The organism is Candidatus Nitrospira neomarina (genome assembly GCF_032051675.1).
Lineage (GTDB): Bacteria > Nitrospirota > Nitrospiria > Nitrospirales > UBA8639 > Nitrospira_E > Nitrospira_E neomarina.
On record NZ_CP116968.1, the window covers coordinates 979,233 to 1,036,903 of the forward strand.

Annotated in this window: 50 protein-coding genes and 1 pseudogene (2 of these 51 cut by a window edge); 26 read left to right on the forward strand and 25 right to left on the reverse strand. The window is 46.8% G+C overall.

Annotated elements, in window-relative coordinates:
• The 4 genes in view from PQG83_RS04370 to PQG83_RS04385 are tightly spaced (at most 59 nt apart) and all read right to left on the reverse strand, a layout consistent with a single transcriptional unit that may run on beyond the window.
• Positions 1–751 carry the 5' portion of a biotin--[acetyl-CoA-carboxylase] ligase gene (locus PQG83_RS04370; protein ID WP_312747218.1) on the reverse strand. Its footprint begins 68 nt before the window's first position, so 751 of the gene's 819 nt are visible here — the first part of the coding sequence; the start codon lies at positions 749–751; the stop codon falls past the left edge of the window.
• 32 nt (positions 752–783) lie between these two features.
• A complete protein-coding gene (gene nadC / locus PQG83_RS04375) occupies positions 784–1,692 on the reverse strand; it encodes a carboxylating nicotinate-nucleotide diphosphorylase (RefSeq protein ID WP_312747220.1) in 909 nt (302 codons plus the stop codon).
• Positions 1,692–4,475: a valine--tRNA ligase gene (locus PQG83_RS04380; RefSeq protein ID WP_312747221.1), complete on the reverse strand. Its 2,784-nt coding sequence runs from the start codon at positions 4,473–4,475 to the stop codon at positions 1,692–1,694. The genes nadC and PQG83_RS04380 overlap by 1 nt, the downstream gene beginning before the upstream one ends.
• A 59-nt stretch (positions 4,476–4,534) precedes the next feature.
• Positions 4,535–4,780: a hypothetical protein gene (locus PQG83_RS04385; RefSeq protein WP_312747222.1), complete on the reverse strand. Its 246-nt coding sequence runs from the start codon at positions 4,778–4,780 to the stop codon at positions 4,535–4,537.
• 143 nt (positions 4,781–4,923) lie between these two features.
• On the opposite strand from PQG83_RS04385, the gene PQG83_RS04390 reads away from it, so the two are divergent.
• The 3 genes from PQG83_RS04390 (at position 4,924) to PQG83_RS04400 (ending at position 10,601) form a co-directional block, all read left to right on the forward strand.
• The gene (locus PQG83_RS04390) at positions 4,924–5,649 is read left to right on the forward strand and encodes an HAD-IA family hydrolase (RefSeq protein WP_312747225.1); all 726 of its coding nucleotides are present in this window, start codon (positions 4,924–4,926) and stop codon (positions 5,647–5,649) included.
• 350 nt (positions 5,650–5,999) lie between these two features.
• Entirely contained in the window at positions 6,000–8,219 is a 2,220-nt protein-coding gene (locus tag PQG83_RS04395) for a histidine kinase N-terminal 7TM domain-containing protein (protein ID WP_312747228.1), read from the forward strand.
• Positions 8,220–8,300: 81 nt separating this feature from the next.
• Entirely contained in the window at positions 8,301–10,601 is a 2,301-nt protein-coding gene (locus tag PQG83_RS04400) for a hybrid sensor histidine kinase/response regulator (protein WP_312747231.1), read from the forward strand.
• 164 nt (positions 10,602–10,765) lie between these two features.
• Here the strand turns inward: PQG83_RS04400 and PQG83_RS04405 are convergent, their stop codons facing one another.
• Positions 10,766–11,719 carry a class I SAM-dependent methyltransferase gene (locus PQG83_RS04405; RefSeq protein ID WP_312747234.1) on the reverse strand — a complete coding sequence of 318 codons (954 nt, stop codon included), beginning with the start codon at positions 11,717–11,719 and terminating at the stop codon, positions 10,766–10,768.
• Positions 11,720–12,267: 548 nt separating this feature from the next.
• On the opposite strand from PQG83_RS04405, the gene PQG83_RS04410 reads away from it, so the two are divergent.
• Positions 12,268–12,984, forward strand: coding sequence for an A/G-specific adenine glycosylase (locus tag PQG83_RS04410; RefSeq protein ID WP_312747237.1), 717 nt, complete (start codon positions 12,268–12,270; stop codon positions 12,982–12,984).
• Positions 12,985–13,012: 28 nt separating this feature from the next.
• On the forward strand, positions 13,013–13,399 hold the full coding sequence (gene mutT, locus PQG83_RS04415; protein WP_312747240.1) for an 8-oxo-dGTP diphosphatase MutT: 387 nt from the start codon (positions 13,013–13,015) through the stop codon (positions 13,397–13,399).
• Between the two features lie 137 nt (positions 13,400–13,536).
• Here the strand turns inward: mutT and PQG83_RS04420 are convergent, their stop codons facing one another.
• From PQG83_RS04420 to PQG83_RS04430, 3 genes are all read right to left on the reverse strand, one after another.
• Positions 13,537–13,734, reverse strand: a complete 198-nt coding sequence (locus tag PQG83_RS04420; protein WP_312747243.1) for a hypothetical protein — start codon at positions 13,732–13,734, stop codon at positions 13,537–13,539.
• 393 nt (positions 13,735–14,127) lie between these two features.
• A complete protein-coding gene (locus tag PQG83_RS04425) occupies positions 14,128–14,364 on the reverse strand; it encodes a hypothetical protein (protein WP_312747245.1) in 237 nt (78 codons plus the stop codon).
• A 691-nt stretch (positions 14,365–15,055) separates the two neighbouring features.
• The gene (locus tag PQG83_RS04430) at positions 15,056–15,802 is read right to left on the reverse strand and encodes an iron-containing redox enzyme family protein (RefSeq protein ID WP_312747248.1); all 747 of its coding nucleotides are present in this window, start codon (positions 15,800–15,802) and stop codon (positions 15,056–15,058) included.
• Between the two features lie 139 nt (positions 15,803–15,941).
• Between PQG83_RS04430 and PQG83_RS04435 the strand changes: the two genes are divergently transcribed.
• Positions 15,942–16,226, forward strand: a complete 285-nt coding sequence (locus tag PQG83_RS04435; protein WP_312747251.1) for a hypothetical protein — start codon at positions 15,942–15,944, stop codon at positions 16,224–16,226.
• A gap of 100 nt (positions 16,227–16,326) precedes the next feature.
• On the opposite strand, the gene PQG83_RS04440 is transcribed toward PQG83_RS04435, so the two are convergent.
• The gene (locus tag PQG83_RS04440) at positions 16,327–16,743 is read right to left on the reverse strand and encodes a hypothetical protein (RefSeq protein WP_312747254.1); all 417 of its coding nucleotides are present in this window, start codon (positions 16,741–16,743) and stop codon (positions 16,327–16,329) included.
• A gap of 216 nt (positions 16,744–16,959) precedes the next feature.
• On the opposite strand from PQG83_RS04440, the gene PQG83_RS04445 reads away from it, so the two are divergent.
• Positions 16,960–17,184 carry a hypothetical protein gene (locus tag PQG83_RS04445; protein ID WP_312747256.1) on the forward strand — a complete coding sequence of 75 codons (225 nt, stop codon included), beginning with the start codon at positions 16,960–16,962 and terminating at the stop codon, positions 17,182–17,184.
• A gap of 42 nt (positions 17,185–17,226) precedes the next feature.
• On the opposite strand, the gene PQG83_RS04450 is transcribed toward PQG83_RS04445, so the two are convergent.
• Positions 17,227–17,946, reverse strand: coding sequence for a hypothetical protein (locus tag PQG83_RS04450; RefSeq protein ID WP_312747258.1), 720 nt, complete (start codon positions 17,944–17,946; stop codon positions 17,227–17,229).
• Between the two features lie 223 nt (positions 17,947–18,169).
• Between PQG83_RS04450 and metH the strand changes: the two genes are divergently transcribed.
• Positions 18,170–21,841, forward strand: a complete 3,672-nt coding sequence (metH, locus tag PQG83_RS04455; protein ID WP_312747260.1) for a methionine synthase — start codon at positions 18,170–18,172, stop codon at positions 21,839–21,841.
• Positions 21,842–21,952: 111 nt separating this feature from the next.
• Here the strand turns inward: metH and PQG83_RS04460 are convergent, their stop codons facing one another.
• Both PQG83_RS04460 and PQG83_RS04465 read right to left on the reverse strand, forming a co-directional pair.
• Positions 21,953–22,171: a hypothetical protein gene (locus tag PQG83_RS04460; RefSeq protein WP_312747262.1), complete on the reverse strand. Its 219-nt coding sequence runs from the start codon at positions 22,169–22,171 to the stop codon at positions 21,953–21,955.
• 283 nt (positions 22,172–22,454) lie between these two features.
• The gene (locus PQG83_RS04465; RefSeq protein ID WP_312747265.1) at positions 22,455–22,967 is read right to left on the reverse strand and encodes a hypothetical protein; all 513 of its coding nucleotides are present in this window, start codon (positions 22,965–22,967) and stop codon (positions 22,455–22,457) included.
• Positions 22,968–23,309: 342 nt separating this feature from the next.
• Here PQG83_RS04465 and PQG83_RS04470 point away from each other — a divergent pair, with 342 nt between their 5' ends.
• Both PQG83_RS04470 and PQG83_RS04475 read left to right on the forward strand, forming a co-directional pair.
• Entirely contained in the window at positions 23,310–25,205 is a 1,896-nt protein-coding gene (locus PQG83_RS04470) for a B12-binding domain-containing radical SAM protein (protein WP_312747267.1), read from the forward strand.
• A 19-nt stretch (positions 25,206–25,224) separates the two neighbouring features.
• Positions 25,225–27,192 carry a B12-binding domain-containing radical SAM protein gene (locus tag PQG83_RS04475; protein WP_312747270.1) on the forward strand — a complete coding sequence of 656 codons (1,968 nt, stop codon included), beginning with the start codon at positions 25,225–25,227 and terminating at the stop codon, positions 27,190–27,192.
• Here PQG83_RS04475 and PQG83_RS04480 read toward each other — a convergent pair.
• Complete coding sequence (locus PQG83_RS04480) at positions 27,173–27,466, reverse strand: hypothetical protein (protein ID WP_312747271.1); 294 nt, start codon at positions 27,464–27,466, stop codon at positions 27,173–27,175. The two genes, PQG83_RS04475 and PQG83_RS04480, sit on opposite strands and share 20 nt — an antisense overlap.
• Before the next feature lie 134 nt (positions 27,467–27,600).
• Between PQG83_RS04480 and PQG83_RS04485 the strand changes: the two genes are divergently transcribed.
• A complete protein-coding gene (locus tag PQG83_RS04485) occupies positions 27,601–28,839 on the forward strand; it encodes a hypothetical protein (protein ID WP_312747273.1) in 1,239 nt (412 codons plus the stop codon).
• A 302-nt stretch (positions 28,840–29,141) separates the two neighbouring features.
• Complete coding sequence (locus PQG83_RS04490; protein WP_312747276.1) at positions 29,142–30,074, forward strand: PhzF family phenazine biosynthesis protein; 933 nt, start codon at positions 29,142–29,144, stop codon at positions 30,072–30,074.
• Between the two features lie 85 nt (positions 30,075–30,159).
• Here PQG83_RS04490 and PQG83_RS04495 read toward each other — a convergent pair whose 3' ends face one another.
• The 4 genes from PQG83_RS04495 to PQG83_RS04510 form a co-directional block, all read right to left on the reverse strand.
• Entirely contained in the window at positions 30,160–30,717 is a 558-nt protein-coding gene (locus tag PQG83_RS04495; RefSeq protein ID WP_312747278.1) for a MogA/MoaB family molybdenum cofactor biosynthesis protein, read from the reverse strand.
• 29 nt (positions 30,718–30,746) lie between these two features.
• Positions 30,747–31,073, reverse strand: a complete 327-nt coding sequence (locus tag PQG83_RS04500; protein WP_312641022.1) for a (2Fe-2S) ferredoxin domain-containing protein — start codon at positions 31,071–31,073, stop codon at positions 30,747–30,749.
• Between the two features lie 65 nt (positions 31,074–31,138).
• Positions 31,139–31,582, reverse strand: a complete 444-nt coding sequence (locus PQG83_RS04505) for a gamma-glutamylcyclotransferase family protein (protein WP_312747281.1) — start codon at positions 31,580–31,582, stop codon at positions 31,139–31,141.
• A gap of 235 nt (positions 31,583–31,817) precedes the next feature.
• Positions 31,818–32,366 (reverse strand): retropepsin-like aspartic protease family protein, encoded by a 549-nt coding sequence (locus PQG83_RS04510; RefSeq protein ID WP_312747284.1) that lies wholly within the window; start codon positions 32,364–32,366, stop codon positions 31,818–31,820.
• Positions 32,367–33,156: 790 nt separating this feature from the next.
• On the opposite strand from PQG83_RS04510, the gene PQG83_RS04515 reads away from it, so the two are divergent.
• The 7 genes from PQG83_RS04515 to PQG83_RS04545 all read left to right on the forward strand — a co-directional run bounded on the left by PQG83_RS04515 (position 33,157) and on the right by PQG83_RS04545 (position 42,395).
• On the forward strand, positions 33,157–35,598 hold the full coding sequence (locus PQG83_RS04515) for a TonB-dependent receptor (protein ID WP_312747287.1): 2,442 nt from the start codon (positions 33,157–33,159) through the stop codon (positions 35,596–35,598).
• Positions 35,599–35,602: 4 nt separating this feature from the next.
• Positions 35,603–36,049 carry an energy transducer TonB family protein gene (locus tag PQG83_RS04520; RefSeq protein ID WP_312747290.1) on the forward strand — a complete coding sequence of 149 codons (447 nt, stop codon included), beginning with the start codon at positions 35,603–35,605 and terminating at the stop codon, positions 36,047–36,049.
• Positions 36,050–36,407: 358 nt separating this feature from the next.
• Positions 36,408–39,389, forward strand: a complete 2,982-nt coding sequence (locus PQG83_RS04525) for a PAS domain S-box protein (protein ID WP_312747293.1) — start codon at positions 36,408–36,410, stop codon at positions 39,387–39,389.
• 776 nt (positions 39,390–40,165) lie between these two features.
• Positions 40,166–40,354, forward strand: coding sequence for a Flp family type IVb pilin (locus PQG83_RS04530; RefSeq protein WP_312747295.1), 189 nt, complete (start codon positions 40,166–40,168; stop codon positions 40,352–40,354).
• A 267-nt stretch (positions 40,355–40,621) separates the two neighbouring features.
• Positions 40,622–41,176 (forward strand): OmpA family protein, encoded by a 555-nt coding sequence (locus PQG83_RS04535; RefSeq protein WP_312747298.1) that lies wholly within the window; start codon positions 40,622–40,624, stop codon positions 41,174–41,176.
• 357 nt (positions 41,177–41,533) lie between these two features.
• Positions 41,534–41,908, forward strand: coding sequence for a Fur family transcriptional regulator (locus PQG83_RS04540; RefSeq protein WP_312747301.1), 375 nt, complete (start codon positions 41,534–41,536; stop codon positions 41,906–41,908).
• A 1-nt stretch (position 41,909) separates the two neighbouring features.
• Positions 41,910–42,395, forward strand: coding sequence for a MerC domain-containing protein (locus PQG83_RS04545; RefSeq protein ID WP_312747303.1), 486 nt, complete (start codon positions 41,910–41,912; stop codon positions 42,393–42,395).
• Between the two features lie 220 nt (positions 42,396–42,615).
• On the opposite strand, the gene PQG83_RS04550 is transcribed toward PQG83_RS04545, so the two are convergent.
• From PQG83_RS04550 to PQG83_RS04560, 3 genes are all read right to left on the reverse strand, one after another.
• The gene (locus tag PQG83_RS04550; RefSeq protein WP_312747306.1) at positions 42,616–43,692 is read right to left on the reverse strand and encodes a 3-deoxy-7-phosphoheptulonate synthase; all 1,077 of its coding nucleotides are present in this window, start codon (positions 43,690–43,692) and stop codon (positions 42,616–42,618) included.
• A 288-nt stretch (positions 43,693–43,980) separates the two neighbouring features.
• A complete protein-coding gene (locus PQG83_RS04555; RefSeq protein WP_312747309.1) occupies positions 43,981–44,640 on the reverse strand; it encodes a PilZ domain-containing protein in 660 nt (219 codons plus the stop codon).
• Between the two features lie 218 nt (positions 44,641–44,858).
• The gene (locus PQG83_RS04560; RefSeq protein WP_312747311.1) at positions 44,859–45,278 is read right to left on the reverse strand and encodes a flagellar biosynthesis anti-sigma factor FlgM; all 420 of its coding nucleotides are present in this window, start codon (positions 45,276–45,278) and stop codon (positions 44,859–44,861) included.
• 83 nt (positions 45,279–45,361) lie between these two features.
• On the opposite strand from PQG83_RS04560, the gene PQG83_RS04565 reads away from it, so the two are divergent.
• A complete protein-coding gene (locus PQG83_RS04565) occupies positions 45,362–46,261 on the forward strand; it encodes a hypothetical protein (RefSeq protein ID WP_312747313.1) in 900 nt (299 codons plus the stop codon).
• A 45-nt stretch (positions 46,262–46,306) separates the two neighbouring features.
• Here the strand turns inward: PQG83_RS04565 and PQG83_RS04570 are convergent, their stop codons facing one another.
• Both PQG83_RS04570 and PQG83_RS04575 read right to left on the reverse strand, forming a co-directional pair.
• Positions 46,307–46,591, reverse strand: coding sequence for a hypothetical protein (locus tag PQG83_RS04570; RefSeq protein ID WP_312747316.1), 285 nt, complete (start codon positions 46,589–46,591; stop codon positions 46,307–46,309).
• Between the two features lie 197 nt (positions 46,592–46,788).
• Positions 46,789–47,259 (reverse strand): tetratricopeptide repeat protein, encoded by a 471-nt coding sequence (locus PQG83_RS04575; RefSeq protein WP_312747319.1) that lies wholly within the window; start codon positions 47,257–47,259, stop codon positions 46,789–46,791.
• Positions 47,260–47,414: 155 nt separating this feature from the next.
• On the opposite strand from PQG83_RS04575, the gene PQG83_RS04580 reads away from it, so the two are divergent.
• Positions 47,415–48,503 carry a hypothetical protein gene (locus tag PQG83_RS04580; protein WP_312747322.1) on the forward strand — a complete coding sequence of 363 codons (1,089 nt, stop codon included), beginning with the start codon at positions 47,415–47,417 and terminating at the stop codon, positions 48,501–48,503.
• A 23-nt stretch (positions 48,504–48,526) separates the two neighbouring features.
• On the opposite strand, the gene PQG83_RS04585 is transcribed toward PQG83_RS04580, so the two are convergent.
• Positions 48,527–49,054, reverse strand: a complete 528-nt coding sequence (locus PQG83_RS04585) for a hypothetical protein (RefSeq protein WP_312747324.1) — start codon at positions 49,052–49,054, stop codon at positions 48,527–48,529.
• A gap of 110 nt (positions 49,055–49,164) precedes the next feature.
• Between PQG83_RS04585 and PQG83_RS20875 the strand changes: the two are divergent.
• Positions 49,165–49,368, forward strand: a pseudogene (locus PQG83_RS20875) (DnaJ domain-containing protein); the annotation flags it as partial.
• A gap of 612 nt (positions 49,369–49,980) precedes the next feature.
• Here the strand turns inward: PQG83_RS20875 and PQG83_RS04595 are convergent.
• Both PQG83_RS04595 and PQG83_RS04600 read right to left on the reverse strand, forming a co-directional pair.
• Entirely contained in the window at positions 49,981–50,238 is a 258-nt protein-coding gene (locus tag PQG83_RS04595) for a hypothetical protein (protein ID WP_312747330.1), read from the reverse strand.
• Between the two features lie 436 nt (positions 50,239–50,674).
• Positions 50,675–51,463, reverse strand: a complete 789-nt coding sequence (locus PQG83_RS04600) for an enoyl-CoA hydratase-related protein (RefSeq protein WP_312747332.1) — start codon at positions 51,461–51,463, stop codon at positions 50,675–50,677.
• A gap of 264 nt (positions 51,464–51,727) precedes the next feature.
• Between PQG83_RS04600 and PQG83_RS04605 the strand changes: the two genes are divergently transcribed.
• The 4 genes from PQG83_RS04605 to PQG83_RS04620 form a co-directional block, all read left to right on the forward strand.
• The gene (locus tag PQG83_RS04605) at positions 51,728–53,713 is read left to right on the forward strand and encodes an acyl-CoA dehydrogenase family protein (RefSeq protein ID WP_312747334.1); all 1,986 of its coding nucleotides are present in this window, start codon (positions 51,728–51,730) and stop codon (positions 53,711–53,713) included.
• Positions 53,714–54,041: 328 nt separating this feature from the next.
• On the forward strand, positions 54,042–56,132 hold the full coding sequence (locus PQG83_RS04610; RefSeq protein WP_312747336.1) for a sigma-54 interaction domain-containing protein: 2,091 nt from the start codon (positions 54,042–54,044) through the stop codon (positions 56,130–56,132).
• A 220-nt stretch (positions 56,133–56,352) separates the two neighbouring features.
• Complete coding sequence (locus tag PQG83_RS04615; protein WP_312747338.1) at positions 56,353–56,670, forward strand: STAS domain-containing protein; 318 nt, start codon at positions 56,353–56,355, stop codon at positions 56,668–56,670.
• Between the two features lie 510 nt (positions 56,671–57,180).
• Positions 57,181–57,671, forward strand: partial view of a hypothetical protein gene (locus tag PQG83_RS04620; RefSeq protein WP_312747340.1) — the start only. Its footprint extends 499 nt past the window's final position; the window shows 491 of its 990 coding nt (coding positions 1–491); the start codon lies at positions 57,181–57,183; its stop codon lies off the right edge, out of view.

Here is a 57,671-nt window from a genome sequence, read left to right on the forward strand (position 1 = left end):
TTGAGTCCGAAGGGGAAGGAATGAGTCGGAGTTGGCCATCTTCTCCTATGGAATGAGCCAGCCCCTGGAGTTGGCTTCCATCAGGAAACCGAACCTGAATTGTTTGTCCAATGGTGACACACCAATGTGTGTATTCCACAAGATAAGACAGAGGCCCGTTGGCCCTCAGGTTTTCCCAGTTTTTTTCCAGTGATGCGATCACCTTCATGATGAGCTCTTCTCTGTCCACAGCACAATGACAATGGATCTGCAGAGAAGTCGCGCTCGTTTGAAGTTCTGAAGGAAATTCCGATGGCGTGAGGTTTACGTTAATCCCAAATCCGATTACCACGCAGAAATGGTGTTTTGGATTCCGAAAGGAATCACATAAAATGCCACCCAATTTACGTCCTCCAATTAATAAGTCATTGGGCCACTTTAGATCGATACGCATAGATGTCTGTTGTTCCAGTGCCTGGGCAATGGCCACTCCGGCCATGAGAGGAACCCATCCTAAATATTGAATGGGTGTCTCATGGACAAAAAGGAGAGATCCGTAAATATTGGACTTGCCTGGGGAAAACCAAGACCGATCTAATCGACCTCGTCCCGCGATTTGTCTGTCGGCCAGAATGACAGTTCCAGAAAGTGCTTGGGTCTTGGCTTTTTCCACTGCAAACGCATTGGTTGAATCTAATTCATCAAAAATATAAAGGGTATCGCCAAATTTTTTTGAGGGGAGAAGGGCGGCTAGTTTTGTGGAGGATAGCACTGGTTAGTCAGGGGGTTAGAGGAAAACCAGTCTCATGATTGGCGCTTTTGAGGACGTCTTTTTGTTCGGAGAGGAACGATCTCCATGGAGAGGTCCATGGATGGGGCGGAATGTGTGAGTGCCCCAATCGAGATGAAATCCGGTCCGGCTTCTGCCATATCTCGAACATTGTCCAAGGTCATACCTCCCGATACTTCCACTAGGGCCTGCTTTTGGATGATGTCAATGGCCTGTCTGACACGATTGGGGGTCATGTTATCCAATAAAAGGACATCGGCTTTTCCCTTCAAGGCCTGTCGGACCTGCGCAATTGTTTCGACTTCCACGCAAATTTGAAGGCCATGCGGGGCATGTTGCCTGGCCCATAAACAAGTCTGGGTGATGTTCATCCGTTGGGATGCCATAACCATCAAGTGATTATCTTTAATGAGAATGCCGTCATGGAGTGAGAAGCGATGATTTTTACCCCCGCCAAGGCGGACGGCCCATTTTTCTAAGGCCCGGAGTCCCGGCGTTGTTTTTCGTGTGTCCACTAAAGCGACTGGAAAATCACGAACAGCCTCACAGAACCGATGGGTGAGCGTGCTAATTCCCGAAAGCCGTTGGAGGAAATTCAGGGCGATTCGTTCGCCTTGAAGGAGCGATTGCGCCTTTCCTTTTATGCTCAGGATAGTGGTTGACGGGCGCACCATGTTTCCATCGCCAGCATGAGTGGTAAGTTCAAGGGTTGAATCGACTGACTGAAAAACTTCCCTGGCAACGGCCACACCTGCCACGATCATGTGGGCTTTTGCGATGATGTCGGCGCGAGCTAATAGAGTTGGTGGAATGAGAAGGGTTGAGGTCAGGTCTCCGTAGGCAAGGTCCTCTTCCAGCGCAGCGCTGATTACGCGCCGGATGGAGAAAAGGGGAGGAGGCGAGGCGAGAGAGGATGCACCCATCAGGTCGTCATCGAAACCAGTTGTTGTTCGGTCATATTCAGAATTCCCAACTCATCGATCAGCTTGGTACGGCGGTCTTCTGATTCCTGAATTACGGAAGGCTCCGCTTTCTGCCTGAATTCAGAAGAGGATAACCGACTGCCAAGGCGCTGCACTTCCTTCTCTTTTTCTCCTATTTGTTTCTGAATTTTTTTGACTACTTCATGAAGGTCAATCTCATTGGGAACCGGGATGCCAATGGTGCTGAAATGACCAGAAGGCAATTGTAATGTACGGAGAGAAGGGATGCCCTGGTCTGTGATGACCGATGAGCGGAGAATTGACTCGATATAGGGCGCAAGAAAGGTCAGAATGGCCGTGTCATTGACCTCGGTGCTCGCTCCATAGATCGAAGGAGTTTGAGCGGAGGAAATATTCAGGAAGGCTCGCCCGGTTCTTGCCGTGTTGACGAACGCTTGGAGAAATAAAAAAGCCTGTTCGGCTTCCGCATTGACCCATTCCGGTTTTGCAGAAGGAAAGGGTTGCGTCATGATTGATGGCCCTTCGTGCGGGAAGGATTGCCATATTTCTTCGGTAATAAATGGCATCACAGGATGTAACAGCCGTTGGATGATTTCAAATGATTCCAAGAGTGTCTGGCGGGTGACCGGCGCGTCAGGATGGGTTTCCTGTTGGAGGCAGGGTTTGGCGAGTTCTATGAACCAATCACAATATTCATGCCAGATGAATTGATAGAGAGCAGAGGCGGCTTGATCAAAGCGATAGTCTTCAAAGGCATTGCTCACTTCACGGATCGTATGGTTCAGTCGGCTGAGAATCCATCGATCTGGAAAAGGGCGGAACTCCGCTGCGAGTGATGACCGCGGTCCGTCCGCATAAAGATGAATAAATCGTGCGGCATTCCAGAGCTTTGTGACAAAATTTCGATATCCTTCAATGCGTTCCTCGGCCAGTTTAATGTCCCGGCCAGGAGAGGCCATTGAGGCCAGGGTAAACCGCAGGGCATCCGTTCCATATTGGCGCATTTTGGTTAGGGGATCAATCACATTTCCTTTGGATTTGCTCATCTTCTGACCCTCCGCGTCTCGAACCAGGGCGTGAATGTACACATCACGGAATGGGACATCCCCAGTAAATTTCAGACCCATCATGATCATTCTGGCAACCCAAAAAAAGAGAATGTCCAGTCCGGTGACTAAGGTTGCTGTTGGGTAAAATGATTTAAAGTCTTCTGTGTCTTCCGGCCAACCGAGGGTAGAAAATGGCCAGAGGGACGATGAAAACCAGGTATCCAATACATCAGGGTCTTGAAAAAGGTCGGTCCCGCCGCATGCTGGACAGGATTGTGGTGGAGTTCTCGAGACAATGGGTTGTGCATCGGGGGTGATAAAGCAGCTCATTGTGATGTCGGAAGGAATCAAATTGTCGCTATGAGTTCCGCGAATCTGGCTAGTTTGGAGGAACTTGTCCTTGTTGCAGGTTCGACAGTACCAGGCGGGAATTTGATGTCCCCACCAGATTTGGCGAGATATGCACCAATCTTTGATCTGGCGCATCCAGCCCAGATAATTGTTTTTCCATCCATCGGGAATAATTCGAATGTTTCCGGTTTCGACCGCTTGGATGGCAGGAATTGCCAAAGGTTGGATTTTGACGAACCATTGGGGTGAAAGATAGGGTTCGACGACAGTTTTACATCGATAACATTTCCCGATGGCCATGGCGTGATCTTCAACCTTTAAGAGAAGTTCTTGTTTCTCCAGAGCTTCTATCACTATGTTGCGGGCTTCCTGGACTGACTTGAGGTTGAGTATGGTTTGAAGTCTGGAGTCTGTTTGAGCTTCCTGAAGTCCTGATGGGCTCATTCGAGCTTGGAAATCGAGTATGGACAGGCGCGGAAGACCGTGTCGCTCGCCGGCTTCAAAGTCATTAAAGTCATGTGCAGGTGTAATTTTGACGGCTCCGGTTCCAAATTCCCGGTCAACTAATATTGGATCAGCTAAAATGGGAATGGTTCGTGTCGTCAACGGGACGCGAACTTCTTTGCCAATATACTGCTGATAGCGAGGGTCCTCAGGGTGGACAGCCACTGCGGTATCTCCCAGAACGGTCTCGGGTCTGGTGGTGGCCACCAGGAGGAATTGGGTTGGTTCGTCAGCGAGGAAATACTGAATGTGATAAAGCTTTCCCTTAATTGGTTCGTGCTCGACTTCAATGTCGGACAGGGCTGTCAGGCAGCGCGGGCACCAATTTATTAAACGTTCGCCTCGATAAATAAGTCCTTCCTCGTACAGACGAACAAACACCTCTCGAACAGCCCGGGAAAGTCCTTCGTCCATGGTAAACCGAAGACGAGACCAATCGCAGGAGGCTCCTAACTGTTTTAATTGTTCGAGAATAGTATCTCCCGATTGGTGTCTCCACTTCCAGACCCGGTCGATGAAGGCCAAGCGCCCGACGTGCTCTCGTGACTGACCTTCCTGCGCGAGTTGCCGCTCGACTACATTTTGGGTCGCAATCCCTGCATGGTCTGTCCCGGGAACCCAAAGAGTCTTTAGTCCCTGCATACGTCGCCATCGAACGATAATGTCCTGGATGGTCGTATTGAGGGCATGGCCGATGTGGAGTGATCCGGTGACATTGGGCGGAGGAATGACCAGGCAAAATGATTGAGATTGGTTTCCGAGGTCAGGCTGGAAGAGATTGTGCTCCATCCAATAGGACCCCCACCTCTGCTCGACTTCATGAGGATTGTAGGTTTTTTCTAACTGTGACGATGACATACTGTTGTTGATAGGGTGTTGGGAATTGGCAAAAAAAGTCTTCGATGTTATCACGGGCCCTACAGGCCCGCAATACGACCTCTTGTTCCTCCTATGATGCCTGTGGTAAAAACAAATCCTATTAAAATTCTTAAAATTTTCAATTTACTCAGGAGAATAACCCATGCCACGTGGTCGGCAAAAAGATCGTGATCTGCGAAGAAAACATCGAAAAAACCAACAGCGGGTAAAAGGTTTAGAAGTGGCCCGGCGCGAAAAGGGCAAAAAGAAATAAGAACCGGTTTTTTTGAGACCGTGGTCTTCATTCCATAGAGCCTCATTTCTCTTCTTGAATTTCTATCCTTATGATTTTCGTTTGATCGAACGAACCTACAAGGTTTTTTGGGGGCAGAGGATAGGAGGTCATCGGCCCCTACCCCCATAATCCTCTTCTCTCCTCATTTATTGTATGAGTTCCTCCCCCATAAAAGTCATTTTTTTTGATGCCGTAGGGACTTTGTTTGATGTGAAGGGATCGGTAGGGGAGGTCTATTTAACGTATGCCAAAAAATACGGGGTCCCAGACACCGAACACACCCAACATGCATTGAATGCCGCATTCAAGCAAACCATGAAAGACATGCCTCTTCCGATTTTCTCGGTGGAGCGGCCGGAAAAACTCAAACAGTGCGAGCGGTTGTGGTGGTTTGATGTTGTGCATGCCGTTTTTTATCGAGTGGGGATGTTCGAAGGATTTGACGACTTTTTTGAGGAGGTATTCGAGGCGTTTGGGAAACCTATCCATTGGGAGCTGTTTCCTGAAACACTCGAAACATTAGCTGAATTGAAGGGGCAAGGCTTTGAACTCGGAATTATTTCCAATTTTGATAGTCGGTTTTTTCAGGTTTCGCGTGGGCTTGGTCTCAGCACGTTTTTTGATTCTGTGACCATTTCCAGTTTGGTCGGGTCTGCCAAGCCAGCCAAAAATATTTTTGCTCATGCCCTCAATGAACATATGGTGATCCCTCAAGAAGCACTTCATGTGGGAGATCATCCTATTGAGGATTTCCAGGGGGCTCAACAGGCTGGTCTCCATGCCGTGTTGATTGATCGTTCAGCAAATAACCTTCCTCATCATCAGCAGACCCTTTCAAATTTGATTCAACTGTCTTCCTACGACCTCTTGCACCTCTAAAAGCCCACCCGGCATTCAAATTTTTTACAACCTTCCCGAGTGCGAAATGAAAGCCATGTGCCCCCTGCCTTTCCCTAACCAACGGGTAAGTAAGAGGGTGAATTCTGAAAGGCCGAATGGCGGCCAGTAGTCAGGCACCAAGATCGCAAGGCCATCTTTCACGATACCAAAGAGCCTAAGAAGTCCGAAGACAATCAAAATGGGAAAACTTGACCATTTTGGCCATTCAGGTTACGGTTCATAATCAAAGTAAACCCCTTCTAGGCTGGTGCGGCCTTTTTTGACATGATGAACTTTTTCCAAGTGTGGAATCCGTAAGTTAATACTCCTTCGTCAAAAACACGAAGCCCGTGGAATTCTTTGCCATCAGTGGATTGTTGAATGGGTTGGCCGCTAGCGGATTGGCGTCCTTTGTCTACTTCCGCGCTCCAAAGGATCCCAGGCATTGGACCTTTGGGTTATTTGGAATCGCCACTGCCTTATGGAGTTTTGGTTATTTTGCCTGGCAAATAGCGGATTCCGAGTTTTTTGCCCTCCTCAATCTTCGCATATTAATGGCAGGGGCTATCTTTATTCCCATTACATTTCTGCATCATGTTTTGTATTTACTTAAGAAAGAGAAGATTTATCATACCACCATTAAATGGAATTACCTTGTGGGAGGGGTATTCCTTCTTGCCGATTTCACACCTTTCTTTATTCAAGGTGTTCGCCAAATTTCCGTATTTCCGTTTTGGGGTGTGCCTGGCCTGGTCTTTCATTTTTGTCTGATTTGGTGGATCGGTCTTGTAATCTTTGCCCATCTTCTTCTTATTCAAGCCTTTGCCAAGGAAAGGGGATTGCGTCGAAGGCAATTTTTGTATCTCCTCATAGGCTCTGCAATCGGATACATAGGTGGGGCTACTAATTATCCCTTGTGGTATGGGATTGAAATATTACCCTACGGGACTATTGGCTTTGCCGTATATATTTCAATCGTAGCCTATACCTTGTTGCGATTTCACTGGTTGGAATTTTCAGTGTATGTTGAAAAAGGATTGTCCTATTTTGCTATTTTATTGTTTGTCTCACAACCAGTGTATCCGATGCTGCTACTGGCCCAGAAATCCCTCCTGGGTGCCATTAATGTCCGGTTTTCCGTCGTGCAACTTGTGCTCCATCTCATGACGGTTGTGGGTGTTTATCAGATGAAAGTGGGAACGAAGGGGGCGGTCGCGAGAACCATACTCAAGGGCCGGGAATTGAGGACTCAAGCTCTCTCCAGATTTTCTTCAAAAGTCGCTAGCATGCATAATATTCAGGATTTGGGCCAGGCGATTCTAGAAACGGTTGGAAGGAGTGCTGGAGCATCGAAGGCCGCAATCTTTGTTTTGCAAGTTGAAGAAAATCGGTATAGGGCCGTTTCAAATTTCGGATTTTCTCCTGATCATCCTGTTATCCAGAATGGATGGGCTATCTCCGATAATCTGCCACAATTATTACTATTTACGCAGGCAAAAGTCTCCATTGGGGAATTAAAAGGGTTAGATTCCAATGAAGGCGAGAGCCGTATGGCCGAAATATTAGAAGATGCCGGATTAGAGCTGTTCTATCCGATCTTTGGGAATAACCAATTATTAGGTGTTTTGGCGCTTGGCCCTACATCGAGTGAAGCTGTTCGGATGATGGGTGGAAAAACATTTTGGAATACAATTATTCAGGAATCTGCCTTAGCTTTAGAAAATGCTATTTTGCGCGAAGAAATTCACCGGTCCCAAAATTTGCTTTGCCAAGTGGATCGACTGCGGTCGCTTGAGGCCATGGCCAATGGATTGACTCAGGAACTTCATAGTCCATTAGTCTCGATTAAAGCTTTTGTTCAAGTAGCTGAAATGCGACGGCATGACGGGGAATTTATGGATAGGCTTCATCGTATAGTCGGAGAAGATCTTGCGAAGATAGAAGCCCTAACAAAAGAGATCAGGGAATATGTCAAGCCCTTATCGGGATCATTAAATGCAAAAGCCCATATCCACGATATCATTGATTCCTGTCTTTTGTTTGTAGCGAGCAATCCTTCTTACCATAAGACGATGATTGAGAAGATATTTAGTCCAGATGTTCCAATGGTCTCTGTAGATCGCCAAGGGCTCATGCAGGCCATTTTCAATGGCCTGTTATTTCTCTTAAAGGACCCCTCGCATTTGTCTGGAACTTTGCGAATAGAAACAGAAGCTGATCGACAGGTTTTTGGGCAAAAATGGCTTCAAGTTTCGGTGTGGTGGAAAGCTGAAAAAACATCAATGGATTCTAAGCTGGTTTCAATAGAGGAGTGGGACTTTGATAATTGCTTCATTGATGAACCTGACCCTTCCGCCACGCAAGGATTAATCCTTGCACATCAAATTATTCAACGTCATTCTGGACGTCTTCAGCTTTTGACCAATGAGCGTGGCATTCTTGGATTTCAAATCCAACTGCCCGTCAGTCTACCCCATGGCAATGAGTATTCCCTGACTTCTTTTCGTAACCCCGCCATTCCTCTTGAGCAGGTGAAGGTAACCCCAGACGCTGGCCATCCTTTTTCGTAGAAAGAATTGGTAGAATCCTGGAGGTTGGGTGCTGACTCCCTCCGAGTCAGGTCGGTAGTTGAATTGCGTCATTCTTCCTCTATGAATAGCTTCTCTCAAAATGAGCGTTCTGTCTTTGACCACGTACCACTGGTTGTTTATCAGTGCACTCAACAGGGGATTGATCGGAATTTTGAGTTTGTGAGTCCGTACGTTTATTCATTGCTAAGCCTAACTCCTGAGCAACTCTCCCAAGATTCTAAAGCGTTTTTTTGTCGGATTCATCCGGACGATCGGAATCTGTTTTTGAGAGCTTGGGAGAAGCACACCCAATTGCCTGTCACTATTCGGTTAGAATATCGGATGCTCGGTCAAGGAAATCGAGTGGTTTGGGTTCAAGAAAATAGTGTGATGTCTCAGGGAAGCGTCGAAAATGAAATGATCTGTCACGGGGCGTTAATCGAGATCTCTGATCACCAACATATCAGAGAGGAATTGCAGCGATGGGACCGGGAGCTTCAATCTTTGACCGGTAATCTTCCCGATATAATTGGACGCTTTGATCGTAAGAACCGTGTGATGTATTTAAATCGGTGGTGGGATAGCGTTGACCCAGTTCCCCCAGAAAAATATTTGGGGAAACAACTCATTGAGTTAGGGGTCTCTCAAAAGGTCGCAGGTGTGTTTGAAGAGAAAATTCAATCGGTTTGTAAAAAGGGGACATCAGAATCCCTCGAGATTTCCCATCCTACTGGAAAAGGACTGAAAAATTTTGAAATACGATTTTGTCCGGAGCCTACTATCGGTGGACAAATTTTAACCGTCTTGTTGATCTGTCGTGATGTGACAGACGTTCGAATGGCTGAGTTAGCTTTCAAAGACAGTGATGAAAAATTTCGCCAACTGGCCGAAACGGTGGATAGTGTGTTTTGGATCTGGGATGTAGACCTACAGCAAATAGTTTATGTGAGTCCTGCTTATCAACGACTTTGGGGTGGGGATCCTCAAAAGCTCATGAATAATCCCTTTGATTGGTTGAGCATCGTTTTTCAGGAAGATCAGGCCAAGGTGGAAAATTTGTTTTTAAAGAGAATTGATGCGAAAGGCCTGGATATTGAATATCGAATCGTCACTGGTCACCATGAGCTACGCTGGATCCACAACCGAACCTTTCCGGTGAAGGATTCATCAGGGAGAATTCATCGGATCATTGGGATAGCTCAGGATGTGACGGAAAGAAAGAAATGGGAGGAAGAGCGGTTGAAGGGGGCAAAGCTCGAATCACTTGGGCTCTTGGCCGGAGGACTTGCCCATGACTTCAATAATCTGCTCACAGCTATTTTAGGCCAACTGTCATTGGCGAAATATACCCTGGACTCATCCAACCCGTTATTTACTCGGATTTCTGAGGCCGAACATGCCTCTTTGAGAGCACAAGATATTGCGAGGCAACTCCTGACTTTTTCTAAGGGCGGGGCCCCGGTAAAAAAGACTGTTTCCTTAAAAGAGATCTTGTATGAGAATGTCCGGTTGGTGCTCGCGGGCTCGAATGTCCGTCCAATCTTTAACATTTCCGATGAATTGTGGCCGGTCACAATTGATGCAGGCCAAATTTGCCAGGTGATTCATAATCTTGTGATCAATGCGAGGCAGGCGATGGAGGAGGGAGGGGAATGTATCATTCAAGCTCACAATGTTACAGGAGATGGGGTTGAACTATCGGGTTTGGGAGCAATGAGTTCGCATGCTCAGGATTGGATTGAAATCCGCTTCATTGACAATGGGATTGGAATTTCAAAGGACAATCTAGAAAAAATATTTGATCCCTATTTTACGACCAAGTCCACAGGGTCAGGGTTAGGACTTGCGACGTCTTATTCCATTGTGAGGAATCATGGCGGATTGTTGGCTGTGAAGTCCGCACTCGGTGAAGGTAGTACTTTTTCTTTATTTTTACCCGCTACTCCCATTCAAGAAATGTCTCCAGAATTGCCGGAGCGGAGCGTGAAAGTGGGACAAGGCAAAATTCTGATCATGGATGATGAAATCCAAATACGAAAGGTTCTTGGTGAGATGGTGGAAACCTGTGGTTACAGCTACCAAGCAGCCAAAGACGGAGACGAAGCCTTGAGGAATTTTTGTGAGGCAAGAGAAATGGGTTCCCCATTTTCAGCCGTCATCCTTGATCTAACCATACCTGGCGGGCTAGGAGGAAAGGAAGTCATCAGCCGGCTCTTAACTATAGACCCCCAAGTCAAAGCTATTGTGGTAAGTGGTTATTCGAATGACCCTGTCCTTGCCAATTATCAGGAATATGGTTTCAAGGGTAGAGTAGCCAAGCCTTTTAACCTTGTGGATCTCAGTGTGGTCCTTCATTCCGTTTTAGAGAAGACGACATCATAAGGTTTGGCCAAGGTGGGTGCCTTGGCATTTGCATAAATGTTCGTTAAGAACGGGGGAATCCTCTTGGTGACGGATTCCCCCATTTTCTATTTCTATGACCACTGTCCCTGAAAATACCATGCTCCCGGGCGATGTGAATAGGAGGGATGGCCTTTCATTTCTGGTTAATTCTTTGTGATTACCAAAAATAGGTTGACCCCTTCCGGTTCTTGTTCAATACGGATTTGATTCTCAGTAAACCCGCATTCCTGGGCAAGCCTTCGAAGGTGCATTTGGCTTCGATGAAATAAATCCCATTTAAAAAGTTCCATATAGCCGCGACTGGGATTCTCAGTGGTGAAATTCCCAATCACCATTTTTCCATGTGGTTTGAGAAGAGTAAAAAATCTTTTTAAGGTTCGCTTGAAGATATTGTCATTGAAATAATCAAATAATCCCGCCGACCAAATCAGATGGTAGGTTTTGGTCGGTGAAAAACGAAACACGTTTTTGTGCGTAAATTGAATATGAGAAAGAAAGTCACGGCAAAGATCCTTGGCATAGTCGATGGCATGTGCGTCCTGATCCACGCAATCAATCTCGAGTTTGGATGTCCCAAGAACCTTAAGAGCTTCATACATATCACGCCCAGGGCCGGAGGCTAAGTTGAGGATATGACTGGTTGATGGAGTTTCCATTTTGGTTTTCCATAATTGGTCCAGGAAGAAAGACAATCGGTTTCTGACTGCCTTAGGTGCTTTTTGGGTATGAAAAAACTCGTCCCACTTAGATAGATGAGGGTACGAGGATGTGTCGTAATTGTAAATTTTTTCAATAATTTGGTAATCGCCTGCATAACCTAACGGTTTATGGTACGCCCAACCCTGAATGGTTGCAGGTGAAAGGGCTTCTCCAAAAGCTGCTCGAATCAACCCTAATTGATCAGCGGAAAAGATCTTGTGTATATTTTCTCGGGAAAACTGTTGAAGGAGTGTATTCAGCAAAGGATAATCTGTTAGGTTTGGTCCTCCTTTTTTTGAGAATCCGGAAATGAGTTCAGCCGTGCTTTGGACAAGTTTTTGAATCTCTGTGGCTCCATTTGGATAAAATTGGGAAAGTGGGATAGTGTGTGGGAGCATAAGAAACCTCCTGTTTGTTGTTAGGGAGAAATATAATGTTGAACCTTGAACATATCCCTACACGTCAAAGACGGTGGGGACTGGAAGGCACGGAATGAAAATGGGAAAAAAATGTGAACGGAAAAATATCTTGATGTTCCCCTGAGAGGGGGCAGGGGAGGGGCAGTTCCTGGTCCGGAATTCGTCCGCATAGTAGGACAAAGGCCCGGGATTCCTGAAGGTTGACCGCTAAGAAAGATTTTGTGAAATCATAGGATCTCGTCTATTCCCTCAGTTTTTCAAACAGTAGGAACATGTGGATGGGGGGACACATGAAAAGGAACAAAACGGTCCTGCTTAGTGTGCGGGACAATACCCGATCTTAGAGACCCCTGTCTAGAAAATTTATGTAGCGGTTTCATGGAATCTCATGCAATAGATTAAATTTTGTGGGCTGTTTGGAAAAAGTGATGTTTTGGTTTAATTTCTAATTCTTGAGAATGTACTGCGAATGTGGTGAAGTCCTATCCTGTTTTGGCTAGGATCAAAACTTAACAAAATTCTGTTTGATGGCGAAGATAATAAAACCTCAGAGTAAAAAAAAATCCGGGCCTCATGCTAAGGCTATTCAGGGAATTCCAAAATCTAAAAAAACACAATTTCAGAAACGCCTCCTGACCTGGTATGGGGAATTCGGGCGGGATCTCCCATGGCGGAGAACCAGTGATCCGTATAAAATTCTGGTTTCTGAGGTCATGTTGCAACAGACACAGGTGGATCGGGTTATACCGAAGTTCCATGAATTTCTTGGGAAATATCCCACTCTGCAGGATCTAGCGGTCGCGCATCCTGATGATATTCGCAGGACGTGGTATCCCCTCGGGTACAATATTCGACCATACCGTCTTCATGGCATTGCCTGTGAGACGATTGAGCGTTATGGCGGAATAATTCCCAGTAAGGCAGACGAGCTGCTTTCTCTAAAGGGCATTGGTCGTTATACCGCAGGAGCCATCAGATCATTCGCGTTTAATAAAGATGCGCCAATTCTAGACACTAACGTGATGCGGGTATTGCACCGGATATTTATTGGGAAAGGGGAGGCCAAAAAGCAGAAGACCGAGTTATGGGTTCTCTCTGAAACACTAATTCCCAGAGGCAAAGGGTATGATTTTAATCAGGCGTTAATGGATTTTGGGGCTATGATGTGTACGGCCAGAAAACCCACGTGTTTATTGTGTCCAATGAGGAATATTTGTCTCACCGTTTCTTCGGACGAAAGGTAGGGATCTGCAACAGTCGTCGACAATTGTTGTGGCTGCCGCCATCATCTGCCGGAAAGATATGATTCTTTTGGCAAGGAGAAAGCCGGAATCCCATCTAGGGGGACTTTGGGAATTTCCAGGAGGAAAAAAGGAAGTTGGAGAGACTCTGGAAGATTGCTTGCGCAGGGAGGTGAGAGAGGAGTTAGGAGTGGATATTAGTGAGCCTCTTCCGTTCCATGCTCTCCATTATCAGTACCCAGAAAAAGTGATGGAGTTGAATTTTTTTACCTGTTCCATCATTCAGGGCATTCCTCAAGCGTTAGAGTGCGCAGAGATCGCCTGGGTTTACAAGCATGAACTGAATTCCTTTGCTTTTCCTCCTGCAGATATCCCTGTTGTACACAAAATCCTTCAATCTGGGTCCCTGGCCGGATGAGTTTCTTTGGCTTTCTTACAACGTATCCATGAAGGAAATTAAGGGTTGACGCTTTCAATTTGATCGAGCCATCGCGCAATTCGTGCTCATTGGAACCGTGGGTTCCTCAGATGCCATGGTTCCCCAATTGGCAATTTTCACGCTTCCCCCAATAAGCAGACAGTTCGTAAGTAGAGTGGTTGGCTGTATGACGTTTGTGAAACCTCCCCGAACTTGACCGCTCCATGTTGGATATGCGATGCCTTCTGCAGTCCGGCTTGAGATGCCTGTTCGGCCAACTCCTGGGGCGTGAGATTCCCTAGTGGCCAGTGCGCCCGGTCTTCATTGTCGTTCACGCCTCGGTTCCTCCGCCTCGCTCTGGGCTGCTATTCATCCCCATACAAACAAGGGACTTTTTGGCAGGTTTAGATAAACGGCCGTTTGAAATCAATCTGGAAAATTTCGGACTGAACTCAAGTACGAGATGGTGCCATTTGGAGTAATGGGGATATGCGGAATGAGAAAATGGACGCACATTACCCATGCATTGCCCTGAATGTGGAGAAATGGGCGGACACGGCGGATAAGTGGTAAGGGATAAAAGAAACAGCCCAATATTGTTTCTGGAATACCTATGTAATCGATGATTGCCAGTGTCCAATGACGTTTCGATATGATATGGCCGGAATGAGGTCTTCCAGGTCGTCAACCTATGGAGGTAGGACTATGAAGGTAGGATCATGATTTATCTATTGACCGGAGGTGTCTTGAAGACGACGAATTTCCTCAGCCTGTTGGTCGACGATTTTTTGAAGGTCTCGCAACTGGGAGTTCAGTGAATCTATGGTCATGGGTGGTTCGATATTTTTATGAGGGGTCGTCTGTGTGCGAGGCTGGGTACGTTTCTTCTCGTTGTTGACTGGATTTAAAGATTCCAGGCTTTGATAGTTGATAGTAATCCCATTGGACGTCGAGGGAATTGTCATGAAGTTTTGTATCTCTTCTGTCCTTATGCTAGCTTCCTGATGGGTAAAGACCAGAGAGGTTGGCTGGAATTTTTGCGGAGAATTTTGCATTTTTGGAGATACCCCAGGGTAGGATTTTAAATTTTCCAAAGTCAACAGAAGAGTGGATGGAGGAAAAGCGGCGAGCATTCCCTGGGTCGGAAATTGCTGCTCGTTGGTCGGTGGACACTTAAAATGAATTACTTCTTCTGGTGTGACCTGAGAAAATGCCATGGATACGTGGGGTGCCAAAAAAATTATTTGAGATGGAGAGAATGCTGGAACGGGGTGGCGATTTGAAAGCAGTAATTGTTGGAGTATGCCTTCATCTTGGCTGATGGTCATGCCATTTAAAATCTTGGCAATAAGAGATTCAGAAAGAAATGCTGGATGCGTTGGAGCCTGCTTTAGCGCATCAGATGTTTTTAGGGAAATAACGCACTCAGACCCCTCATAGAGAACCGTTTCTACTTCAGGAGTCCAAGAGCACTGCAAATTGAAGATTGCCAGGATAGCGATAATCAAACATCGTGTAATGAATTCTAGCGGCTTGCAATGATCTAAAGACCGTGTGAATGAATGTGGCAGTGCGTGGATCACTTCGCCAGGTGTTCAGGAAACAAAATCCAGATTTTTCGTGACGGCAATGAAGACCAAAAACAAATGGAAATGATTAGGCTTGTCGAATACCACAGGCACGGGCAATTCCCTCCTGATATCGTGACCACAAGTTCAATGCCTCTTCTAATAGCGAGAGCACCTTGATCTGATCACCGCTTTCATCGGTATGATGCGTCACCATGTCATACACCGTTTTCCGAGATCCTGCGGAAAACATATGTTGGGCACGAATATAATCCATAAATGCCGGTGATAAGCCTTGGTGCTGACTGAGATAATGTTTCCGGACAATATCTTCAATCTCATCCTGGTTTTGTGCTGGCTTGGGATATAGCACTTCTTCCGGATCGTTGGCCGTTCCTTTTATAAAAATTGAAAGAACCGCCGCTCCCACCGACCACTCTTCTTCCTGGCATATTTGATTTAACCATTCTCGATAGCCACGGCTTGAGGCCAACAGTTCCACATCCCGAAATCCAGCCCTATCAAATCCCAATCCATTCATCATGTGAAGGAATAGTTCTTGGTGAGGTTGTCCAAGGGAGAACCCTCCGGTTTCCTCTTCGTAGATAATAGTGGCAAGCAGTCGGCGTGCCTCCCATGGAGGATTTTTCCCAAGAATCTGAGCGAGGAGTACAGAGAAATCGCGAACATAGACGACGTATTCCTGATGAAAAAAAATATTCAATTTTTCTTTGGTAATCGTGCTACCTTCAAGAAAGGGAGTGGCCCAATGGTGTTTTCGGCGCAGCACATCAAATATTCGGTCACGAAATTGTTCTGGTGAAAGTTTTCTCATACAGAGGGGTTATCCCTTATGGCGGTCTATTTGCTTGAAATGAATAGGTGGGCTTTTTAGTAAATATGGAATTATGATAGACATCCTACGTGCCTATGTATTGATATCATATTATCACATATCAAAGGAGTCAGTAACAATGCAACCAATTAATCTGGCCGATCCTGATGCCATTTTAGAATTTTTAGCGAACGTAACTCTACGGGGGGAAGGGGTCACAGCCGAAAATTTAATGGAATATGTTATGGATGAGGGATTTACCGAACCCACGTACTTAAGTGCTAAAGGCGAAGATCCTCTGGCATTTTACCAGGGACAACCCAATGCCTGGGGGATATATCAAATCCGGGAATGGAAACGGGTTTTAATTATTTCTGGGGGAACAGGAAAGATAAGACGAGCCCAGATTACCGAAACTCCTTAAGGAAATCCAAACTTTGAGTAAGGTTTAGTTAGTGAGGAATAGTGCAATTTTTCTGATGAGCCGCGTTTCACTCCAACCTTTTGTTGGAACAGAACGTTTCTCAATACCAGCCTCCTATTAATTTCCCTTCTTCAAAGTAGAGATATCTGTGCTTAATCGTGCTTGAGTCCAGCCAGTCTTCATAGATCCATTCTTCTCGTCGTATGCCTTTTTCTGTATAGCTGACATTCATTTGATAAGGGGAACCCCAGGCATCCATCACTTGCTCGCGACTCATCCCAGCCATGACAGATTTATCTTGTAGGTGCTGTTCAAAGGTTGGATCCAGTAATCGTGGTACAACGCCCCATCCGACCATCCAGAGCCCAAAAGCTACCAAAAAGCCATATATTGTGAGCCGAACCGGGCGTCGACAGATCCATGGAGTAATGTGAGATTCGTTGTTTGTCGACTGGGAGAGCTGTTCAGTCTCCGGACAGGAAATGTTTCTCTCTGCAGATAATGACGGTGAGGACATTTTTGGATTTTCGTGTGTTATCATAATTAAGGTAATTTACTCATTAATCTAACAGTGGATTTCCAGGCGGGTCAAGGTAGAATTGGGATGTTTCTGGAAGTTGAACAGAACCCGAATTTTGAGGGTTCATATTTCATAAGGTTTAAGGAGTTGGGACCTCCGCGGCGGGTGTCCCATATAAAATCCTATGATCGGATTTCCCAGGGAGAATGGTGTGTGGTAACGGGGTGGTGTGATGATCCTGATCAACCACTTTGTCCTGCTTATGCGCAAAGGGTAGAAGATTCAGGTGCAGGTTCAGCCTTTATTGTTTTTGGAGGAAATTGGGGTATTCGACTAAAACTCGCAACCGATGACAATGATTGGAATATTGAGGACGCCAATCAATGGGGCGAGGGCTATTTATCATTAGGAGAAGAGCGGGATCTTAGATTTGAGTAAGGTCGAGGAAGGGTCAACCTCCAACAAAATTTTGGCAGAAGATCAATCCTCATAGTGGGGTTGAGGAACGGATTTGATCGGTGCCGATGGAGCAGGAATATGTTTCTGGAATTCTGGTGAAAAGGGGTTGAGGATGGGTTCATGAGTTAATCGTTGCTGAGTCCTGACGAGTTGCAGGCTTTGAGTTGTAATTTCCAGCCGGTCAATGGGGATGTCGACGGAGAGGATATTGGGAATTCCATTAATGGCAAACATTTGGTAGGCCAGCGACCAGGCAAGCTTTTCTTTTCCTTGTTCTTTAACAATGAAATCGGCTTCCGGTGAAGGAGCTCCCTTAAACAGCAGGACCCAGAGATTGGATCGGAAGGTTGGCGCTGACGGTTCTGTCGGAGGAACAAATTCCGGGACAAGGGAAGGAATATCTTGTAAGGGAACCGCAGGGGAAAATTCCACTTCGCATCGCTGAACATACAACGTCGGAATGTTCTTGCCTTCATTTAAATCGGGAATATAGGAGAAGGAATAGCGAACTTGGATGCCATTCCGAGAAAAGGTGTAAACATCTTCGCCATTTCCTGGTGAAACCAAATTTTTGAAATATCTTTGCCAATCGGGGAACGTATAGTAGCTGAAAACACGGAGGGCGGCTTTTCGGGATCGAACCGCCATCGGAGTTCCTAGTGTTTGGCGTAATTCTTCTTGTGTTAAACCTAAATAGCCGTCTTCAAAATAGGGTTTGGCCGAACCTGGGGTAGGCCACAAGATTCCCCCTATGCTAAAAAGGATTGTAACTAATGCGGCAAAGGCCACCCATGAAAGTGGCCTTTTACAAAATGGGAAGGAAAATGTCATAAAAAGATAGTGAATTTCGTAATCCTATTTCTTGAAATTCCTAGAAGTCAAGAATGGGGAATGAGACATTGCTGATAAGTCTTGAGTTGTTGACCGTGAGTTGGGATGTTTTTTGAATGATGAGGGGGTAAGAATGAGCACATTAGAAGCGGCCTTAGAATCTCGAATCCTTGTGCTGGATGGAGCCATGGGTACCATGATTCAGGCCCATAATCTCAGTGAAGGGGATTTTCGCGGAACGCGTTTCGCAGACCATGCTTGTGATGTCAAAGGCAATAATGACCTGCTAAGCCTGACGCAACCAAAAATTATTGAAGATATCCATGTGCAATACCTTCAGGTTGGCGCCGATATCATTGAGACCAATACCTTTAATTCCAATGCCATTTCTCTAGCCGATTATCAGATGGAGGATTTGGTCTATGATTTAAATCTAGCAGCGGCACAATTGGCCAAGCGTGCGGTGGCTCGGGTACAGGCAGAGAAACCTGGTCGGACGTGTTGGGTCGCCGGGGCCTTAGGCCCCACCAATCGTACTGCATCGATGTCGCCTGATGTAAATAATCCGGCATTTCGAGCGGTCACCTTCGATGACTTAGCCGCAGCGTATTATGATCAGGTTCGGGGATTGGTGGAAGGTGGCGTCGACCTTCTTCTGGTCGAAACCATTTTTGATACGTTGAATGCGAAGGCCGCTTTTTATGCTATTTCCCAGTACAGCGAAGAAGTGCACCGCCAATTCCCTATTATGGCGTCGGTCACGATTACCGATCTCAGTGGCCGGACGTTATCAGGGCAACTGATCGAGGCGTTTTGGAATTCCATTTCTCATGCCAATCTTTTGAGTGTGGGGATTAATTGCGCGTTAGGGGCCAAACAAATGCGCCCCTATATTGAAGAGCTTTCCAAAGTGGCGCCCGTCTATATCAGTTGTTATCCCAATGCGGGATTGCCCAATGCCTTCGGCGGGTTCGATGAGACGCCAGAGCGAATGGGCGAAGATCTTCGCGATTTCGCCAGCCAAGGGTGGGTCAATATTGTGGGTGGGTGCTGCGGAAGTACGCCCGAGCATATTCGAGCGATTGCGGGAGGGGTTAAAGATTATGCTCCGCACAAAAAAACACATGTTCCGCGTCTCACTCGGTTGAGCGGATTTGAACCACTGACTATTCGACCAGAAGGGAATTTTGTCAATATTGGTGAACGGACCAATGTAACGGGTTCTCCGAAATTTTCCAAATTAATTCTCAACGGGAATCTTGAGGAGGCCTTGGCTGTGGCGCGCCAGCAAGTCGAAGGAGGTGCGCAAATCATCGATGTGAATATGGATGAAGGGCTCCTGGATTCCCAAAAAGCCATGGTGGAATTTTTAAATCTGATCGGATCCGAGCCGGATATTGCCCGTGTACCCATTATGATTGATAGCTCTAAGTGGTCGGTCATTGAGGCGGGACTCAAGTGTATTCAAGGCAAGGGTGTGGTCAATTCCATTAGTCTCAAGGAAGGCGAAGACCAATTCCTGGAGCAGGCTCGGAAGATTCGTCGCTTTGGTGCGGCCGTGGTGGTTATGGCATTCGACGAAACAGGTCAAGCAGATACGCTTGACCGAAAAGTGGAAATCTGTACGAGGGCCTATCGTCTCCTGACTGAGAAGCTGAACTTTCCGCCGGAGGACATTATTTTTGATCCCAACATTTTGACGGTCGCAACTGGCATGGAGGAACACAATGCCTATGCCGTGAATTACATTGAGGCCACGAGGCAAATCAAAGCCACGTTACCTTTCTGCAAAGTCAGTGGTGGAGTCAGCAATATTTCCTTTTCCTTTCGAGGAAATAATACGGTTCGCGAAGCTATACATTCCGCGTTTCTCTACCATGCCATCAAGGCGGGGATGGACATGGGAATTGTGAATGCCGGCCAATTGGGAGTGTATGAAGAAATTCCCAAAGATCTCCTCAAATTAGTAGAGGATGTCTTGTTGAATCGTCGGCCGGAAGCTACTGAGGAATTGGTTACCTTCGCGGAGACGGTCAAACAACAGGGCAAAGCAACTGTGATTGATGATGCGTGGCGCCAGGGTACGGTAGAAGAACGTCTCTCGCATGCGTTGGTGAAGGGATTGGTCGAATTCATCGATGCCGATGTGGAGGAAGCCCGTCAGAAATACCCTAAGCCTCTGGATGTCATTGAGGGGCCTTTAATGGATGGGATGAATGTGATCGGGGAGTTGTTTGGCGCGGGGAAAATGTTTTTGCCTCAGGTGGTCAAAAGCGCGCGAGTCATGAAGAAAGCTGTGGCGTATTTGTTGCCGTTTATGGATGCGGAAAAAGTTGAAGGTGAGAGTCGAAGCCAGGGTAAGATCCTGCTCGCGACCGTCAAGGGCGACGTGCATGATATTGGAAAAAACATTGTCGGTGTCGTGCTGGCGTGCAATAACTATGAAGTTCTCGATCTGGGTGTGATGGTTTCCTGTGACAAAATATTGCAAACCGCTCGCCAAGAACATGTGGATCTGATTGGCCTGAGTGGTCTGATTACTCCTTCCTTGGATGAAATGGTTCATAATGCACGAGAAATGGCTCGAGAAGGCTTTACCATTCCTCTGCTAATTGGCGGAGCCACCACCAGCAAGGCCCATACAGCGGTGAAGATTGCGCCTGGGTATACCAGCCCAGTCGTGCATGTATTAGATGCGTCTTTAGCGGTGAACGTCGTACGCAAGTTAATGAGCCCGGATGATAAAAATGCTTTTGTGGAGGATGTACAGGCGAAACAACAGAAAACGCGGGAAGCCTATCTATCCAAGACAACGGCCAAAAAATTTGTATCATTGGAAGAGGCCAGAAAGCAGTCCTTCGACATTCATTGGGAGACGGCGTCCATTGCCAAGCCGAGTGTCCTTGGTTGCAAAGTTCTTGAGGATGTGGCACTTGAAACGCTTGTTCCCATGATTGACTGGTCCCCCTTTTTCCACGCATGGCAATTGCGCGGGAAATTTCCGAAAATTTTTGAAGACTCCGTGGTTGGGCCAAAGGCCAAAGAACTCTTTGACGATGCTCAAAAGCTCTTGCAGGAAATCATTGATCGAAAATTGCTTACGGCCAAAGGTGTCTATGGATTATTTCCAGCCAATAGTCAGGGCGATGACATTATCATCTACAAAGATGAGGCGCGTTCGGAGCGTGTGTCAGTCTTTCATACTTTGCGCCAGCAAATAGAAAAGCCTCAAGGAGATTTTTATTATGCATTGGCTGATTTTGTAGCCCCGCAGTCCAGCGGAAAAGCGGACTATATCGGTGGTTTTGCCGTCACGGCCGGCATCGGTATCGAAGCCCTCTGTCAGCGCTTTGAACAGGATCATGATGACTATAACGCTATTATGGCTAAGTCTTTGGCCGATCGATTAGCCGAGGCCTTTGCCGAATGGCTCCACCGTGAAGTACGACAGAAATGGGGATTTGGCCAAGATGAGCAATTGACCAACGAGGCGCTCATTCAAGAAAAGTATCGTGGAATTCGCCCCGCGCCGGGGTATCCGGCCTGCCCGGACCATACTGAGAAACAGCATTTGTTTGAGTTATTGCAGGTTGAGAAAACTGTAGGTATTCAGCTGACAGAATCCTTTGCCATGTATCCGGCTGCGTCAGTCAGTGGTTTCTATTTTGCGCATCCCCAAGCCAAATACTTTTCCGTTGGAAAAGTGCAACAGGATCAAATCCAAGATTATGCCAAGCGGAAAGGGATGGATGTCTCGGTGGTGGAACGCTGGCTTTCCCCAAACTTGTCCTATGACCCTACTTGAGGATATGGAGAATGTTAACTTTCGATTTTGGTGAGTAGCGGGATTCCTCTATTAAACCTTCGAAAGAGGGACAGGAGGAGTGTACTGAAGGTGGTCTGAAATCTACGAGTGCTAATCCGGATCAGAATATCGTTGGCCACTTTCACCCGACCAACGGCTGATCCCGATTTCTTGAGATTCCCATAAAGCCTGAATTTCTTGAGCTGCCAAATCCGCTTCTTTTGTCCGCTCTTCACCTTCTGGAAATTCTTGAGTTTCTTTTAAAAGAGCTTGGCTTGGTTCTGGACCGCGCCCTCGGGGGGAGTTTTTGAGTAATACATTGATTGGCATAGTTACCTCATGTTGTATCCTAATGTTTCATGGATAGCGCCACGTCCTGTGGCCTGTCAAGCTGACAAAGGAAAGGACTTGTCTGGCTAGAATGGCCGGTTGTGTATGTCTCATCTACGTGGGACTTTGTTTGTCCCTGGGGCATCGTACATTTCAATGAAACCCATGAAAATTATTTTTCCGGGCTGGTAGCGTTTTAGCCCAGGCTTCCTTTTTGTCCCAATAGTGGAGAAAATTCTGCCAACTCGGCTCTACCGTCTATATCCTGATAAGCATGCTTAGGCTAGACCAGAATCGGTTGGAGGTTGTCGGGGCATTCAAGCATTGAAGATTCAATTGGGTGGCTAATGCTCTGAAGGGCTTTCACGATCCATTGATATCGTTCTTCAGCCCAATTATCGAAAGCAGAAGAATTTTCAAATACCAAGTCCCAGGCGGGAACTGAGTCCAATAGCAATAATTGATGGGGAGCGTTATGTCCTGGAAAAAACACCACCAAGACTGCCGATTTTCCCATGAGACTGATATCCGTAAACATATGTATCATGGCTTGGGCTGGAAGCTCATTTGTACGGGAGGCGGCTTCAACGATTGGTCCATAAATACGATGGAGGAGTTGTTGTGTCGTTTCATAAGGCGATTTGCTTTGATGGAGGTGGGGATTTGGCGCCTCACCCAGCAGGTTCGTCACTAGATATTGGAGGGCTTCCCAGGAGGGCATTGCCCCAGAATTGACTAACGAATCCATTAAGTACGACATCCAGTTGCGACATTCAGGCATGATTGTATTGCTCATGGTCATTTCCTCACAGCCATTTCTTAGGGATTCTAAGAAATTTTAGAGTTGTTGATGAAGAGTACGCTACCAGACAAGGAAGGAATTCCCAGGGCAGATGAGTGATTCTAATATGAAGATATTATTCGGTCAAATATTAATTTCTTACAATACTGTTTGACCGTGCGATTGGCCTTGACCATTGTTTTTTCAAGGACTTAGAATGTGGAATCTATCTAATGAAAAAAACTAATAAAAATCAATGGGTTATTTTTTGATTAAAAATAGTGATGATATAGGTTGTTCAAGATGTCAGATTGATTGACTTAAACGCGAATAAATAATTTTACCTAAGGTGTTAAAATGAGGATAAATTATGATAAAGGTGGGTTGATTCGCCCCTCTAAGATTCATTCCCCAAGAGCGACTGATTCCAAAGAGTCCATTAATAAGGCCAAGATTCTGTTGGTCTTTCCCCCAGACTGGTACCCCTCAGAACCCTATTTGAGCCTTCCGACCCTAACGGCCTTTCTTCGATCTGCCGGCCATGACGTAGTCCAAAAAGATGTCAATCTAGAAATGTACGACTGGTATTTTAGCCGGGACTTCCTCCGTCGCATTCTTAAAAAAGTTCCCCAGCAACTTGATCGTCTCAAAAAAATTAAAAAGAGCCGTGAATTAACGGATGAGGAAGTGGATCTTCAGTTAGCTCTCTGCAATTGTACCCGAGGCTACATCAGCGACTTAGCGGAAAGAGCCGAGAAAGCAAAGGAAATTGTTCGAAGCCAAGAGTTTTACGAGAGTGACAAGCTGGAATGGGTGATGAACACATTCAGGGAAGTGACGGCCACGATATCCTTGGTGTATGCCCCGGCAAGAATCTGCATGCCTCCAATGGAAACCGATTTATCCTATAAACTGTTTATGTCGTCTGAAGTGCTTGAGGCCGTTGAGGATACCCAAGTCAATATTTATCGGGATGTATTTGAGGAAATTCTGAAGCCGGCCATTCTGGCCGAAAAGCCTGATGTCATTGGGATTTCAATTGTTCTTCGTCAGCAATTGTTTTCTTCTATGACATTTTGTGCACTCATTAAGGAGCAATTTCCCGATATTCATGTGACCATCGGAGGCAATACTGTCACCCGCCTGAGAGAAGTGCTTCCAGATATCCCCAATCTCTTCGCATTATTTGATAGTGCGATTGTCTATGAAGGTGAAACGGCCCTGTTGCGATTAGTGGAAGCCATAGGCTCGGATGGGGATTTATCACATGTTCCTAATTTACTGTTCAGAGATGCAGCGGGGATTCATGTGAATTCCGAATCCTACGCCGAAAATATGGGCGAGTTACCTCCTCCAGATTTCGACGGATTGCCATTAGAGAAATACTTTGTCCCTGAGCCGATTCTTCCCTACTTAGCCACTCGTGGATGTTACTGGGGGCGGTGTGAGTTCTGTGATCATGGTGAGGGCTATACCGCAGGGTATCGGACCAAAAGGGATTGGCAGATTATTGAAGAACTGACATATTTGAAAAATAAGTATCAGGCCCGAAATTTTCATTTTACAGATGAGTCATATCCCCCTGCCTTATTTCGGAAACTCACCAAAAAATTGATTGAGTCAAATTTAGATATTGCCTGGACCACACATATCCGTTTCGAAAAGAGTCTTCTTGAGGACCAAGTTTGGGCGGATGCCAGGACATCGGGATGTAAGTTCCTTCATATGGGTTATGAATCCGGAAGTGAGCGGGTGCTTCAACTCATGGATAAGGCGACCACGACGGAAGTGATCCAGCGAAGCTTGGAGTTGTCCTCTAAACATGGGGTTTGGAATCATGTCATGGGATTTTTTGGATTCCCAGGGGAAACTTACCAAGAGGCCAAATTCTCTATTCAATTTTTGGAGGATAATCGAGAACACGTTCATTCGATTGGATTTGGGACCTTTGATTTGAGTAAACATACCCCCGTCGCGAAGAATCCTGAAAAATTTGGCATTACCTATTATAAAAATCCGGAATGGGATTTGGCCTTGGATTACTATTTTACGGTAAAAGAAGGATTGAGTATTGAGGATGCCGAACGGGTTTTCGAGGAGTTTGAGCAAAATCATTATGCTGGGTGGGATTTAAAAATTTTCGTACGGGAGTATGTGTTCTTGTACGTGGCCCACTTCGGGACCAATAAATTACCTTCGCTGCAATTTCGGCTCGACTCGCAGGATTCCTCAACGAAATTAGCCTCTGTCTAATGTCAGGAGTGTTGACCCTATGACTGATACCTTAATTGAAATTGAGCGTGGTGGTTCGACCGATAAATCCAGACGGACGTTTAAAACGATGTTGCTCTTTCCTCCGGAATGGGTTCCTACCGCTCCATACCTTGCTCTCCCCAGTCTGACTGCCGTACTTCGGTCCTATGGCCATGACGTGGTACAGAAAGATGTCAACATTGAAATGTACGACTGGTTTTTCAGTGATTCCTTTTTAATCTGGGTAAAGCTTCGAATGGATCAGCAGCGGCGAGGTTTGAACGAACGGAAAGCCCGCAAGGAATTGACCGATTTAGAACGAGACCGATTGGCGTGTGTGACGTCGCAAGATGCTATAGATGTTATGGAATTGGCTGAACGAGCTATAGAGGCCAAAGCCATTGTGCGAGGCGAGTCATTTTATGATGCAGGAAAACTGGAATGGGCCCTACAAACATTTCGCGATGTTATGCAGTTTATTTCTGCCGCCTATTTCCCCGCTTCCCTCGTTTTCTATCCCATGGAAAGTAATCTGGGGTATCGCTCGGGAGTTTCGACTGAAGTGTTGGCATGCCTGGATGACGATCTTGTTAACGTGTATCGGGATGTGTGTCGTCAGTTAGTGCTTCCTGCTATTCAGCGAGAACAACCGGAAGTGATTGGAGTTTCCGTCGGAACCCAAATGCAACTCCTGGCGGGTATGACCTTTTGTAAAATGATTAAAGAGGAATTTCCTGACATTCATGTGACCGTGGGTGGCAACGTGATTACTCGGTTAAAAGATGATCTCCCAAAGCGGAAGCAATTTTTCACGCAAGTCTTTGATTCGGCCATATTGTACGAAGGCGAACATGCGTTGGTTTGGTTGTTGGAAGCCCTGGCGGGTGAACGAGACTGGGGCAAGGTCCCTAACTTGATGTGGCATCAAGAGGGGGAGGTCCGTGTGAATGAGGAAATATATACGGAAAAGACGACGGCCTTGCCTCTTCCGGATTTTGAAGGGTTACCCTTGGATGCCTATTTTGTCCCGGTTCGAATTTTACCTTATTTGGCCACTCGAGGGTGTTACTGGGGACGATGTACCTTTTGTGATCATGGGCAGGGATATTTCGATCAGTACCGTGGAAAACCCGCGCATGATGTAGTCCGAGAAATCAAAGCCTTGAAGGAGAAATACCAGGCAGAGCACTTTTTATTTTCAGATGAATCCTATCCTCCCGCCTTATTAAAAAAGGTTTCGCAATTGCTGATTGAGGAGCAGGTGGGGATAAAATGGACGACCTTGATTCGGTTTGAAGAATCATTGCAGGATCCCGAAATATGGAAACAAGCCGTTCAAGCTGGGTGTTGCACGCTGTATTATGGGATGGAATCGGCAAATGAGCGTGTATTGGAACTTATGGATAAGCATGCGAAAAAGGCGGTGATTGAAAATAATTTACGGGAAGCTGCCAAAGCCGGAATCTGGAATCATGTGATGGCTTTCTATGGTTTTCCGGGCGAAACACGGGATGAAGCCGAGGAGACACGGGAATTTCTCCTGGAAAATAAACGGTATATTCATTCGGTGGAATTATTTTATTTTGTGGCCTACCGACATACACCAATGGTTCGGAATCCTGATAAGTTTGGTATCACCATTCACAAGCAGGAAGAGTATGATATGCCTCTCGATTACTATTACACGCTGAAAGAACCAGGCGGGATTACTTGTTTGGAGGCGATGCAATTAGCAGAGGAGTTTTATCAGAAGGATTTTGAGCCATGGGCTGTGAGAGTTAATGCCCGTGAACATGTATTCCTCTATATTTCCAAGTTTGGTACGAATTACCTGCCCCAGATCTATGCGATGAAAGCCGGGCAGGATGAACCACGAACTGATGGGGTTCAAGGGTTGATTACCTGGCCTGTGGCTAATGCGCCTTCCGAGAAAAATTCAAAAGGTGAGTCAGGAATGTCCCGTGTGGTTAGTCATGCTGCTCCGTGATCAACCTGTTTCGAGAGGGACGGCTATTCTGCAGATGATTGGTTAGAATTTGATAGGCTGCATGTATTTCTTTAGTTTTGGCCTCTCCCTTTTTATACATTTCCATATACTTCGCTGGATTATTGGTGAGGCCTGCGTAACGTGACGGATACCAGACTCGCCTGGCTTCCTCAAATCGTTGCTGTAAGGCATCAGGCGAAAATGGCTCTGTGAGATTTAGGAGCAGCAGTGCCCGTTCGACGGTCATTGAGTTTGGGTCGCTTGAGGAGATCATGAATCTTTCATCAGAAGGTTTTATGGTGCTCAGCAGCCTGATTGATATGCTCAAGTGTTTCAAAAGAGCAGTGATACTGTCAATTGGATTTCAGAGCTAACCACAGCCGGTCTTTTCCTTATAAAATTTTTTCGATGCTACGTGAACTCCCCATCTTAGAAGCTCCAAAGTTATTTGGCAGCCAGGATTATCGCGATGTGTTGAAGGGGGAAATGGATGCAGGGAAAATACCGTTGAGCCTGGGGAAAGAATGTCCCGTCAAATGTGCATTTTGTTATGAATTAGATCATTCCTACCGAGAAACGCTGGATCCACCAAAAACCTCCCAGGAAGACTGGGAGTTTATGTTGAACTATATTAACTCCAAGCCAACAGATCCTCTTCAGTTCTGGTGTCTGGGCGGGAATGAATATATGGAATGGACCGATTTGTTTCTTCATCCAAAAGCCATGGAGTGGGTCGAAGATTTTTTGAAATTTACCGATAAAAGCATTCAATTTTTCACAGTTGGTTTTGTCCATGTTCCCAAGATTCATCGATTGGTCGAGCAATATCCCGGGAGAATAAATTTTGAGTTATCCGTTATTACCCTTGGGGAGTATAGGCAAAAACTGATGCCGCATGCTCCATCAGTTAAACATCTGATGAAGGTTTTGGATGGCCCTGCAGTTTCCTCTGCAAATTTTTATGCCTTTGATGAAAATACGATGTCGGCAGATGCGAAAACGATTTCCAGAATCAATTCCCGGTGTGTACTGTGGATGGGATGTTTGACGCCGGTTGGCGGAATTCAAGAGGCAACCAGACGTGTGATGAGGCAAGGTCGAAACTATCTTGCTGTTGAGGCGGAAAAGATATACGATGCCGACCTTCCAAATCTTACGACAATCCATACTGAAGCCTATGTGACGGCTTTTTTGAACCGAAAGCGAATTATTAGTCTATTTGACTCTTTGGAATTGGAAAAACGGGATTCGGTCGTCATGGCGGGAAGTGTGTATCGGATATTGTCTATGTTCAGGAAGAATCGAGCCAGGTATCTCCATGTGCCGAATACCACCCTCGGAGGGGATTCTGATTGTACGGTTTTGTTGACCTTAAACGACATTGCCAAACGGCTGACAAAAGAGAAATATATTTATGTCCCCCAATGTATTGTGGAGTCTGGAAGAGGTCCGAATCGCGATATTGCCGGGGTTCATATTGACGACTTTGTAAATAAAACCGGAGTGAAGGCGCGGATTTTGCCAAAAATTAGCACGAAGTTTGCCAATAATCGATTATATCGAAATGGGTCCCTACAAAATTATGTGGAGGATTATGTGCGTAATCCCTTGGCACGTTCTTATGAAGCGACCTCATTATTAGCGTAAAGTTGATAGGAAAATGGGTGATTCAGAAATACTGAACTATTAATGAGTTGGAGTTTATATGGTGAAAAGAGTAAGAGGATTGTTCTTTTTTAAAGACAACAATTTGTTCATGTGTGAAAAAAAATGGCTGATGGAAAAATGGGGGTAGAGGAGTTCCTCGCTTCAAAGGGCTTATGAGGAATGCATGGTGACGGGAGGTCAGTAAAATTTCCCTCTACAGATGAGATACCTCCTATGGTTTTTGTGATTTTGAGATTCGTCTAATATATCTTAATCCCACCTAAAATGTTTTCCTGTTGATTATGGATTCTTCTAAAAACTGGCTTCAATTTTATCAGGTTGATGTATTTACAAGTGAGCCATTTGGCGGCAATCCTTTGGCAGTATTTCCGTCCCCAGGAGAGCTTAGCGAGCGGGAGTTTCAGCAAATTGCGCGTGAAATGAATTTGTCTGAAACGGTATTTGTACTCCCGCCCTCCGATTCCAAGGCTGCGGCCAAGGTGAGAATCTTTACTCCTCTTCAAGAAATTCCGTTTGCGGGCCATCCTATTTTGGGAACATTTTATGTGCTTGGGACACTCAAGCATCTTGCCTTGCAGGAGCCCGTGACGAAAGTTTTTTATGAATGTACCCTGGGCCTGTATGCGCTTGACCTTATTGTCCTGAAGGGACAAATTGAACAGGTCATTATGTCGCAACCCTCTCCGCAATTTATAGATGTCATCACACAGGCGGAGGCTATTTATGATATTGCCAAAGCTTTGGGAATACACAGATCGCTCATTGCCGATACCCTTTTCCCTGTTGAATTGGTATCGACGGGATTGCCGGTACTAATTGTGCCTATTCGGAGCCTGACAGCCGCAAAATCCATGGAGGTTGATCATTCTGAAGTCTTAGAGATTTGTGCTCGATTTGGGGCTAATGGAATTATGATCTTTACAACGATGACGGTGGAGGAAAGCGCCACTGTTCACACGAGAATGTTTGCCGATCCCATTGGTATTTCGGAGGACCCTGCAACAGGCAGCGCAAGTGGCGCCCTTGGTGCCTATTTAGTCAAGAATGGGGTTGTAGAAGTTGGTCCGACCACTGAAGTGGTTATGGAGCAAGGGTATGAAATTGACCGTCCGTCCCGTATTTTGGTGCAGATTTTTTCTGATGATGATGTGATTAAAGAAATTAAAGTTGGAGGCCAGGTGGTAATGGTGGCGGAAGGAAAGATGGTCTATTAGCCAATATAACTGTTTCTCGCCTGCTTTACTTTCTTAATGGAAGGTTGTCTGAAGGGGAATGGAAGAGGAATGTTCCTTAAGATGCCTATTTGGTGAGTTCTCCAGCTATATGTCCCATTTCAGGTAGAATAAGTTTCTCCATTGCGAGGCGAACAGCCCCCTGAGATCCTGGAATAGAAAATACCACCAATTTCCCGTAGGTTCCTGCGGTGGCCCGACTTAACATGGCAGAGGATCCAATATCTTGATAGCTCAAATACCGAAAAAGCTCTCCAAATCCATCTAGTCGTTTTTCCAATAAATCATCAACGGCTTCAAATGTGGAGTCTCGCCGGGAAATACCTGTCCCGCCATTGATAATAATGACCTGAAGCGCTTCTTGACCACTGGCTTTGAGGAGCATGGCTTTGATATCGGCCGGTTCATCTTTAATGATTCGGTACTCTGAGATGGAGTGTCCCTGCTCTTTTAAAAGATGGCAGATTAGCTTTCCACTGGTATCGGAATCTGGCGTTCGGGTATCACTACATGTGAGCACCATGCAGACCAAAGATGATGACCTCTGTACTTTGTGTGTGAGATGAGACGGTTGAAAATGGTCAGTATGTGATCCATGTTCTTTATGATCTTGATGTTCATCCATGCTTAACCCATATAGGCAAAACCTGGCAATTACGACCAAACGGAATCCGGTTTGAGCTGAGCAGCAGGCTCTCCTTTTTTGATGTGCTCATCCAAAATTACCGCCACATCGGAGTCTTTGACCTGAGAGTACCAGGTTCCTGTCGGATAGACGACAACGTTAGGGCCACTTTCGCAAGGCCCGAGGCACGTCGTCCCAGTCACTAATACCTCGCCAGGTTGAACGCCACGTTCAATCAATCCCATATTGAGTGCCATCAATAAATTTTGAGCGCCCGCAGCTCCACAAGAAGGCTTGGGATGACCAGGAGGACGGGAATTCGTGCATACCAGAATATGATACTTCGGTTTTGGCATAAATACTCCTTCTCAACGAATAGGTGAAAGAGAGAAAAATTCAATCGAAAAAATGAACGAAGGGCTCATTGAGAGCGAAACAGATTCCACATGTCCACGCATTCATCCGGTAACTTCCAATGCGTAACTCCCGCAAGAATCCAATCTAAATAATGATCTTTGGCTTTAAATTTTCCAATGCTTTGGGCTACGTGCGTGCTTACGAACTCTTTTTCTCCTTCCTGAGTGAACACATGGATCTCAACATGACGAAATGCTCCCTCTGGAAGATCGCCCTCGAATTTGTCCATTTCTTGGACATCCTCCTGGGTGAGCTCAAAAACCCCTCCCCACACCCTCTCACCAGCAGAAGGGGCAATGGTAGCTAATCCACAGCGCCATTGGTTGGACCAGCGCCCGAATTTGATGGTGTGGTCTGGCACGTATGCCATAAATAAAAATTGTGCTTCAGGTGCACGTCGTTTGAGCTGTGTGGGATTCAAATTGTCCGCATAAATGAAAAAACGCATGGGTTAAGTCCTGTCTGTTTAGGGGAAAGGTAGTATTACCATACTGCCTTCGAGAACTGTCAAGGACTGATTCTCTGAATCCTAAAGGTAGGAGCTTTTTTTTAGGGTTCGGAAGGATCGGAGAAAAGTTTATGCCCTGGCCCCAAACTCCAAGTCAAGGGATGGGGGATGGAGCCTAAGCTCAAGATTAATAGCCAATGAACATCAAGGTAGAGCTAAAAAGGGACTCTGGGGACTAAGTTCTTGGCGAGAGATGTAACTGTTTGTTGGAATGGTCCAAACGAACAAGAAAACGATCAAAAAAACTGAGTCCGAGGAGGCCATCAATCCCATCCGGGAGGTTCGGTATGGTATGTATGACCACTTGGACATCATCTCTGCCTGCATTTCCCACACGAATTTTTCGTGCGACGCCTAGCTCGGCTTGAACCCTTCCCCCGACAGTAAGGAGGTTAATTGGCGAATTGGCCGAATCTGAATGAATTCCCGCATCAAATGCCAAATTTTCTGAAATGGTGGTAAAGGTTGCCCCTGTATCAACGATGAGTCTGGCTTCATGGAAATCATTCACCTCCACGTTAGCGACCCAAACACCTCCTAACTGCTCCAGGGAAATCACAGAATCCTCAGCTCCAGCGGCTATTTGGTCTGATTTGGGAGGTAGCGAGCGAGTGAGAAGAAGAGATTGGTCTAAAGGTAATCGACTGAGAATAGCCTGCCCACCCACCACTGTACCGATCGCTATTAACATAAAGACGATTAAAAGTTTGTTGGCAGTCCCCAATTCTTAAATTCCTCGATCAAAAAGCAGATTTTAACGCTAGTATCCTTAGGGTGAGCCTCAGTAGGCTTTTCGGTTGGAACAGAGGAAGCCTTGAAGACTGAGTTGAACATTGGAAATGGTAATGGTTTATCTTAATGGGATGGTCTGTGAATTTTATTGACTTATGGCCTTTGACAGATTTTCATCGAAGTATGATCAATGCCAGGCAATGTTGTAGTTTCCGTATATTCAGAAAATCTCTATTGCAATTTAGTTGCAATTAATGTTGACACTCCTAGAGGCCTTTGGTATTTTTGCCCGCAAGGAATTTATAGGCAAAACTCTTCATGATCCGAAAACCGCTATCTCTCATCTCTCGATGTAATATCAGCTTGGCCCTAGCGCTTGCTTTGGTATTATTGAGTGCCATACCGTTTGTGCAGGCCCTAGAAATCCATCATGTCTTTGCTGAGGTAGATTATGATGGGCATGAACATTCTGATGATGACTTGTGCCAATGGGTACAGCACCACACATCCAATTCCCTAGTTTGGGATGCCTCGGGTTTATCTCATTGGTCTGTTGTTGCCGGTTTCCTTTCCTTTGATCGAATAGAGACGTATACGTCTCTGACCCTTCCTCTCGGTAACCCTCGCGGTCCTCCAGCTTTTTCTTTCTCCTAATTTTCCTTTTTTACAACTGTCTTCCCCCTCGGTCAGACTTGCGCTGCTCTCCAAAGCGGAAGGGTGCTTGTGACTGACGCAAGGGGAGACATGCGGCTAATCGACTATTAGATGCTGGAGGTTTCTGGATGTTGAATGGGGATGATAAATGGATGGTATGGTGTGGACTTGTTCTCTGGATTTTCGGATTGGGGACGTTTGTGAGTGTTAGCCTTGTTCAAGCTATGGAAAAAGACAATAACAAAATCTGGATTGTAACCGGTTTAGTGCAATATGAGGATCTTCGCCGAGTCCATCAGGCAACAGTAGAATTGCGGGATCAAGAAGGCACGCTCATTGAGACTCAAGTGACGAATGAAGGGGGTGAGTTTATTTTAGCTCCTCCGGAGGCTGGTATTTATTCTATTCGAGCCATTCAGTCAGACTTATCGAGTGAATCAACGATTCTTAAGATTGAAAACGATCCAATCCTTGAGGTCAAGTTAACCCTGGCACATCGTCAGGAGTTAACTCTTGAGGTTGTGGCTTCTTTGCCTCCTATTCAGCATCGGCTCTCCGGAGAATCCTATTCGGTTAGTCGCAAGGATATCGAGGAATTACCCAGAGGGAATAATATTGCTCTGAATGATCTGCTTTTAACCCTTCCTAGCGCGGTAGACGGGGGATTGAAGCAAGTTCACATTCGTCAAGATCATGCCAATTACCAATTCCGGGTTGATGGGGTTCCTATTCCCGATACCGTCTCTTCGGTGTTTACAGATGTCATTTCTCCACGAACCTGGGAGCGTGCAGACATTATTTTAGGTGGCCCGGAAGCGCAATTCGGAAATAAAACCGCAGCCGTGATTGACGTGACCACCAAAAGCGGGACCAAGCCTGGCTTTGGGTCTGTCCAATATTTTGGAGGTTCGAATGAAACCATTAATCCGGCTTTTGAGTATGGGGGGACGGTAGGGTCAAGCTTTCGCTACTATCTGCAAAATAGCTTTACATCCACAAACCGAGGGATTAATCCTCCGACCTTGGGAAAAACGATTTTTCATGATCAAAGTAACCAAAATCAAACCATGGTGCGGGGGGACTTGCAAATCGATAATCAGAATACCGTGACGTGGCTATTTCTAAACTCAGTTGCCAAATTTCAAATTCCAACAAAACCAGGGCTAGTGGCAAATCCCACTATTGTCGGGCTTATCCAAGAGACTGATTCGGGTTTTGAACCGGTGACTTCTCAAAATATCGATGAATTCCAAAAGGAGAACAATCAGTATTCACATCTTGTTTGGCGACATGATTGGAGCCAGGATCAATTTCTCAGCCTATCGGGGTTTTTCCAGCATTCCCGAGCCACGTTCACGACTGACCCTTTCAATGCCTTATCCTATACGGAAGATACAGACGAGCCCTTTTCGGCAAGCGATCAGGACCGGTGGGCCTATGCAGGAGGGATACGGTTTGATTACAGTCATCGATTAAATCCCGATCATTTAATTAAAACGGGATTCCAGATTCAAAGGACCCAGGCTGTCAATAAAACCCGGGTGTCGGCTTTTTTGAGGGATGGAGCAGGCGATCCGATAGGGGGAGTCATTTCTCGCAATGCCGATAACCGCACCATTGGATGGCGCGAGGAATTCTGGATTCAAGACCAATGGACCCCCTGGGCTCAATGGACCTTTAACCTTGGCGTCCGCTTCGATCAAATCCAGGCGTTGACCAATGATGGACAAGTAAGTCCACGGGTAGGCGCCACGTATGCCATGACTCCCAATCATGTCTTTCATGCCTTTTATGGAAGATTATTTACTCCTCCAAATCTTGAATCCGTTCCATTCCTTCAGTTGAATACCATTGGTACTACCGCCCAGCCAGAAAATTTGACGAATCGAACCGTTGAACCTGAGCGGGCGCATTATTTCGAAGTCGGCTCCGCCCATGCCTTGGGGGATTCATTGTCCATAGAATTAACCGGTTATTATAAATTGAATAAAAATCTATCAGATGCGGGCCAATTCGGAACCTCCCCGCTTCTTAATTATTTTGCATTTAAACGTGGATGGCAACGGGGAATCGACCTGACGGTTAAGGCTAAATTTTTAGAAAACCTGTACGGGCGTGGTAATGTCGCTTGGGGTCAATGTCGAGGAAAAAAACTGCAGTCAGGTTATTTTTTGTTGGAGCAAAACGAAATTAATGATATAAATTCCAACAGCGGAGTATATTGTGATCATATGCAATTGGTCACGAGTTCGGCTGTGCTTACCTATCGCCCTTTTTCACATACGACGTTCTCCGGCCAAATGTTGTTTGGATCTGGCCTTCGGTCATCGGATCCCGGTGGGAAAACCAACGCGACTCACAGCCCGTCGTACACCACCTATAATCTTTCCATCGAACACCTTCTACCTCTTTGGGATAACTATAAAGCGCTGTTGGGTTTTGATGTCATCAATCTCCTGGACCAACAAGTTTTTCTAAATGATGGGGAGGGGAGTATTGGCCTTGGTGTAGCTCATGCCAACATGCCCCGTTCATTTTTCTTTCGTGGACAATTCTTTTTTGGTGGATAATTCTATGAACGTTTCCCGGAATCTTGGTTTCTTTATGCAGGTGTTTTGGCTATTAAGTAGTCCCGCGCTTTCCTATCCGGCTGAATCAGATTTCGCGACGCATCAATCTGACCACGAAGAAGACGTACAGGTGGAAACCCTCGATACCGTCCATGTCCATGGGCTACGACTCAATAAAGATCAACAAATTGGGCCTGTCCCACAACGAACTCCCTGGCCGACCATTCCATCTACCTTAGATGGGCAGATCTTAGATGATTGGCTTAAAGCTCGAATATTGGTCAGTAAAAATTCAGATGTGACCGTAGTTATTCTTCAACCTGCCGCACATCAGGAACTCACTCAAGCTTCTTTACTGGCTCTCAAGCAATGGACGTTTTTGCCTCAAATGAATGGCGAGGAACCTATCGATGGTGAGGTCTCGCTCCGTATTCACTTTCGTACTCAGTAAATCATTTCTGACCCGTATAGGCACCAAACGGGTGGCAGAATAGTTTTCTCAAGATGGTTAAGCCTTCATGTTTGATGGGGATGTAGAATCCTGAGTAGGGCTTTTGTCTTCCTTCTTCCCGTGTTGGAGTTTTGAATAGACATTTTTTGCGCAAAAGCATAAGATATTCTCTTCGCTTTGTGGATGGTTGGTGGCTTCCATTCGGTTGAGGGAGGGAATCATTGGTTCTCTTTGGCGTTCTTCCTCGTGCTTTCACGCATGGTTCCTGTAGACCTGCTGCTTGTCCTGCCTTTCTTTTCTGTTCCATTCCCGGTGCTTGATGTTTCCTGCTCAGCAAAGAACCCTGAAAATCGTTCTGATGGTGACAGGGCTGATCCTGTCCCTTAACGTTTTTGTGTTTATTTGGCTTTATGTTGAAGCCGTCGAAGATGAAAAAGATCGACTGACTCATCTGACCAGCATATACGTTCATAATTTGGAATCCGTAAATCAATTGACTCCCGGGTGGGACGAAGGGGCAATGCCTCAAGAATTCTTCGCCAATCGCATTCAACAGGAATTTGATTCTCTGAGGGATCAACATCACTTTGGGCAAACAGGAGAGATGCTTCTAGTTCGCCGGCATGAAAATGGAGGGCAGAGTTCTTCTCAATTTCAACCGGATTTATCCCTCGATGGTGGGACGCAAATTTTGCCTGATAGTCGAGGGAACAGGGTTTTACTAGCCTATCAACCCCTTGAGGGTCTTCCTCTGGGAGTGATAGCGAAAATTAATATTCAGGAAATCCAATTTCTCTATGTTCTTGGTGGAGGAGCCATTGCATTACTGGAATTAGGGATCATAATGGTGGTCGGATTGATCCTGGTTCAAGGTAAAAAAGGCAGTAGGCAGCATTCGGCTAAAGACCGAGAAAAAATTCGAGGATTCGTAGCGAGTGGGGGCGAGGGAATTGTGACTTTTAATGAATATGGGAAGATCAAAACATTTAATGAAACGGCGGAAGCGATGTTTTCCTGTCAGGCCTCAGAAGTCATAGGCCGGCCGTTTAGAAACCTGGTTGTTCCCCCGGAACAAGACGTGTGGGATCTATTTGTCTTGTCCTATGGGCAATCGAGAATACAACGTATGGGTGGTGTGCTGAAAGAATTCAAGGCCCAAAAAAAAGATGGAACAGTTTTCCCTCTGTCGTTGACCTTGAGCGAGTCGCTGCTAGCGGACCAGCGCATGTTCACAGCGTTTTTACGGGATGAGACAGAACAAAAACTCGCTGAACGCCGGTTAGCCGCACAATATGCGATCGCCAGGGTGTTGGCCGATTGCACGACCATTCAACAAGCCACTCCTGAAATTCTTCAGGCGGTCTGTAAAAGTTTAGGATGGCAAGTGGGGGTACTCTGGCAGGTGAAGCCTGGGACCAAAATCCTGTTTTGTGTGGAAGTGTGGCGAACCTCACACGAACGGTTTTCTGAATTTGTTGCTGTGACGCAAAGTATGTCCTTTTCAAAGGGAGTTGGCCTGCCTGGACGGATCTGGGAGACAGGTAACCCGATATGGATTCCTGATGCGGTCAAGGACCCTAATTTTCCTCGTGCACCAATGGCCGCTCAGGAAGGGTTACATGCGGCATTTGCTTTTCCTATCAGGCTAGGCGAGACAATTCTTGGAGTAATGGAGTTTTTTAGCCGGGAAATCCAGGAGCCGGATGAAGCCTTATTGCACCAAATGGTATCTGTTGGAAGCCAGATTGGGCAGTTTATGCAACGAAAAGAGACAGAGATGGCTCTACGGGAAAGTGAAGAACGAACACGGCTCATTTTGGACACGGCCCTTGATGCGGTGATCACCTTAGATGAACAGGGTTATGTTATTGGGTGGAACTCACAGGCGGAACGCATGTTTGGATGGTCCAGGGAAGAAATCATCGGGCAACAAGTCGTAAACACTATAATCCCACCCAAATACCGAGAGGCCTATCCACAGGGAATTCAAGGCTATCTCACGTCAGAGGTCGGTGCAATATTAAATAAACGGATTGAATTGTCCGGGTTGCATCGTGATGGCCATGAGTTTCCCCTGGAATTGGCGATTACGGCTGTTCAATCACAAGGAAAAACAATTGTGAGTGGGTTTCTCCGCGATTTAACCGAGCGACGACAGACAGAAGAAGCCCTGTTGAAAAGTGAAGAGCAGCGTCGGCAAGCCCAAAAAATGGAAGCGATAGGGACATTAGCCGGTGGGATTGCACATGATTTCAATAATATCTTATCGGCCATAATAGGCTATACCGAACTGGCCATGACTCAAATTGGGGTGGGCAGCCCAGTTTTGCCCCGATTACAAGAAGTCTTACGAGCAGGTTATCGCGCCAAAAATCTTGTTCGGCAAATCTTAACTTTCAGCCGGCGAGATGAATCTGGGAAAAAAGTGATGTATTTACAGCCGATTGTGCAGGAAGCATTGAACCTTCTTCGTGCTTCTCTTCCGTCTACGATTTATCTACATGCAGAACTCCAACCAAGCACTGCGCCGGTTCTGGCTGATGCGACTCAGATCCATCAAGTGGTCATGAATTTGGGGGCTAATGCAGAATATGCCATGAGGCCGATGGGCGGAAGGTTGACGGTCACATTAGATGAAGTAGCAATTGATGAAACGACAGTTTCTCTTGTTCAAGGGTTGCATGCTGGGCCTTATATCCGCCTGAAAGTTGCTGATTCCGGGCAAGGGATGTCACCGAGTGTTACGAAACGAATTTTTGATCCGTTTTTTACTACCAAGGATGTGGGGGAGGGCACAGGGATGGGGTTGGCCGTTATTCATGGGGTCGTGACGAGTCATGGAGGAGTGATTCGGGTCGATAGTCGGAAAGGCCAGGGCACGACCTTTACCATTTACCTCCCTTGTTCCTCTCTCCCAGTCGAAGTTCAGCAGGTCCTGTCAACGTCTTCTTCCTATGGTAGGAAGGGAACAGTGATGTTTGTGGATGATGAGGTGTCTATTGCCAAATGGGCCAAGGATATGTTGGAAAATATGGGCTACCTGGTTGTCGTATTTACCAATGGTCCTGAAGCGCTGCAGGCATTTAAAGAAAATCCTGATCAATTTGATGTCCTTGTGACGGATCAAACCATGCCAGGCATGACGGGAGAATTGCTGGCTCGTCAAGTAATGAGCATACGTCCAGGGTTCCCCGTTATTTTGTGTTCAGGGTTTAGTTACACAATGAATAAAGACAAAGCCTTGTCGATGGGTTTCCGAGCCTATTTAGCCAAGCCGGTGTTAATGGGGGATATGGAGCAAGCGCTTCAAGTTGCGTTGACTCCCTCTGTCCCTCATTGAGCCAAGGGATCCAATCCTGTATTCAATTATCTGGCGGATTTTCATCTTGATTTTTTCCTAGTTTTTCTCCGTTATTGATTGATCCTATGTTATGACTCAAATATATCCGGTTTCACTATCGTGAAGGTTAGGAACACAGGTCTGGAGAATCCCTGGTAAAAGCTGCGTGAGGAGGATTATTTTGATCCGCCACCAGGTGGTGGTGACTTCATTTGAATTCAATGCCTTTGAGAAAGCTGTCCATATGGGTTGCAATTATCCTTATCACAACGAGTGGGGGGGGAATCTCAAAACATACTTTTTCATTCCATGACATGAGGGGTGGGAATGCTCGTTCCCAGTGGATAGAGATTATCTTGGAATTTCAGATTGCTCTGAGGCATCATCAACTATATTTCTTTTTTTCCTCTCTTTTGCACTTATTTTTAAGGTCCATTATCTATTAGGCCTTTTGGGGCATTCATTTCAAATTCGTCGTGTTGTTTGACAGTTTCTGTGGTTGTTTCTTTGACTATCAGAAACTTCGCTTTAGATGCTGGTGAAATCACCTGTGCCATTCCCGAAAGCGTCAAAGTGTTTGTCAAAAAGGCAAAAGACGCCTGACTTAACGTCTTCCTCGTAAGGACTAGGTGGGAGAAAAGAGTCCAGACAAGCAAGGGAAATTGATGAAAATGGGGCGCCGTGTATGTTCGGTTTACCTTTTGCATACTGCATATAAGGTTGGGTGGCGGAAGTCCCACAATTGAGAGAACGTAGTTTCACAAGGAGATTGCAAAATGGGTGAATTTTTATTCAAAGAGCATGGGGCGGCAGCGACGGAATATGCCTTACTTCTGAGTTTAATCGGTATGATCGTTATCGGATCTCTTCAGGCACTAGGTTCCAATCTGTTTGATGGGCTTTCGGCGCTAGACCATGTTTTTGTATCGACCCAAATGAAGGATGACCTGTTGAATCATCCATAAGTAGAAAGCTCCTACCATTTCTTAGCACTCTGCCCACTAAGGTTGTATCTCCCATCTGCTTTTCCTCACTTCGATTCAAAAAATCAGATTTAATTCGTTATTTTTAGTGAAAAGGGTTTTGGAATTTTTGGAGGTGGTAAAGCAGCATTTTCTCCTCAAATCTGTACATAGGATGAAATCGTCCACTTAAAATATGACTCTCATCTTTAAATCTTAAGTCTCGGGGATGGTTTGCCGAAAAAATGAGAAAAAGAAGGGAGTTCAGATATGTTTGTACGATTTCTTGGGATTCTTATGGTGTGTGCGACATGGGGCTGTGAATCGCTTTCAATGACCCATCAGTCTGCTGATGGCTTGGCGACAGGGCCACCCCCGGCCACTTTGACCTCTCTTTCAACAAGAGAAACTGAAGGCTCCTCGACACTTGCCCAACGCATGAGCATTCCTCAAGGCCCGAAGACGGAAATATCTCAGGAAAAACCCTCAGTAGATCCTTTCCCCACTGTGTACTTTCCATTCGATAGTTGGGAGATTTCATCAGAAGTTCAAGATCGTCTGGATGCCACGGCTAGTTGGATGAACCGCTTTCCGAATTATGAACTCATAATTGAGGGCCATACGGATGTACGTGGAACAGAAAGTTATAATATGATTCTGGGGGTAAGACGAGCAAAAGCCGTCAAAGAATATCTGGCCAATTTAGGAATTTCACGCAAACGTCTTGATGTGGTTTCCTTTGGGAATACCTTGGTCCTATGTGAAGTCGATGACGAACATCAATGCCATCAATTTAACCGACGTGCTGACCTGCTTCTGGAGTAAAGCTTTTCCTACTGGTAAATGCCTTTCCCCTAGTCGAACCGTGAGTTTGACTTTTTGTAAATTCCCTTCTGAATAGGTCTTCCAGTCTTTCTTCCGGGATTTCCCCGGGTCCCAATCAATTCCTGAGAACTCAATTTGTAAAAGTTCTATGTATGTGTTGAGGTATGGCATCGAGTCCTTCTTGATGAGGAGATGTTTTGGGCCGGCTTTCCCGGGTTTTTTCCTCGGAATTGACAATCATTTGTCGATGTGTTATTTGCAATAAACTTGCAATAAGGAATCAAAAAGTCAGGCTTACATCTCGTGTTGAAATTAGAACCTAGCATCAAAAAAGACCTGCGAGCTACAGGGCGACGCATGACCCGTACTCGCCAAGCCGTCCTGGCATTACTGCAAAAGACTCGCCAACCAATAAGTGCCACGGAAATTTTTGAACAATTGCACCAGGAAAAAGTGGCGATTGATCTAGTGACCGTGTACCGAACCTTGCATGTACTGAAAGATTTAGGTCTGGTTCTCCAATTGGACCTTCACCAGGAAGGTCTCGCCAGATATGAACTGAAAGAGGGGCGGGAACATCACCATCATATTCGTTGCCAGATCTGTGGTCAGATCGAGGATTTGTTGTTATGCCCGTTAAAAAAAGTCACAAAATTAATTGAACAACGGACCCAATTTGTCGTGGATGATCATACATTGGAATTCACGGGATTGTGTCCACAATGCCAATAAAATGATTAAAACTCTTGGACCGAGGCTTTCAAAAGCCGGCTCTATCGCTTCTCTGGTATGTGCTGTGCACTGTGCGGTGACGCCTTTGGCATTGCTTGCCCTTCCCGTCATAGCTGCACATTCCTCGGATGGTCTTGATGGAATAATAGGAGCCTTTTGGGCCGATACTACTGAATGGATGTTTTTGGGAGTGATAGCCTTATTGGCAGGCTTTGGATTGTTAGCGACCTATCCTAGGCATCGAGATAGCCGTCCTGCTCTTTTGACTGCTTGCGGAATTGTGGTGTTAATGGCCGCTCATCTCCTGATCGAATCAGGCGGTGGGTTAGAGATAGTTCTTGATGTAACTGGAGCCTCTATGATCGCACTGGCTGGATTTTGGAATCGCCGGTTATGTCACCATTTAGGCTGCCATACTCATGAGCACACGCATGAAACCAGCGGTTCTAAGATTCAGCCCCTTCCTGATTTATCCTCCAATTCTTAGGGTTCCATACCTTTAGCTTGGCTACCGCAGGCTTCATCTAATGAAATTTTCTTTATTAATTCCCCGGAATCACGGTGTTTCTTTTTTATACCGAACCGAGGCCTATGGGGGTATGTTAGGGTTGGATTGAAACGCCCGTTAATAAAATAAGGGCAGGTGTCATGAGTAACTAAGAGGAATCATGAAGATTCTCGATACTCGTCAAGGAACATTAAATTGGTTATGAAGTCAAAATCTTACTTTTAGCCGACTTATCCAAGGCTTCCCCCAAATCATCAAGAAGTTGTTCTGTCTCTTCCCATCCGATGCAGGCATCTGTAATTGATATTCCCCATTCCAAGGGTTTCCCTGCTTCCCATTTTTGATTGCCCGGCTTCAGATTACTCTCAATTAACAAGCCCATGATGGAGAGTTGGCCCTTGGTGAATTGCTTGATAACAGATTGAGCCACGGGAACCTGACGCGTATGGTCTTTCTCTGAATTGCCATGAGAGCAATCAACCATTACCGGACGACGGATCCCTTCATTCGTTAAGCAACGCACGGCCTCAGAGATATCTTCCGGATTATAATTGACTCGTCCACCGCCTCCACGAAGAACAAGGTGTCGGTCCGGATTGCCATTTGTTTTGATTATTGAGGTGAGGCCGTCTGCGTTCACTCCAATGAAACTTTGAGGATGTCGGGCTGCAATCATGGCATTGAGTGCGACTTGGAGTCCCCCATCCGTACCATTTTTAAGCCCAACGGGCATGGATAGGCCACTGGCCATTTCTCTATGGGTTTGGCTTTCGGTGGTGCGGGCGCCAATAGCCGCCCAACTAATTAAGTCGGAAATATACTGGGGCGTGACAGGATCCAGAAATTCCGTAGCGCATGGCAATCCTAGATTATTGATCCGGAGTAGAATAGAACGGGCCAGTTCAAATCCTCCCCCGATTTCGCAAGAGCCATCCAAATGGGGGTCGTTGATAAGTCCTTTCCAACCCACCGTTGTGCGGGGCTTTTCAAAATAGGTTCGAAGGACAATCAGGGCATGCTCCTGGATGCGGTCAGCGACCAGTTTGAGGCGTTCAGCATAGAGAATGGCCGCTTCCGGGTCGTGTATCGAACATGGCCCAATTATAACTAACAGGCGATGTGAGTCTCGTCCATGAAGTATATCTCGAATGGCTTGCCGAGATTGGAGGACCATCTGTCCGGTTTTTTCGGGCAAGGGGAGGGAACTCTGCATCTGTTTTGGGGTAGGAAGTGGGGTAATATCGATAATGTTTCGGTTATTAATGGGTTCGGCCATGCGAGACGTCCTGGGTAAAATGAGAGAAGATCTGGAATTGCAGAATTTAATACCGTAACCAAATTATGCGGGAATTAACAACAGTGTAATAAGAAACCCTCTATAGAGGCAACTGTCAACGGCAAACTGTAATATGTCAGATAGAACAGGATTGTTGAGATTGGCTAGTAATCCATTCAAAAAGGTTGAGATGTGAGGCAGGCGAAAGAAACTTCCTGGCAATTAAATGGGAGGTAAATGGGAACGGGATTGTGAGAGGACAATGAGGGGGCTAGGCGTCAAAACCCGTCAAGCTGTGGTGTTAATCAAATTGGCTTGTTGAGAAGTATACCATCCCATGACATCCTGATTGGCGGGGTCTTGAGTTGAGGTAAATGAAAATTTGGTGCCAATGACGAGATCCGTCGTGGGGTCAACCCACTCAATCGTTCCAGAAAATTTGGAAAAGTGGCTGTATCCTGGTAAACGACAACTAATGTGGAGATGTGATGAGGAGACGAGTGGCCATGAAGAAGGGGCGACGCGAAATTGGCAACCCGTCGGGGAAAGATTGCTGAGCTGAACAGGGAGCACAGCAAGGATTTTCCCCTTGTCACTAAGGGGTCGAACGGCTCCAGTCATATTAACCGTCAAACGAGGAAATGAGCGAGGGTGTTGACGTGAAACATTTGGTGGGGCAGCTAATCGAATCGTCGGGGGCTGTGTGAGAATTTCTTGGATAACTGTTTCAAATTCATAAATGTCTTCATCAATACATGAACGACCTTTACAGGGAATCCCGCATTTGAGATTGCTGAGGGCCGGATCTTTAGGGAGTGCACAGAGGAGGGAATGATCGGCTCCCAGTCCCAATAAATATGTCTGGATTAACAATTTCTCAGGTGTGGAGGGAAAGGTTAACCAAATGGAGTTTGAGCCTAAGGCAAGGTGCGGAGATGGCGAATTCATGATCCCCTTTTCGGTTGTGTGAGGCCATGTTACAAGGCTAATTTCAGACCGGCAAGATGAGAAGGAGAGAACAGAAAAAGACTGACCTTAATATACAAGAACAGGTTAAAAAATCTAGAATGTTTATTGATGGCTTGTTGCCCATGCGAGGGTCGACATTCCATCGGCTTGGAAGGGCAGTAAGGGAAAGACTCTGTTGTTAGGCAGTCCTGAAATTATTATGTGGTTGGCGGTCGGGTTTCCTTTGGGTGAGGATGAAGTTCTTTAAGGAGTGAATTCGCTAATTTTTCAGCAGAAATGCCATAGTTCTGTGAGTCAATGGCTTTTTGGAAATGTGCGATTTTATCTTGTCGAACATCCGGAACCCGAGACATTTGTTCGAGGTAGAAAGAAACCTCTCGGCCAGGAGTGGAAAGGGATATTTTGTCATCTTTGGGAGAGTCTGGAGCTAAAGCGGAAACCTCGTGGCTAACATCGGGAGAGGACAAGGCCGTTTCCTTAGGAGGAAACGATGAGGAATCTCCTGGTGGTGTTGGTGGGGTGGAGGAACGTTGGTTCATTGGTTCATTGGTTGTTAAAGGATACCCCAGGGTGAGATGAAATTCTAAATAAATATGAATAGAAGAATCAAATGGCATCGTCGTCCCTCTTGGCCGTCTAATTCTTCCGATGAAATCCCTCGTCACCTTGTGAGTGGTTCTCATAAAGAATTGAGATAATAATGGAACATGTTGTCGGCGCACGTATTCATCAGTTACGGACCATAGATCCAGGAGAAATCCGGTTGATCCAGTTAGCACTGCCTGAGGAGGTTGAAATAGCCGGAAAACGATATGCCCTCCGAGATACCATGCGTCCAGGTACAGCCTTTCTCGCAAAACCATGGGGAGACCGGACGGGCAAATATCGAAGACGAATGTATACCCGGTCAAATGCCTCTTTCAACGAGCCACGATTATTGGAAACGTTCATCAATTATACCCATCTCGACCAGTCTGATACCTCCAGTTGGTGGCAATCGGAAATGGCAACCGAATGGTTTGAGAACGGAAAAACTGTAGAAGTTCGTCTTCAATTGGATGAAGAGACGGGGGGCGTGTTGGTATATGAAAATACCAAGGTATGTAAGGCTACGAATCTTCGCCTGGAAGACGATGGGATATGGGAGGGAATGCGAATGGTCTGTGTGGCCTTCGGCACGGGTATTACGCCATTCTTATCGTATGCCCGATATTTAAAAGCCAAAAATTTTGGTCGAAATGGAGGGAGAGTTGGAGCCCACCTGACGCTGGTGGCTAGTGTGCGCCATGAGGGGCAGTTAATGCTTCATGAGGAAATGGTCGCTCTTGAGCAACAATTTCCCGAACATTTTCGATATCAACCAGTGTTAACTCGATCCTGGCCGATTACCTGGGGATATCCGAAAGGTCGAATCCAGCGAGTGGTTCACTCCGTGTCCGGAAACGAACAAATCGACATTTCACCGTTTCAAACTATTGTGCCGAATTTAGCCCAATCGCATTTACGGATATGTGGGAGCGTCACGGCCTGCCGGCAACTCACTCTTGGACTTGAACAAGGCGGGTTGGTTCCGATTACGTTGCGCACGGAGTCCTGGTAGAAAAAATCCATGCTGAAAGGCAGAGGAATTTGTTGTGGATGATTCCTATTCCCCTGCGGGCCGTGTAATGGAATCTGGAATCGTGACATTGGGACGACGTAATAAGCGGATTACGGGGCGACCAAGGAAGGTGTAATGTCCACAAATCAGACAGTGCAAGCTGAGTGTGACAAGAAGTTCCTGCTCCAACTGTTCTAAGTGTACTGTTCGCGATCCACATCGAGAACAACGAGGATACTTGTCGGTGGAGACCTTTTGGGTCACGGTCTTTTTGGGAGAGGACTTGCGGGCCCTGCCGTTTGGTTGGTCCGGCCGTGCTGACTTTTTCATGAATGAATCCTTGGTCAAGGTAATAGAAGAACTCATCTGGTTATAACCAATTCCTGTGCCAAAATTTTAGTTTAAAAAGTGACAGGAAAGTCCAAAAACGACCTAGAAATAGGAGGAAGAAGGCTGACACTGGGTAAAATTTACCCGAGGAACAGGGTCAAAAATGCTGAGCTGGAGCGCTGTTGGCGGGCTAAAGATTATTGACTGGGAATGGGAGCCGAAGGGCGAGAGAGGATGGCCTCAGAACGAAGGCGGAGATTGGCGGCTTCCGATGGTCGATTAGCTGCTTGCATCATTCGAGCATATCGTTGAAGAATGGCAGCCACGTCTGGATGATTTGGGCCATTCGCGGTTTCCTTTAATTTGAGGGCCCGTTCATATTGCGCAGCGGATTTGTCATATTCTTTCCGATCTTCGTAATAGGTGGCCAAACTATATAGACTACTTAAGAGCAGGGGGTTTCCCGGTCCTAACCCTTCAGCATGTTTAACTGTGGCCAATAACTGGTTTTCTAACGCAGGGGTGGTTGCCTCTCCGGTTGTTGCCGGCAGCGAGGACCTAGAAGAAGGCGAAGAGGTCCGTGAAGGGGAGGTACATGCGCCGAATAGGCCGATCAAAAGCATGATGGTCCACATCATCCTAAAGATAGATTGTATATTCCGGTTCATAGAACTCCACCCTGACAACGCATCTTCAAAAAAGCCCCGGATAAAAAATTAGAAGTGATTCTATGAACTCTGGGCCTGTTTTCGCAAGTGAACTCCCCGGTTTATGATTTATCAAAAACCAATTCATAATGATTTCTAATGGAGAAGAATACACGATGCCGGTCCTGTGGTGTTCGATTTCGGCCCATGGCTTTGGTCATGCCGCACAATTAATGCCAATCTTGAATGAATTAGGTGGGGCGGTTGAGGACCTGCATGTGATTCTACGCAGCCAAGTACCTGCCGATTTCTTTCAACGTCATCTCCGCGTGAGTTGGGAGCTGCAAGATGTCCAACAAGATGTTGGATGTGTCCAGCGAGGGCCTTTGGATATTGATGTGGAGGAAACATGGGAGGCCTACACCAAATTTCACACACAGTGGGAGTCCAAGGTTGAGGAAGAAGCTCAGGCCATCCGATTGTCCAAGGCGCGTCTAGTCATTTCCAATATTTCGCCTCTTGCCATAGCTGGCGCAGCTCAAGCGAAGTGCCCGGTGGTGGGAATTGCCTCACTATCCTGGGATCGGGTGTTAGAGCCATTTGCCCAGGCCGATTCCGTTCTTCATCGTTCGATTCTCGAAACCATTCGTAACAGTTATGGGTTGGCAGACTCTCTCATCCGACTACATCCGGGTATCGAGATGCCGGCCTTTGGTTCGACAGTTGACGTAGGACCTTCGGCACCCTTGAGGAAACCGAATGGCTACGATCTGCGAAAAATCTTGGGGGTGGGAGAACATGAATTGATCGTCCTCATTGCCTTTGGGGGTGTGCCGCTCAACCGTCTTCCGCTTGAGCAAATGTCCGCAATGGCCGGGTTCCACTTTTTAGTAAACGAACTCCCATCTTTGTCTTCTTATGCCTCGGTGCATCGTGTCGAAGATCTTGCGATGCCATTTGGAGAAATCAGTCAACAGGCGGATATCATCATGACTAAGCCGGGGTATGGTACCGTAATCGCTGCGGTCCAGGACAAGACGGCACTGGTCTATGTCCGGCGAAATAATTTTATTGACGAACAGAGTTTAGTGGATTATATCCATCGACACGGACGAGGATTGGAGTTATCCCGTGATGACTTTGAAACAGGTAATTGGGAACCGACTCTTCGAGCTGTGCTAAACGTAGCGGTTCCGCCTGAGGCACATCCGTCACCGGGCACGGGTGACGTTGTTCATCAGTTAAAAACATATTTGTCGTGCTAAAGAGAAACGGGCCGGGCATCTTTTCAAGCACTATCCGGGATCAGAGAGGGATAGGGAGAGACGGTAAGGGCCTCAATGGTATTGAAAACACGTGATCCATTCAATTCTCGTTCTTTCCAAAACACTCCGATCACTTCCACGGAAAGATCCAGTGAAATTGACGGGGAGCCTTGCGTGCGATCGTGTTGACCAAAAACGACAATGGATTGTTCCCCATCGGCCAGACGAAAGACAAAGCGTATGGCTAACTCTAAGTCAGTAAGGTGCATTTCCGGTTGAGTGACCACTCCACGAACGGCCACGAGTTGTTGATGATAGGAAGCTGGTTGACTGAGCAGCATGGCAATGGAGACAAGTTCGGGCGATGTGGTAAAAGTGGAGGAGGGTAGGGGAGACGAGAGTGGCCAGAGCGGCCTGGGTGTGGGTGGTGCCGAGGCAACTCCCTCAAGGGAAGCTTCCAAGGGAGATAGCGGGTGATGCGTCATGTCCGTTTCAACGAACAAGAGAGCAGCCCATCCTCCAATCAACAGAACTTTTGAAAAAATGGTCATGAAGGTATGGCTGTTTTTTTAAAATAGTATTCAGGGCCAAGCTAAGGTAGATATTCGCAAAAGCTGCGCAAAGAACCAGGTAAGAATTTTCTTCTGTAAGGAACAAGTCAATGCCAATCGTCGATTATTATGCGGTTCTCGGTGTTGTTCTTCAAGCATCGCAAGATGAGATAAAAAAAGCCTATCGCGCATTGGCCCTTCAATATCATCCTGACCGCAATCGAGGAAATCGTCAGGCTGAACAAAAAATTCGTGAAGTCAATGCAGCCTATGAAATTTTGGGTGATCCGGATGCCAGAAAAACGTATGATCGAATGCGTTTGGGCTATGTCGAGCCGATGGTGCACCGACGGGATGGGTATCCGGAACCTGAGCCGGAAGTATCCATTTCTCCGTCAGTGGTCTTGCAACGAATGGAAGAAACCCTTCGAGAGGAATCCCGCAAACAACTGTTTATGGTCTTGATACGCAATACACAAAGAATCAAAGAAGAATTAGGCATTATTCGGGAACGGGTCATTCATGCTCAGGGGTATGATACCTTTCTGGAAAAAATTGTCATGCAGCGAGGCCAGGAAGTGTTAGATGAATTCGTGTCCGTGGAGCTCAAACAGCGCCGAGAGCGGCTCGTGGATATAGCCGTGGAGATGGTGTGCTCGGCCGTTCCAGGTTCGTTTCGAGGCCAAGAGCAAATGGATCAGGTTCGACGAAGTTTAGGACAGGCGTATCAGGAAGGATGGATCCAAGGATATGAGCAAGCGTGTGAACTCCTCTACGAGCGCCGGTAATCAGGACGGATACATTGAGAAAAGCACAAATGGAAGTGGATAAGGGAAATGATAAACAATGGAAAGAGCCTTGCTTAAAATCCGAAGTCAGCAAATGGGGGACGCCCCATTTGCCGGATCATGGCTCTTTCACAATTCTCAGTGATCAAAGGGAGAAGAGGGTTGCTGAAAGGAATTGCCTTTTGAGGCGGCGGGATGCCTTGATGTGGATAATGCCTGAGCCTCCTTCGACAAGGTCACCTGGTCCTGGATGGGAGAGGGTACGCCTCGCTCCCGATGGCTTTTGGCTTTACCACTTTCTTCATCGGAACTCACGGCGGTCACCTGTTTTCGTGAATGATCCCCCGAGGATGCGGGTTGCAGAAATTGAATAGCTCCTATTTCCGGTAAAGTCATGGTCAATACTCCTTTACTCTCCTGAATGAGTTCGAGACTTCCCTTACAATCTCTGTATCGGTATGAACCCATATTGCTTGCGGCGAGGGAATGAGGGGATTTATCGAAACGACATAGAATGTGAACTATTTGCCAAAAAGGACAAAGAATCAATTGAAACGCCCACAACATCAATATCGAGTGAATGGGCTATAGAAGAGCAACAGGCAAGTCAAAACAACGGTGTGATTGGGCTATCTTTGAAGTCGAGCAGTACAAAGGAAGGGTCAGTTTACTTAAACATGTGCTTCCCTTTCATGAAATTCACGAGCCTATCACTACCTCCCGGTTATTGTGCATGTAGGAAAAGTGGTGATTAGATTGAGCAGGAATCCTTCAAACCCAATGGATCCATCCCCCTTCGTTTCCTGGCAGGGTCGCTAAAACACTTGGAGTATCAGAGGTCCTTGAAATGCGGAGTACGCTTTTCTAAAAAAGCCGCCAGCCCTTCTTGTTTATCTTCGGATTCGCAAAGTTTGCCAAACAAAGTTGCTTCTACCAGCAATCCCTCCCGAAGTTTCAAATCCGATCCCCTTTGGATGGCCTGAAGGGCTGCTCCAACAGCACTTTGACTTTTTGAGGCAATCCGGCTGGCGAGTCCGATAGCCTGAGGCATCAAATCTTTATAAGAGAAAACCTCAGATATCAGTCCACATGTTTTGCCATCCTCTGCCGAGAGAGAATCCCCGGTCAGAATCATTTCAGTAGCTTTCGATTCGCCGATGAGACGAAGCAGGCGTTGGGTCCCGCCGAACCCAGGGATCAGACCAAGATTTACCTCCGGTAGCCCGAGTTGAATTCCTTCAGCAGCTAATCGGAGATGACAACACAATGCCAATTCCAAGCCTCCGCCGAGGCAGATGCCATTGATGGCTGCGATAATAGGTTTCGGCGAAGTCGCAATTTTATTAAAAATTCTTTGGCCGGTGATGGCCAGTTTTTTGCCTTTTGGCCTGGACCCGATTTCTGCCAACATCCGGATATCGGCTCCTGCAATGAAAAACCGTCCTGTTCCGGTGATGATGATGACCTTGACTTGATCATTCTTGGCCAGATCGTCCAGGGTTGATTCGAGTCCACTAAGCCCTTGGGGTGTAAGCACATTTGCGGGAGGATGGTTGATCGTCACCGTCGCGACATGATCTGCCACCTGTTCGGTGAGCCATATGCGAGGAGGTGCGCTCATGGTCTTGTCTCCTCTGGAGAGTCGTGCATCCTTGGCCTGCATGTCTTAGCCGAATCCGTGATGCATGGGGCCACACTTTGATAATATAAATTTATTATATCATAATGATAGAATATTATGGGTTCAATATCATTGCTTGCGGACGGTAAAAAAGGAATTTTTAACAGACCATCTGGCTGTAAAAACCTATCGACTATCCGGCCAGAATGTAGTGTCAGATATAATGCTGGTTTCCCCCAGAATTCACAATAAGGAGGTCCGGACATGTCCCAGCTTTTCAAAGGCATGGAGCGAATAGAAGAAGCGCGCCAGGAAGTGGCCGGAGAGAGTTTTATGGCGGGCCTGTTTATGGGAAATCCGGACTTCAACCTGCTGTTTCCGCCGGAAGAGCCAGATGAAGAAAAGCAAATCGGGGAAGAATATTGCCAGAAAATTGAAGAATTTCTGAAGCAGCATGTGGATCCGGATGATATCGAACGAACCGCTAAAATCCCGGAGCATGTGCTCAAGGGCCTGCTGGACCTTGGGGCATTCGGGATGAAAATACCCAAGGAATACGGCGGGCTGGGATTCTCGTATACGAACTACGGGCGGGTGCTGATGCTGATGGCCAGCTGGAGTAATATCCTGGCACTTACAGTTGCGGTGCCTCAGTCGATCGGGATCGCCATGCCGATTCTTCTGTTCGGAAACGAGGATCAGAAAAAGGCCTTTCTCCCGCGGGTGGCGAGAAAGGAAATCTCGGCTTTTGCGCTCACGGAACCGGACACAGGATCGGATGCGGCCAATATTCAAACAAATGCCGTCCTAAATGCATTGGGCACACATTTTGTGGTCAACGGCGAAAAACTCTGGTGCACCAATGGCTCCCTCGCCAGCCTAATAACACTGGTGGCCCGCGTGCCGGCAAAACGGATATTCCTGGATGGGAAAACCAAATGGGTCCCCGTGAGCGAAGGCAAGGGGGCAGAGGCTTCTGTCCACACGGCGTTCATCCTGGACATGTCCAGCCCGGGGGTGAAGATTCAGCAACGATGTCAATTTGAAGGATGTCGGGGCATTGAAAACGCCCATATGACATTTACCGACGTGCAAATTCCAGTGGAAAACCTCATTGGAGAAATCGGGAAAGGCTTGAAATATGCGTTGACCATTCTGAACGTCGGGCGGGCAATCAGTATTCCGGCTGTGTGTTTGGGGATGGCCAAGCAGGCTTGGCAACCCACGTTGGATCGGGCAAATTCACGCGTGACCTTTCAGCAGCCGCTCAGCCGGCGGCAAACCCAAATGAGGCGCGTAGGCCAGATGGCTGCGGATCTTTTTGCCGTCGAGGCCCTGTCCTGGCTGGTGTGGCGTATGGCCGATCAACATGCGTATGACATTCGTATTGAAGCCGCCATCGCCAAAATTGCGTGCTCAGAAAAGGCGATCAATTTTCTTAAAGGTGCGCAAACAATCTTTGGAGGAATGGGATACGAAAAGGCCGATTCCAAGCGGGTACGGAGAGAGCCGGCCTTCGGGATTGAACAATTGGTTCGGGATATCGAAATGTATCGTATCGGGGAGGGAGCCACGGATATTCTGCGACCCTTTGTGGCCCGTGAAGCCCTGAACCCGCATTTGGAACAAGCCAGGAATTATCTGGATGCAAAAGGCAAATCTCTGGAACGCATCCGTGAAGGGATGCAGGTCGCGCAATGGTATCTTCCCCGATACCTTGATCTGTGGAAACGGAAACCACTCCCTTCCCGTCCAGCGTTAGATCATCCCAAAGTCCGCAAGCACCTTACGTATGTCGAACGGGCAAGCCGCCGTCTGGCCAGAGCCATTTTCTACATTCTGGCGATTCACCAGGAAGGGATTCGTGATGATCAGGGCAGGCAAAATAGAATTGAATCGGTGGGGGAAGATATCTTGATCATTGCGGCCACGGCGTTATGGGCTGAACGGCAGTATAGCCGGGAGGGGGATCCCCGTGTATGGGGCCTGGCCGATGAGGTGTTTCATGCGGCGCGTGAGCGGATTGACCGGATGATTCCGGAAATCATCCACAATGACGATCATGTCACGGCCAACGTCGGAAAACGGGCATTTCTCGGTCAATATCCGATGCTGAATCATGGCATCATTTACCGGGACCTTTTCGACTATATCCCGAAGGGGCCAGCCGGAACTTTGAAGGAGAAAGGATTATATGAAAAAACCAATCAGAAGGATGAGGTTTTCACGATGCTGACCGATTCGGGATAGGTGGTATGATCAATGACGGATTGTGTTTCTTCGAAATGGGTACGAATATTCATTGAGGGGGCATTGGGGGGCGCCAAAAAACTAAAATTTGGCAACGGTTAGTCTCACAATCAATGTTCTCTGCCTATGAAAAGGCAACAAACATATCCAAAAAGGCCAGCCCAGAAATGCCGTGGGACGTGCGAATTCCCGACAGAAGTGTACGTTTAGAGGGATCGGGCGGTGATATACCGCTGGCGGACTTTTTCACGATCCTGTTAGAATTTTCCTTCCTATCTCCTAGATATTGACATTAGGGTAGGCATGCACCTTTGCTTAGGAAGAGCACATGGTGTCCTTTCCACTGTCCCACACGTTCTTTACTTCCTCAATACACTGCCGGTTGCATGGTCTTCTTGCCTTGTTTCTTGCCGGCCTTTTCGGGATGGTCGCGTTTACGATTTCAGGAATCCAGGATCAGGAAGTTGATGCCCTGATTATAGATCTGGCGGGTCGGCAGCGTATGCTGCAAGAACGGCATATGAAAGAGGTTCTGCTGGCCCGGCAGTATAGGAATGCCAATTCTACCCCTACAAGAACAGAACTGCTGGAAACATTGGAAACTCTGCTCTTTGGAAGAAAGATCACGGTCGGTTGGGACAATAATCATGAGGTAACAGTTCCTCCTGCTCCAACCGAAGCGATCCGACTCGCCATTCAAGGGCAGCAGGAACTTCTTGTCCGATTTATCGCCAAATCTGACGGCTTTTTGGAAGGGACGCAGGACGGACCTGGGGAAAACGCTTCAGCCTTGGAATTGCTACAACTCTCCGACGATATTGTCGCCAAGGCGGACACACTGGTGACCCTGTACGACGCCTGGGCACGCGCAAGAATTTCCAGACTGGTTCAATGGCAAATTCTGCTCGGTGTGATTGTGGGGTTACTGGGAGTCTTGCTGATAAAGCAGATCAGGGCAGGCAACAGAAATTTGGAGTCGGAAGTCCTTGAGCGCAAACAATCCGAACAGATCCTCCGTGAAAGCGAACAACGGCATATCCAAGTCCTCGATTCAGCTATGGATGCAATCATAACCATCGATCAAGAGCGCCGCATCACGTTTATAAACCGCGCAGCTGCCACCACATTTCACATATCGGCTCTGGATGCGAAAGGGGAGCCTTTGCAGCGATTCCTGACTCCACGATCGTGGAAAATCCTACATCAACATATTGAGGCTCATCATTCCACTTCTCAGGTGGAAAGCTATATTTGGGAACAAGAAGGATTCATGGCCAAACGGGCCACCGGTGAAGAGTTTCCGGTCGAGGCAACTCTCTCTCGGGCGAATATCTCCGGACACAACAGTTATACTCTCGTTATGCGGGATTTGAGCCTGCGTCATCGTATGGAATCCTCCCGCCCTCACCCGGTCACTCCATGTTTCAAGGGAACGCTCGCGCATACCCCCTCGTTTGAAGACATCATCGGAGTCTCCCCGCCCTTGCAGCATGTATTCGAGCAAATCCGCAAGGTGGCGCAAACAGATGCCACCGTGCTCATCACCGGAGAAACAGGGACGGGCAAGGAATTAGCCGCCCGAGCCATCCATCGGTTGAGTCTCCGGAAAGACCATGTCTGGATGAATGTCAATTGCGCCGGACTGCCAAGCGGCCTGGTAGAAAGTGAACTCTTCGGCCATGAAAAAGGCGCGTTTACCGGCGCCACAGACAAAATGAAGGGGCGTTTCGAATTGTCGCACGGGGGTACGATTTTTTTAGACGAGGTGGGCGAACTCCCACTGGAAACGCAAAGTAAATTACTTCGGGTCCTTCAAGAACATGAATTTGAACGGGTCGGGGGAACCCAAACCCATCATGTCGACGTGCGCATCATCGCGGCTACGAATCGGAATCTCGAAGAAGCGGTGGGCCTCGGTGCGTTTCGGGCTGACTTGTTCTTCCGGCTCAACACGTTTCCTATCGCGATGCCGCCACTGCGGAATCTCAAAGACGATATTCCCCTGTTGACCCAATATTACGTTGAACCTTTTAGCAAGCATCTGGAAAAGCGAATCGAAGAAATTAACCCGGCCGTCCTGGATCGGTTGGTTCATTATGAATGGCCTGGGAATGTCAGAGAACTCGCCAATATTCTCGAACGAGCGGTTATTCTTTGCGAGAAAGGTGTGCTGCTTGCTCACCACCTCAGCTTTCCTCAGTTTCCAGGTATGCATCCCATGGAAGAGAAGATCCAGACTCTTCAGGAAAACGAACGCCTTCATATCCTCAGAGCTCTGGAAAAGACTGGAGGGCTGGTGAGTGGACCCCATGGAGCAGCCGCGCTTTTGGGACTCAACCGGAGCACGTTGCTTTCTCGAATGAGAAAATTCGGGATCGTCCCTTCCTCCTCTCGCTCATTTCATGAGAAAGAATCGTGATGATATTTCGGCACTTTGGTGAAATACCACCAATCCGTCAACACATCCCTTCCAATTTTCCACATTCTCTTCTTTGAAAAAACCCTGAAAAAATCTGCATCCTTTGGCTGTCTCTGTCTGCCAATAGGACCGGTTCAATTTTTGCTCCTTCTCATGATTCCTGAAGGGTGAATTTCGTCAAGTGTATCAAGTGTATCAAGTGAGGGAGTCCACGCTGTCGATGCAAAGTTGGACGGAAACATTGGTTCCACTTTTTCGGATGCGCAAGGTCTTCGAAAACGAACAACTTACGTTGTTTAAGATTGAGGGTGCACTTACCACACAAAACGCAGAGTTATGGGAAGAAGAATTCACCCTGATTATGCAACGTCTTGATCATCCCGTCATTTTTGATTGCGCGTCTCTGAGAACCACCAACCATGCGCTGACCGGTATTCTCCAACATCTCATGTCCGACAAAATGTTTTTTTTGAATCTTTCAACACCGGTCAGGAATATGTTGCGATCCGCAGGGTTGGGCGCGAAGGTGCTGGATTAATTGCTGGATTAATTGCTGGATTAATAAGAAGAGTGCCATCACCATGACTCATCAGAAGGTTCAGAGGAATAGGGAAAACAGGGCCTTGGAAAAGAAGGAAAATTCTATGACCTGTATGGCGATCATAGTCATTCTCGTCGTAGGAGGAATTCTTTGCGACCCTTCATCTCTTGCCAATCCTTCTCTGTTACCAGATTACCCAGGCTATCAAACGAGAGCGGCTGTTGTTCCCGAATTTGGTTCGCCGGGAGCCAATGAACCTGGGCAGTCAGGTTTTGATGTGTCTCCGGTTCCCAGAGAGGCATCAGCGTATCAAGATGTCGACGCTGTCAACCCTATGGCGGAAGATCCATCAAGTTTGGAAAGTCGGGGCGAGAGGGTGCTCCCCAACGTCATGGTACATCCGGATAGTAAAATTATCTCCCAGTCTTTGGGGCGGTTCATCTCAATACATAGTCGGAGAGGGGAATGTGAAATTTCCCATCCGATGGAGAGGAAAAGGTGGCGTTTATGAAGCCCAGAGTGGATCCCTTAGATGTGATAGTCGCAGTAGGAATGTTCGCCACGATTGTGGGAGGGTTGTTTCTTGTCGTGGCCAGCTATGGGTCATGGGAAGTCCCTACCCCATCCAGTGCGAATAATCCCATAACGGCAACGAGTGTCATGCAATCCCTCCAAACCAGCATGGGTGAAGGGATTGTGGAATTGGCGAAGCTGGACTATGCCTTTGACAACTCTATTGATCATGTCGCGGCATCTCTGACTCACGCTTCCAAGAATCTCCACGCGTTTAACAACAAAGCCCCCACACCCGAAATCGTGCAATCCCGCCTGGTCCAGGCACAAGCGGAACGTGAAGGTCGACTTCAATATCTCATGGGGAAATCCATTGTCACCTTAACGGGCCAAGGTGTCCGGTCTGGTCTGTTGACGGCCAATACCCTCAATGCGCCTGTCAATGATCGGATAATCAAGACTGCGGCCAAATACGGTGTGTTGGG

What these genes read in the sequence shown, in the direction of transcription:
- PQG83_RS04425 (WP_312747245.1), bottom strand. Translation starts at nt 14,364, where the DNA reads ATGACAATTCCCTCGACGTCCAATGGGATTACTATCAACTATCAAAGC.
- PQG83_RS04435 (WP_312747251.1), top strand. Translation starts at nt 15,942, where the DNA reads ATGCAACCAATTAATCTGGCCGATCCTGATGCCATTTTAGAATTTTTA.
- PQG83_RS04610 (WP_312747336.1), top strand. Translation starts at nt 54,042, where the DNA reads ATGGTGTCCTTTCCACTGTCCCACACGTTCTTTACTTCCTCAATACAC.
- PQG83_RS04515 (WP_312747287.1), top strand. Translation starts at nt 33,157, where the DNA reads ATGTTGAATGGGGATGATAAATGGATGGTATGGTGTGGACTTGTTCTC.
- PQG83_RS04505 (WP_312747281.1), bottom strand. Translation starts at nt 31,582, where the DNA reads ATGCGTTTTTTCATTTATGCGGACAATTTGAATCCCACACAGCTCAAA.
- PQG83_RS04400 (WP_312747231.1), top strand. Translation starts at nt 8,301, where the DNA reads ATGAATAGCTTCTCTCAAAATGAGCGTTCTGTCTTTGACCACGTACCA.
- PQG83_RS04475 (WP_312747270.1), top strand. Translation starts at nt 25,225, where the DNA reads ATGACTGATACCTTAATTGAAATTGAGCGTGGTGGTTCGACCGATAAA.
- PQG83_RS04540 (WP_312747301.1), top strand. Translation starts at nt 41,534, where the DNA reads ATGACCCGTACTCGCCAAGCCGTCCTGGCATTACTGCAAAAGACTCGC.
- PQG83_RS04410 (WP_312747237.1), top strand. Translation starts at nt 12,268, where the DNA reads ATGGCGAAGATAATAAAACCTCAGAGTAAAAAAAAATCCGGGCCTCAT.
- PQG83_RS04550 (WP_312747306.1), bottom strand. Translation starts at nt 43,692, where the DNA reads ATGGCCGAACCCATTAATAACCGAAACATTATCGATATTACCCCACTT.
- PQG83_RS04575 (WP_312747319.1), bottom strand. Translation starts at nt 47,259, where the DNA reads ATGAACCGGAATATACAATCTATCTTTAGGATGATGTGGACCATCATG.
- PQG83_RS04595 (WP_312747330.1), bottom strand. Translation starts at nt 50,238, where the DNA reads ATGACTTTACCGGAAATAGGAGCTATTCAATTTCTGCAACCCGCATCC.
- PQG83_RS04570 (WP_312747316.1), bottom strand. Translation starts at nt 46,591, where the DNA reads ATGAAAAAGTCAGCACGGCCGGACCAACCAAACGGCAGGGCCCGCAAG.
- PQG83_RS04545 (WP_312747303.1), top strand. Translation starts at nt 41,910, where the DNA reads ATGATTAAAACTCTTGGACCGAGGCTTTCAAAAGCCGGCTCTATCGCT.
- PQG83_RS04555 (WP_312747309.1), bottom strand. Translation starts at nt 44,640, where the DNA reads ATGAATTCGCCATCTCCGCACCTTGCCTTAGGCTCAAACTCCATTTGG.
- PQG83_RS04560 (WP_312747311.1), bottom strand. Translation starts at nt 45,278, where the DNA reads ATGCCATTTGATTCTTCTATTCATATTTATTTAGAATTTCATCTCACC.
- PQG83_RS04565 (WP_312747313.1), top strand. Translation starts at nt 45,362, where the DNA reads ATGGAACATGTTGTCGGCGCACGTATTCATCAGTTACGGACCATAGAT.
- metH (WP_312747260.1), top strand. Translation starts at nt 18,170, where the DNA reads ATGAGCACATTAGAAGCGGCCTTAGAATCTCGAATCCTTGTGCTGGAT.
- PQG83_RS04580 (WP_312747322.1), top strand. Translation starts at nt 47,415, where the DNA reads ATGCCGGTCCTGTGGTGTTCGATTTCGGCCCATGGCTTTGGTCATGCC.
- PQG83_RS04615 (WP_312747338.1), top strand. Translation starts at nt 56,353, where the DNA reads ATGCAAAGTTGGACGGAAACATTGGTTCCACTTTTTCGGATGCGCAAG.
- PQG83_RS04470 (WP_312747267.1), top strand. Translation starts at nt 23,310, where the DNA reads ATGAGGATAAATTATGATAAAGGTGGGTTGATTCGCCCCTCTAAGATT.
- PQG83_RS04460 (WP_312747262.1), bottom strand. Translation starts at nt 22,171, where the DNA reads ATGCCAATCAATGTATTACTCAAAAACTCCCCCCGAGGGCGCGGTCCA.
- PQG83_RS04485 (WP_312747273.1), top strand. Translation starts at nt 27,601, where the DNA reads ATGCTACGTGAACTCCCCATCTTAGAAGCTCCAAAGTTATTTGGCAGC.
- PQG83_RS04525 (WP_312747293.1), top strand. Translation starts at nt 36,408, where the DNA reads ATGGTGACAGGGCTGATCCTGTCCCTTAACGTTTTTGTGTTTATTTGG.
- PQG83_RS04440 (WP_312747254.1), bottom strand. Translation starts at nt 16,743, where the DNA reads ATGTCCTCACCGTCATTATCTGCAGAGAGAAACATTTCCTGTCCGGAG.
- PQG83_RS04380 (WP_312747221.1), bottom strand. Translation starts at nt 4,475, where the DNA reads ATGTCATCGTCACAGTTAGAAAAAACCTACAATCCTCATGAAGTCGAG.
- PQG83_RS04390 (WP_312747225.1), top strand. Translation starts at nt 4,924, where the DNA reads ATGAGTTCCTCCCCCATAAAAGTCATTTTTTTTGATGCCGTAGGGACT.
- PQG83_RS04600 (WP_312747332.1), bottom strand. Translation starts at nt 51,463, where the DNA reads ATGAGCGCACCTCCTCGCATATGGCTCACCGAACAGGTGGCAGATCAT.
- PQG83_RS04495 (WP_312747278.1), bottom strand. Translation starts at nt 30,717, where the DNA reads ATGGATGAACATCAAGATCATAAAGAACATGGATCACATACTGACCAT.
- PQG83_RS04520 (WP_312747290.1), top strand. Translation starts at nt 35,603, where the DNA reads ATGAACGTTTCCCGGAATCTTGGTTTCTTTATGCAGGTGTTTTGGCTA.
- PQG83_RS04430 (WP_312747248.1), bottom strand. Translation starts at nt 15,802, where the DNA reads ATGAGAAAACTTTCACCAGAACAATTTCGTGACCGAATATTTGATGTG.
- PQG83_RS04500 (WP_312641022.1), bottom strand. Translation starts at nt 31,073, where the DNA reads ATGCCAAAACCGAAGTATCATATTCTGGTATGCACGAATTCCCGTCCT.
- PQG83_RS04385 (WP_312747222.1), bottom strand. Translation starts at nt 4,780, where the DNA reads ATGAAGACCACGGTCTCAAAAAAACCGGTTCTTATTTCTTTTTGCCCT.
- PQG83_RS04585 (WP_312747324.1), bottom strand. Translation starts at nt 49,054, where the DNA reads ATGACCATTTTTTCAAAAGTTCTGTTGATTGGAGGATGGGCTGCTCTC.
- PQG83_RS04480 (WP_312747271.1), bottom strand. Translation starts at nt 27,466, where the DNA reads ATGATCTCCTCAAGCGACCCAAACTCAATGACCGTCGAACGGGCACTG.
- PQG83_RS04465 (WP_312747265.1), bottom strand. Translation starts at nt 22,967, where the DNA reads ATGAGCAATACAATCATGCCTGAATGTCGCAACTGGATGTCGTACTTA.
- PQG83_RS04405 (WP_312747234.1), bottom strand. Translation starts at nt 11,719, where the DNA reads ATGCTCCCACACACTATCCCACTTTCCCAATTTTATCCAAATGGAGCC.
- PQG83_RS04605 (WP_312747334.1), top strand. Translation starts at nt 51,728, where the DNA reads ATGTCCCAGCTTTTCAAAGGCATGGAGCGAATAGAAGAAGCGCGCCAG.
- nadC (WP_312747220.1), bottom strand. Translation starts at nt 1,692, where the DNA reads ATGGGTGCATCCTCTCTCGCCTCGCCTCCTCCCCTTTTCTCCATCCGG.
- PQG83_RS04535 (WP_312747298.1), top strand. Translation starts at nt 40,622, where the DNA reads ATGTTTGTACGATTTCTTGGGATTCTTATGGTGTGTGCGACATGGGGC.
- PQG83_RS04490 (WP_312747276.1), top strand. Translation starts at nt 29,142, where the DNA reads ATGGATTCTTCTAAAAACTGGCTTCAATTTTATCAGGTTGATGTATTT.
- PQG83_RS04530 (WP_312747295.1), top strand. Translation starts at nt 40,166, where the DNA reads ATGGGTGAATTTTTATTCAAAGAGCATGGGGCGGCAGCGACGGAATAT.